Genomic DNA, 57,671 nt, shown 5'->3' with positions numbered 1-57,671 from the left:
TGACTTGCCCGCGCCGTTGGTGCCGATCAGGCCGATGATCTCGTTCGGCCGCACTTCGACGGACACCCCGTCGACCGCCTTGCGGCCGCCGAAGCGCACGCCGATGTCCGAGACGGCGAGGACGGCCTTGTCGTCCGGCACCGGCTCGCGACGCGGCCGGATCACCGCTGTCGGCGCCGTCGTGCGGGTCTTGACCGCAGGTGCGGGGCCGAGCTTCCGGTCAGCCCAGCCCAGCAGCGCGTCTCGTGCCGAGTAGCCGATCTGCACAAGGCCGCCGGGGAAGTAAAGCAGGAGAATGAGCAGGCCGAGACTGGAAGTCAGCAACGGCACCAGTTCGTTGCCCGACATGAAGGACGGCAGACCGATGACCCACAGTGCGCCGAGGACCGAACCCGAGACCGACCCGAGCCCGCCGATGACCACGATGGACACCAGGGTGAGGGAGTCCGGGCTGAGGAAGTACTTGTCGGTGTAGGGGACTGTCTGCACCGCGCCGGCCAGCAGCGCTCCGCCGAGTCCCGCAATGCCGCCGGCCAGCGCGAAGGCGCGCAACTTCACGCGCGTCGCGGACACGGTGTAGGCCGCTGCCGTCGAGGGATTGTCGCGCACCCCGATCGTGGTCCGTCCGACACCGGACTTGCGCAGCCGTGCGACCACGACCAGCACGATCACCAGCACCACGAGCACGAGGTAGTAGTACGCGCGCTGAGTGGACACGTCGATGCCGAAGACCGTACTGCGTGGGAACGACGCCGTGCTGCGGCCGCCCTCGTCATGGAACACGTCGCGCCGGTAGAGGTACTGCTCGCAGGCCACCGCGAACGCGAACGTGCTGACCGCCAGCAGCAGGCCTCGGACCCCCAGGGCGCCGGCCCCGACGACCGCCGCCAGCACGGCGGTGAACAGGGACGCGACTACGACCGCGGCCGGGAAGGTCAGGCCGCGGAACGCGTACACCGTGTCGCCGAACTCGATGCGCAGCCCGCGGTTGAGCGACGCGGCGGTGAGCGCGCCCAGACCGGCGAACGCCATCTGGCCCAGGGAGAGTTGCCCCGCCCAGCCGGTCAGGATCGTGACCGAGGCGGCGCAGATCGCGTACCCGAGCATCACGGTGTAGAGCAGATGCCGGGACGGTTGTGTGACCAGCAGAGGCAGCACGATGGCAAGGAGCCCAAGCAGGATGAAACCGGCCCGCTCCAGGTTGCGAACCCACCAGAAGCCGCGGAGGCGCTCCGGAATCGGCTTGACCTTGGGGGCGAAGGAGAACGCCGATGCTTCGGTGTCGCGGCCGCGGCTGACGAAGAACACGGCCACCAACACGATCACCAGCACTGCCATGTCGCTGAGGCCGGGCTGGTCCAGCCAGTTGAACTGGATGAAGGCCTGCAGCACACCCAGGCCGACGCCGGCGAGCAGGGCAACCCGGAACGACGTCATACGCGCGATGACGGCGGCCGCAAGGGCCCGCAGCAACGTCGTCGGCCCCAGCGTGGCGATCTGGGCGAGCGACTTGTTCTGCGCGGAGATCAGGATCAGGCACAGAGTGCCCAGCAGACCCGCCAAAGCCCAGACCGCTGTGGACACGACCTTCGGGCTGATGCCCTTCAACCGGGCCAGTTCCGGGTTGGAGGCGGATGCTTTGACGGTCTTGCCGAGTACCGTCCCACCGAGGAACCAGCCGAGCAGGATCGCCGCCACCGGCACGGTCACCAGGATGCTGAGCTGGGCACCGGTGATCTGCAAGCTGTCGACCGGCTCCCAGGTGCCGCTCCACGGCACGGGGTAGTACTCCGTGGTGTAGTCGTCGAGGTCCGGGTACGCGGTGACCACGGTCAGCGCCAGTTGGGCGATGCCTATGGTGGCGACCAGGACGATCACGCGCGGGGCGGTGAACAGCCTTCGGATTACGGCGATGTCCACGATTGCGCCGAACAGCGCACCGGCGGCCAACGCGACAGGAAGGGCGAACCAGTACGGCACGTGCCAGCGCACCACCAGCAGGGCGAACAGCACCGATCCGACCAGGCCCATGTTGGCCACCGCGAAGTTGATGACGCGGGTGGAGCGGTGCACGAGCACGATGCCCATGGCCAGCAGGCCGATGACCAGACCGGTGACCGCGCCGTCGAACAGCAGTTGCAGTGTGGGCATTTCCATGGCGGCTCAGCCCCCTTCCTTGCCGAGGAAGACCGCGCGGGCGAGGTCGTCGCGTTCGGCCAGTTCACGGGCCGGTCCTTCAAAGCGGACCTGGCCCTTCTCCAGAAACACCGCGCGGTCGGCGATGGCGAGGGCGATGTTGAGGGACTGCTCGACAACGACGATGGTCAGGCCGTCCGCCTTGAGCCGTTCCAGGATCGCGAGCAGGTCCTGTACCACCACCGGCGCCAGTCCGAGGGAGAGCTCGTCGATGAGCAGCACTTCGGGATCGTGCATGAGCACCATCGCCAGGGCGAGCATCTGCTGCTGGCCGCCTGAGAGCGAACCCGCTTGCTGGGACTGGCGGTCTCGCAGGTCCGGGAAGAGATCCAGAACGTAGGCGAAACGGCGTTCGCGGTCCTCGGTGTCCTTGCGGAGACGGAACGCGGCCATCTCCAGGTTCTCCCGCACGGTCATGTCCGGGAAGACGCCCTTGCCGCCGGGCAACAGATGGACGCCGTAGCGGCCCCGCTGCTCGGGAGCGACATAGGTGATGGTCCTGCCGTTGAGCCGCACCACGCCTCGCGACGGGGTCCCCAGGCCGCAGATCACCTTCAGGATCGTCGACTTGCCGGCGCCGTTGGTGCCCAGCAGCGCGAGTGTCTCGCCACGGCGCACGTCGAAGGCGACGTCGAACAGGACCTGGACATGGCCGTAGGAGAAGTCGACGTTGTTGACCTGAAGCACCGGAATGTTCTCCGGGTCCTCCAACTGCCGGTCGCGTTCTTCGAGTTCCTCGCGAAGTTCATGCACCACCATGGACAGGTCGTTCTTGATGAACGACGCGCTGCGGATGATGAGGAAGCCGCCGATGCCCGTGGCGGGGACACCGATGAGCAGCACCGCGACGCGCGGATCGTACGCATCGCTGATGAGGCCGGACAGCAGTGCGCCGCCCGTGGCGCCGATGAAGAAGATGTAGATCGCCGAGAGCGCCGAGCCCAGCCCGCGCAGGCGGTAGGGGACCACCGACTGCATCACCGGGCCGACCATGGCGAAAGTGACCGAGGACAGGATCGCGGCCGGTATGCCCGCGACCATGAACGCCCAGCCGGTCGGCATGAACCACTGGATCGGGATCAGCGCTGCGCCCGGGAGGATCAGGTAGCCCAGCAGCGAAAGCGCGCGGGCGGGATCACGCCGGTACAGCCGGTCGTATCGCGGCCCGACGAAGGGGAGCGCCAACAGCAGCGACACGCCGCCGACCGATCCCCAGACGCCGCGTTCGAACGTGGACATGTCGAAGCGGTCCTCGGCCCAGAGATTGCCGAGGATCCCGGAGGTGAACAGCGTGAAGCCCAGCGCGGAGAACGCGATGATGCAGGTCTTGATGGTCCGGATCTGCATGAGCCGGGCGAACGCGGCCTCCATGGAGATCGGCATCGGATTCGTGTCCTCGACGACCTCGCCGAGTACGGACTTCATCTCGTGCTGGCCGCGCGGCGGGTCCGGCAGGCGGAAAGCCCAGACGGCGACGGCCAGGGCAGGCAGGCCGAGGATCAGGAACGGCCAGCGCCACCCTTCGCTGCCACCGGCCAGCGCGGCAATGCCGCCGACCGCGAGCGGGCTGAGCGCGCCGATGGTTCTGGCCGCGCCGGCGTTCACCGTGGCGATGCGCCCGCGGACGCCGATCGGGTAGGTGTCGGCCAGCATCGAGCCGTGCACGGGGAGCGTGCTCGACTTGGCCACGCCGACGCCGAAGCGGGCGAGGAAGAACAGGAATGCGTTGGCCGCGAGGCCGCAGGCGAACACCATGGCGGAGAACGCGACTCCGGCCCAACCGATCACACGGCTGCGCCGATACCGGTCTGCCAGCAGCCCCATCGGCAGCGCGCCGAGGACCAGGAAGGCGCCCGAGGCCGCCGAGATGAAGACGATGGCGCCGTTGCTCATCCCGAAGGAGTCGCGGATGTCCGGCGCCAGCACGCCCAGGGCGGCCGATTCCAGTTCGTCCATCGCCGCGAGCGTGACCAGCGTCAGGAACGTCGCCGAACCCCCGGCCGCGAGTCCCTGCCGCAAGGTGACCTCGGCATCGCCCACGCCGGGCAGAAGTTCATCGGCGAACACAACGTCGCGCTGGGACTCTGCCTGACGCTCGCGGCGCTCGGCCTCGGCGTCGATGAGCCCGGCCGCCAGACCTGCCGCCGACGCCGGCTGCTCTGCGTCGGAGGCGAACCCGGCGGCCTGTGGCGCGCTCACGGGTTCCGCCTGTCAGGACATGGCCGACGGGGGGTGGGCTTCAGCATGGGACTCTCCGGAAAGGGCGTTCTCGAAGGGTTCGGAGCAGGCGGGGAACGACTGCCGAACGTGGGCGCGCGCCGGATGTATCAGCGGTCGCGCAACGGCGTGAACCGGCGGTTTCGAGAGGAAGACGGACGCGACAGTCGGCTTCACATGTCGTGCAGGTTAACTGCGAGGTGTGTGGAGCCTAACCCCAATGGGTTGCGCGCGCTACTAGTCGTCTTGAGGTTTTTCGCGAGTTCTGATCCAGCGCGCGCGGTGCTCTCTGTGCGCGCGACTGAAATCGCCGAGCGCATGCCTCCTGACCTGCGCTTATCAGCGCGATCGGGTCGGGGGCGACCGTTTCCGATCCGTGGTTGCCAGGGCGTTCGCGACGCGAAAATGCGGGGATTGGGTCGGCGTTATGGGGCGGCCGGCGCTCGTGGTCGGACCAGGACGGATGAACCATCCGTCGCGGAATTTTGCGTAAGTGTTACGCGGGGTTCCGTGTCCGGATGCCCGACTGCCCACGCCCGTCCGTCGCCAGAGCGTGGGCAGTCATGGCTGCGCCCGGCCTCTACCCGGCAGTGACGCCGCTGTCGGTCGAGAGTACGGCGCCATTGATGTTGCGAGCCTCGTCGGATGCCACAAAGCAGAACAGCGCCGCGACGTCCTCGGCCTGTGCCATGGGACGCGGGGTCCCGTAGCGCGCCATGAGGGAGAAGTCGACGTCCGACGGCACTTGGAAGCCGCTGACGAGGGCGGTTTCCACCCCGCCGGGGGCTATTGCGTTCACGCGTAGCGGCGTCTGGATGAACTCCCAGGCGAGGGAACGGGTCATCTGCACCAGCGCGCCCTTGGACATGCAATAGGCGACCGTGTAGGCCTGCCCCATGAGCCCGGCGTTCGACGCCACGTTCACGATGTTGCCGCCGGTCTCCAGCAGGTGGGGGATCGCAGCCTGGGCCAGGAAGAAGCAAGCGTCGGTGTTGACCGCCATCATGCGCCGGTAATGCGCCTCGGAGACCTCCAGCACGTGCTCGGCCCGCGCGATGCCGGCGATGTTGCCGAGCACATCGAGGTGGCCGTACGTCGCGACGGCCTCGGCCACGGCAGCGAAACACTCCTCCCTGTCGGCGACATCCGTGACGCGAGTGACGATCTCGCCGGCGAGCCCGGCAGCGGACTCTGCGGTGTCCGCCAAGCCGTCTGCGGCGATGTCCACCGCGAAAACCCGGGCGCCCTCGGCGGCCAACCGCAAGGCGGTCGCCCGGCCGATGCCGGATGCGGCGCCGGTGATCAAAGCGGTGGAGCCGTGGAAGCGGCCGGGAACGGGGGTGAACGGCATCATCTCGTCCTTTGGTCGGTATCAGGCGGCGGGCGTACTGACGGCCGTCGCGCGGGATGGAGCGCGAATGAGCGCAGGGTGCGATCAGGGGGAATGTGTGGCGATCGCGAGGGCGAGGAGATGCTCGCGGTCGTCATCGCCGAGGGGGGCGTACAGAAAGAACTGGCTCATGGGCATGGGTGCGGCCATGCGCAGCAGTCGAGCGCTTTCCTCGGCCTCCTCCGGGCCCTCAGGGGCCGGCGCCGCGGCGCTGAGCCTCGCGGTGAGTTCCGGACCGACGACAGGGTGGGCGAACCAGTCGCCGAGGGAGGACTCGATGGTCAGCGGCAACGCCTTCGGGGCGTCGCCTGGCAGCTCGATAACCGCTTCGGCGACGATGTCGTCGGCGCTGTCGCCGATTTGGATGGTGTATGCGCCGGCCGAGACCCGCCAGTCCGCTTCATGGACGTTGTAGAAGGCGAACGCGCGGCGGCCGAGCGCGAGGGTCACGCGACAGGAGCCTCCGGGCTCCAGTGCCACCTTGGTGAAGGCGCGGAGTTCACGGGCAGGCCTGCGAACCGGACCGGCCTCGGTCGCGACGTAGACCTGCACAACGTGCTTGCCGGGGCGCGAGCCGGTGTTGGTGACAGTGAACGAGACATCCGCGGTGTCGTCGCCGGTGGCCGCGACCTCGAGAGCGCTGGTGGTGAACGTCGTGTAGCTCAGACCGTGGCCGAACGGATAGCGGACCGGTATGCCGACGCTGGAGTAGTAGCGGTAGCCGACCATGACGCCTTCGCCGTAGCGCACATGGCCCAGTTCGCCGGGGAAGTTGAGGAAGGACGGGTTGTCCTCGAGCCGGAGGGGGATGGTCTCGGCCAGCCGGCCGGACGGATTCGCGACGCCGAACAGCAGGTCGGCGAGGGCGCCTCCGCCGGCCTGGCCCAGGAGCCAGCCTTCGAGAATGGCGTCGACCTCGTCGTGCCAGCCTTCGAGGGAGACCACTCCGCCGTTCGAGAGCACCACGACCGTGCGCGCCGCCGCCGCAGCGACCGCCCGGATCACCTCGACCTGCGCCGCAGGCAGGGCGATCGTCTCGCGGTCGTACCCTTCGGACTCGTCCGCCTCCGCCAATCCCGCGAACACCACGGCGACGTCGGCCTCACGCGCCACAGAGACGGCTTCCGCGATCATCGCTTCGTCGGTGCCCTTGAGGGTGAAGCCGGACGCGTACTGCACCTTGTCCGGATTCGCCGCCAGCGCCCTGAGTTCGTCGATCGCGCTGTCGCTGCGCGTCGCGTTGATGTGCGAGCTGCCTCCCCCCTGGAAGCGGGGGGCCATGGCGAACGCGCCGATGACGGCAAGCGCCGCCTCTGGCGCAAGGGGAAGCACACAGTCCTCGTTCTTCAACAGAACCGCGCACTCCGCGGCCAGTTGCCGCGCGAGCGCGTGATGGGCGTCGACGTCGAAGCTCTCCGTGGCTCCGGCTGCGACGGCAGCAGCTCCGGTGGCCGTCCCGGCGAGGTCGAGGATGCGGCGGACACTCGTGTCGAGCACGGATTCCTCGAGCGCGCCCGATCGGACCGCGGCGATCAGGGCCGACTCTCCGGCTCCCCAGTCCATCGGCATCGCCAAGTCCATGCCCGCGGCCAGGGCCTCCACGCGGTCGTGGACCGCTCCCCAGTCGGAGATGACGAGACCGTCGTAGCCCCACTCGTCGCGCAGGACATCGGTGAGCAGCCAGTGGTTCTGCGAGGCGTGGACGCCGTTGATGCGGTTGTACGAGCACATGACCGTGGCCGGTGCGGCCTCCTTCACCACCTGCTCGAACGCGGGAAAGTAGATCTCCCGCAAGGTGCGTTCATCGACGTCCGCGCTCACCTGGATGCGCTCGGTCTCCTGGTTGTTCACGGCGAAGTGCTTGAGCGACGCGCCGGCGCCGGCCGCCTGCATCGCCTGCACGTGGGACGACGCCAAGGCGCCGGACAGCAAAGGGTCTTCGGAGTAGTACTCGAAGTTGCGCCCGCACAGCGGAGAGCGCTTGATGTTGATCCCCGGCCCGAGGACGACATCGATGCCGTACGACCGCGCCTCGCGCGCGACGGCCTCGCCCACCTGCGCGGCGACCTCGGGGTCCCAGCTGGATCCCACGGCTACCGCCGGGGGGAAGCACGTGGCCGGCTGGCTCTCATTGATGCCCAGATGGTCGGAGGCCGAGTACGGGGGCCGCACGCCGTGGGGACCGTCGATGAGGACGATCGCGGGTATGCCGAGTTCGTCGAGAGGGTGGCTGGTGGTGTGGTCGCGGCCGGTGAGGATCTTGGCCTTCTGCTCCAGTGAGAGGTCGGCGGGGTCGATGGTCGGCAAGGGGGGTCCTTTCGGCGGTCCTGTGCTGCGGGCGGGGTCGACACCGGCGGGGGAGGCGCCATCGGTGGACTCTCGTGGGGCGCCACCCCTAGGTAGCGCGCGCAACTAGGGCGCAGGTTATGATGTCCAGGTAGCGCGCGCAACACGCGCTGATAAATCCGAAAGGGGGCGCCGTGCCGGAAGTGGCCGCTTCACGCCGTGTCACGTCGGCGGACATTGCCAAGGATGTCGGGGTCTCCCGTGCCACGGTGGGTTTCGTGCTGAACAGCACGCCGGGCAAGAAGATCTCCGAGGCCACCCGTGCCCGCGTCCTGGAATCGGCGGCGCGCCTCGGCTACCAGCCCAACCGCGCCGCTGCCGACCTCGCGCGCGGCCGGAGCAAGATCATCCTGCTGGTGCTGCCCGATCGCCTTCTCGGTCCGAGCATGCAGGCGTCGTTGGACGAGGGGGCGCGTGTCCTGGCCGAGGCCGGCTATGCACTCGTGACGCAGCCGCAGGCGCGTCCCCTGGGCGGTATTCCGCCATTGTGGGAAACGCTGGGCCCGGACGTCGTGATCGGATGGACCACCTTCACGCCCGAAGAGGTCATGTCCATGCGCGCGGCCGGGGTTCGCCGCATCAGGCCCCGCCCAGGGGAGTCGGCGCGGTACGACCAGGCGCCCGGCGTCGCCGAAGGCGCTCGCATGCAGGTGGACCACCTCCACGAACTCGGCCACCGCCGGATCGCGGTGGCTGCGCTCAACGATCCCCAGATGATCGAACTGCAGCGCAGCCGAGCCGATGCCGCTATGCAACGCGCCGAAGAGCTGGGCATGGAGACCGTCGCCTTGCGTTCGGTCGACCATCGCGACGGCTCGTCCGCCGAAGCCGTGCGCATCTGGCACGACGATGGCGTCACCGCTGTTGTCGCCTACAACGACGACGTCGCCGCCACGGTCGCAGGCGCGGCCATCGAGGCGGGGCTCCGGGTGCCTCAAGACCTGGCGGTCATCGGCCACGACGACAGCCCCATCGCGTCGCTGTTCGTCCCGCCCCTGTCGAGTATCCGTATGGACACGGTCGAGGCCGCGCGCTACTTGGCAGCTGTCGCGCTGCACGAGGCCGACGGTCGACCGGTCACCTCCACGTGGACTGCGCTGGACACGCGGGTCGTGGCACGCAGGTCCACACTTGGCTGACCCTTGGCGATGGGGGCGGCGTGCTGCCGAGCGTGGTCCGGTATCACTCAGAACGAGAATGTCGGTTCCGTGTCCAGTGCCTGCTCGGCCCAAATGGTCTTGCCGGACTGGCCGTACCGGCTGCCCCACCGCTGGGTGAGCTGGGCGACGAGGAACAACCCTCTACCTCCCTCATCCGTGCTGCGTGCACGGCGCAGCCGCGGCTGCGTGTTGCTGGGGTCGGACACCTCGCACACCAGCACGCTGCCACGGATCAGGCGCAGCTTGATCGGCCCTCCGCCGTAGCGGACCGCGTTCGTCACCAACTCGCTGACGACGAGTTCGGTCGGGAAAGCGAGTTCCTCCAACCGCCACTGCGTGAGCTGCGCGGTGACGAGGTCGCGCGCCTTGCTGACGCAGGCGGGATCGGCCGGGAACTCCCAAGTGATGCTGTCACCTTGCGGCAAGGGATGCACCCGGGCGAGCAGAAGCGTGGCGTCGTCGGTCCGGGTGCCCGACGAAACGGTTTCCAGGAGGTCGTGACCCGCTTTGTCGAGGTCACGGTGAGCGCAGTCGAATCGGTCGACCTGATCCAGAAGCGCCTGCATGCCGGTCTCGAGGTCGTGCTCCGGTCCTGAAACCAGACCGTCGCTGTACAACACCAGCACGCTCTCCGGGGCCAGAGTCAGGTCGGCAACCTCGAACGGCATGCCACCCACCCCCAGAGGGGGGCCAGGTTCCAGATCCACGTACCGCGGTCTCCTTCCTGGCTCGACGACAACGGGGGGCGGATGCCCCGCGGAGGCCATCCTGCAGAGTCCGCCGACCGGGTCGTATTCGACGTACAGGCAGGTGGCACCGGTGGTCGATGCGTCGTCGGGGCTGCCAGGCATACGTACAACCAGGTCGTCGACATGGGTCAGCAGCTCGTCCGGCGGCAGATCCATGTCGGCGAGTGCTTGTACCGCGGTGCGCAAGCGCCCCATCGCGGCGCTTGCCTGGAGTCCGTGACCCACCACGTCGCCCACCACCAAAGCCACACGGAGCGACGACAGAGGGATGACGTCGTACCAGTCGCCACCCACACCGGCCGAGGCCGGAAGGTACGCGCCGAACGTCGTGGCGGCAGGCTCGTCGGTGCGTTCCTCGGGCAGCAAACTGTGCTGCAAGGCCAGCGCGACACGGCGTTCACGGGTATAGCGACGCGCGTTGTCCACGCTGAGCGCGGCCCGTGAAGCGACCTCCTGAAGAAGACGCGCGTCCTCGTCGTCGAACGGCTCAGGGCGATCCGTGCGCCATATCTGCACCGCGCCGAGCAGGAGGCCACGGGCGAACAGAGGGGCGGCCGCGAGGCTGTGGCCGCCTTCGGGCAGGAGGCGGCTCAACAAACCCGAAGGAGTGGTGAGGTCGGTGAGCACGTGTGGCACCAGCACAGGCACGCCCCTGTGCAACGCCAAAGCCTCCGGATTGTCCGGCGGGATCGGCGGTGCTTCTCCGACCTGAACCAGTGAGGCGGGCCAGGAGGGACCGATCTGGGCAACGGCTGCGCGCACTGTGGGCGTGTAGCCCGTCGCCGCATCCGCTTCGGGCTCGTCGCCGATGAGGATCGATTCGGCAAGGTCCACCGCGACCATGTCCGCCACCCCCGGGACCAGGACGGCCGCCAACTGCTGCGCGGTTTCGGTGACGTCCAAAGACGTTCCGATGATCGCTGCGGCTGCGCGAACCAACCCCATCCTGGATTCAGCCGACACTTGCTCGGTCACGTTGTCGAATGTCACCAGCAGCCCCAGAGGTGCGCCATCCTCCGACGAGACGCGAAACGCGCCGATGCTCAGGTGTAGCAGGTCGCCGTCGGACGCCTGCGCCGCCAGCGGCTGCAGACGGACCGAGGCGTTGCCCGAAGTGAGGGTGCATCGGAGGAGCGGGGTCACGTCGTGGAGACCCAGGGCCGGGAAGAGCGCGTTCGCGTCATCGCCCACACGGATCGGCAGCTGTGGAAACGTTTTCGCGGTGATGTTGGTGGCGACGACGCGTAGATCTGTGTCGAACACTGCAAGCGCCACGATGTCCTGGGTGAAGACCGCGGCTGCCAGCTGTTCGGCCCACGTCGGCGAAAGGCCCAGCCCAGCCACGAGTCGCTGCTCCACGTTCCGACCGCTTTCACGACCCCGATTACGGACCTCGGATTTCCAGTATGGTCCGGCGGACCGGAAGGCTCAGGCCGAAGCCTGAGGGGTGGCCCTGGGCTGCCTGCGGCGGGCCGGGTCACGCGAAGGCGCAGGCCCCCAGCGTCGCGCGTGCCTCCTCGAGGATGCGCATCACGTCCAAGGTGTCGTCGAGCGGCATGACCCGGCTCTCGGTTTGGCCGGCCAGAACGCTCTCGCGTACCTCGCGGGCTTGCGCGGCAAAAGCGACGTCGGGGTTGTCGATCAGATGCTCCCGCTTGCGGCCGTCATTGGTACGTATCGTGACCCGCGTTGCCGCGTGGAATGGCGGTGCGATGACCACCTCGCCCTCGGAGCAGACCACCCGGCCCCGCGTAGGCAGCCACTCGGTCAGGGAAGTTCGCAGATCAGCCTCCGCGCCGTTCGCCCACCGCATGCGCAGTTCCGCGTGCGCGTCGAGTTTGTTCTCGGAGAGCGTGCCGGTCACTGTCGTCGAATCGGGCGACCCCAGCAGCAGGTGCGCCAGTGCCACCGGGTAAATTCCCAGATCCAGGAGAGCCCCACCGCCGCGGGCGGGATCCCAGAGCCGGTGCGCCGGGTCGTACGGAAGCGGGAAGCCGAACGTGGCCTCGACTGTGCGGATCTGCCCCAGTTCGCCGCGCCGTAGCAGTGTCGCGACCTCTCGGATCAGCGGGTTGAAGCGCATCCACATGCCCTCCATCAGGAAGACCTTCGCGTCGCGGGCCCGGGCGATGAGCGACTCCGTCTCCGGCAGCGATGCAGTCAGCGGCTTCTCGCACAGAACGGCCTTGCCCGCGGCGATGGCTGCCTCCGCGACGGCCCGGTGCTGCGCCTGCGGGGTGGCGACGTATATGGCCTGGACCACGGGGCTCGCCACCAGTTCCTCGTAGCTTCCGTAGGCGTGCGCCGCGCCCAGCTTGGCGGACAGTCCTTGTGCGCGCGTCAAGTCGCGGGATCCGACGGCCGCGACCCGCATTCCGGGCTCGCGGGCGATGACCGCGCCGACCCGTTCGGCGATCTCACCGGTCGCGGCGATTCCCCAGGAGAAGCTCTCGTGATCACTCATGCGGATGCGGTTCCTTCGTTCGGTCGGACGGCCAGGCCGACGGCGTTCGGCGGCGTGGTGTCCGCGCGTTGTCTGCCCAGCCCCATGGGTTGCGCGCGCTACCTGCGCGTCGTAGCCTACGCATTGTTAGCGCGTGCTACCAGCGCCGGTCGTGGGGATTTCGCCCCCGAACGCCGTCAGCGCGCGTACGGCCGGCCGCCCATCGACCGCCGGAACCCGCCGCCTTCGTCCTCCCGCGTCGTCCGACCACCTCCTGGCGGAGGGGCCGGCGGCGCCCACCGACACCTGAGAGCACCCATGAACGCCTCGGTCCCCCCGTCGCCCGGCCTCGTGCCGTGGGACGCACCGGAACTCACCTCCGTCAACCGGTTGCCCATGCACGCTCTTGCGCATCCGGCGGAGACGATGCTCGACGGTGTCTGGGACTTCCAGTTGCTGCCCCATCCGCGGGCGGACCGCGGCAACACGTGGCAGGACATCGAGGTGCCCGGCCTCTGGACGATGCAGGGAACCTCGGACAAGCCCCACTACACCAACATCGCCATGCCGTTCGAGGCACCGTATCCGCATCCTCCTGCGGCGAATCCCACGGGCGTGTACCGCCGCAGGTTCCCGGCAGGGGAGTGGACCGGCCGACGCGTGGTGTTGCATGTCGGTGCCGTCGAAAGCGTTTTGGCGGTCAGAGTCAACGGCGCCGACGTCGGTATCAGCAAGGATTCGCACCTCGCCGCCGAATTCGACATCAGCGAGTATGTGCACCGTGGCGACAACGAGCTCGAACTCACCGTGGTGAAGTGGTCCGACGCCAACTACATCGAGGACCAGGACCAGTGGTGGCACGGCGGCATCGCCCGCTCGGTGCACATCTACACCACCCCGCAGACCTACCTCGCCGATGTCCAGGCCGTCGCCGACTTCGATCCGGACACGGGGCGCGCCGCCCTCGCTCTCGCCGTGGACGTCGCCACGCAGCACGGCGCCGTCGGCGAAGGCTGGACGGTCCGAGCGCGTATCGCGGACCGCCCCGCCATCACCGCGACCGTGCCCCCCACGCGCTCGACCGCCGACGTCGTCCCCACGAAGCCGACGCCCGGTGTCTATCCGGACGAGCAGCCGGCCGCATTTGTTCCGGATGGCGTATTCGATCTGCTGCCCTTGCACGCTGCGGGTGCCGCGCTTTCGGACGACGAACAGGCCATCGCGCTCCTTGTCCACGACGGCGCTTTCCCGCCCCGCGGCGGTCACGTGCGGCTCCGCGCCGACGATCTCGACGTGCGCCCGTGGTCCGCCGAAGATCCGCAGCTCTACGCCCTGGCCGTCGAACTCATCGGGCCGGACGGCGAGGTCGCCCACAGCACGACGCTCCGCATCGGTTTCCGGCGGGTGGAGATCCGCGGCCGGGACCTGTTGGTCAACGGCCGCCGGATATGGGTGCAGGGAGTGAACCGGCACGACTTCAATCCGCGTACCGGTCGCGTGATCAGCCGCGAACAGATGGTCTCCGAACTGGCGCTACTCAAGCGGTTCAACGTCAACGCGGTCCGCACCTCGCACTACCCGAACGACCCCGTCTTCCTTCAACTGTGCGACGAGTACGGCCTGTACGTGGTCGACGAGGCGAACATCGAGGCTCACGGCCACGCGGCCACGGTGTGCGCCGACCCGCGCTACCTGGGCGCGTTCGTGGACCGCGTCTCGCGGATGGTGCGCCGAGACAAGAACCACCCCTGTGTGATCATGTGGTCCCTCGGCAACGAAAGCGGCTACGGCGTCAACCACGACGCGGCCGCCGGATGGGTGCGCTCCTACGACCCGACGCGGCCGCTGCACTACGAAGGCGCGATCGCCTCTGACTGGCACGCCGGCCACCGGGCCACCGACGTAGTGTGCCCGATGTATCCGACCGTGGACGCCCTGCGTGCCTACGCCGAACACCCTCGCGCGGACCGGCCCGTGATTCTCTGCGAGTACGCCCATTCGGAAGGCAACTCCACCGGGGGACTGGCCGCGTACTGGGACCTGTTCGAATCCACCCCCGGTCTGCAGGGCGGCTTCATCTGGGAGTTCGCGGACCATGGGCTCGACCCGGACGGCGATGGCCGCTTCCGCTACGGCGGCGACTTCGACGACCATCCCAACGACGGCACGATGTGCATCAACGGCGTCGTCTTCGCCGACGGCACCCCGCAGCCCGCCTTCCACGAGGCACGCCACCTGTTCGCACCGGTGCGCGTCGTGTCCGGCGCGGACGAGGCGCGCAGGGGACAGGTTCGGCTGCGCAACCGGCTGACCTTCACGGACCTGTCGAATCTCACACTCGGCCTCCAGGTCGAGACCATTGCCGGAGCGGGCGGGATCGTCACCGTCCCGGCCCCCGCGGTCGCCCCCGGCGGCGACGGCGTGCTGGACCTGCCGCACGACGTGACCAAGGCACTGGGCGACCCGGCCGCCGTTGCGCTGACCCTGATCGTGCGCCTCGCAGCCGCCACGCCCTGGGCCGCCGAGGGAACCGAGATCGGCCGCGTCCAAGTGCCGCTCGGTATCCCCGCCCTGCTGCCCGCGGCAGAACGGGCATCCGGGCATGTGCCCCTGGACGACGAGGGCCTGTTCGTCCACCCGCTGCTCAGCGCCCCGCCCACCCTCTCCCTGTGGCGGGCGCTGACGGACAACGACTTGGCCGCTGCCTTGGACCGCCGCGCCGTACGGACCGGGCTGTTCCGCGTCACGCGCACCCTTCTTGATCTCGATGCCTCCGACGGAGAAGCGACGGTGACGAGCCGGTACACCGCGGCGTACGGCCCGACGATCGAGCATCGCCAGCACATCGTCGCCGTCTCGGACACCTGCTTCCGGTTCGAGGAACGAGTGTTCGTCCCCGATGAACTGGACGACATCCCGCGCCTGGGGGTCACCTTCGCCGCCGCGCCCGGCTTCGAGTCCGTCTCCTGGCTGGGCCGAGGCCCGCACGAGACCTATCCAGACCGCAAACGATCCGGTCTGCTGGGCAGGTTCACGTCGTCCGTCGACGGCCTGGCGGTGCCCTACCTGCGGCCTCAGGAGAACGGCGGAAGGGCCGACGTCACCCAGTTCGTGCTCTCCGCCGACGGCGCTTGCGACATCGCGGTCACGGTCGACCGCCCGGTGCAGATGAACGTCTCGCACTTCCTGCCTGCGGACCTTGAAAGCGTGCGGCACACATGGGAACTCAAGGCGCGCCCAGAGACGTACGTGCACCTTGATGTTGCGCACCGCGGCGTCGGATCTGCCGCCGTAGGACCGGACACACATCCGGACCACCGAGTGGGCCCCGGCGAATACCACTGGTCATGGCAGCTCGAACTTGGCTGACGGCCCCGATGGCGATCGACCCGGCAACAGAGAGCAAGACATGCACAAACTGACCGACCGGCTCGCGGACGGCCGAGAACTCGTCTACTACTTCGACACCGAGATCCCCGCCGACGGTGTCCCGGCGGACCGCCGCGAACTGCCGGCGCACCAACCCGCCTCCGCGCTGCGCTTCGACCCCTTGCGCGGGGAGTGGGTCGTGGTTGCCACGCATCGTCAGGGGCGCACCCACCTGCCGAGCGACGATGCCTGCCCCCTGTGCCCGTCCACAGAATCCCGCGACACCGAAATCCCCGCCCGGGCCTACGACGTCGCGGTCTTCGAGAACCGATTCCCGTCCCTGGCCATGACGTCCCCCGAGCCTGACCTGGTCCCGGGGGTGCCGGCCGCGGCCGACGACGCGCACGCCGTGCGCGCCGGCCTCGGCCGGTGCGAGGTGGTCTGCTTCACCAGCGACCACAACGCCTCGTTTGGTGACTTGGCACCGGTGCGAGTGCGCACGGTCATCGATGCATGGAGCGATCGCACCGCGGCGTTGGCCGAAGTCCCGGACATAGAGCAGGTATTCGTCTTCGAGAACCGGGGCGTGGAAATCGGAGTCACCCTGGCGCACCCCCATGGCCAGATCTTCGGATACCCGTTCGTCGCCCCTCGGACGCAGCGCATCCTGCAGAACGTCCGCGGGTACCGCGACCGCACCGGACGCGACCTGTACGAAGACCTACTCCAAGCGGAACTGGATGCAGGCGTAAGGGTCATCGTCCGTACCGAGCACTGGGCCGCCTTCGTCCCGGCCGCGGCGCGCTGGCCGTTCGAGGTGCACCTGTATCCGCTGCGTCGCGTCCCCGATCTGCCCGCGCTCGACAAGGCGGCGCGGGACGACCTGGCGCTGGTCTACCTGGACGTCCTGCGCCGCCTGGATGCGGTGTTCGGGATGCCGATGCCGTACATTGCCGCGTGGCACCAGGCCCCCGTCCGCCGTGATCGCGAAGTCTCTTGGCTTCACCTCGAGTTGTTCTCCACCAGGCGAAGCCCCGGAAAGCTGAAGTTTCTGGCGGGGTCCGAGTCCGGCATGGACGTGTTCATCAACGACATTGCCCCCGAACGCGCCGCCGCCATGCTCCGCGGCGACGACGGAGCAATGTGATGCGCGTGTTGGTGACCGGCGGAGCCGGCTACATCGGGTCGGTGACCACTGCCGTGCTCCTGGAGGCCGGGCATGCGGTGACCGTTCTGGACGACCTCTCGACCGGACACCGCGACGCTGTCCCGGCCGCCGCCGAGTTCGTCCAGGCCGACATACGCACCGCAGGCAATGTCATGTCGCGCGAACGTTATGACGCGGTCGTCCACTTGGCCGCCCGATCGCTGGTTGCGGACTCTGTAGCCGACCCTGCCGCCTACTGGCAGGCGAACGTCGTCGGCTCCCTTGCCTTGGCCGACGCGGCCCGGCAGCACAGCGTGCCTCGCTTCGTCTTCTCCTCCACCGCAGCTGTGTATGGAGACCCGACCACTACACCCGTTCGCGAGACTGCGGAGGCGCGGCCGACCAACCCGTACGGAGCTTCCAAGCTGGCCGTTGATCAACTGCTCGACTCTTACGCACGCGCATACGGCCTGGCTGCGGTGTCGCTGCGCTACTTCAACGTTGCGGGCGCACACGCCGGCCTCGGCGAGCGCCACGCCCGCGAGAGCCACCTCATCCCACTCATCCTGGATGTGGCGCAGGGGAAGCGGGACCACATCGTCATCCACGGCACTGATTGGGACACTACGGACGGCACATGCGTCCGGGACTACATCCACGTCGCCGACCTGGCACGAGCCCATCTGCTCGCCTTGGAGAACGCCGCGGCCGGCAAGCACGAGATATACAACCTCGGCAATGGCACCGGCTTCTCCGTACGCGAAGTCATCGACACCGCGCGGCTGGTGACCGGTCGCTCCATACCCGCGCTGGAAGGGCCGCGCCGTCCTGGCGACCCGGCGGCACTGGTCGCCTCGGCGGAGCGCGCGCAGGCGCTGCTCGGTTGGCGGCCCCGACATCCGGAGCTGCGGACCATCGTCGGCGACGCCTGGGCCTTCCACACCGCAAAGGACATTGCATGACCACCTTCAACGACGTGTTTGACCGCGTCCCCACTCTCGCCTGGCGGGCCCCCGGCCGCATCAACGTCATCGGCGAACACACGGACTACAACGACGGATTCGTTCTTCCGGCCGCGATTCCGCACGGTGTGACCGCGCGTGTGGCGCCGCGATCCGACGGGCTCGTCCGCATCGCTTCCGCGCAGGTCCCCGATGCGGTCGACTCCATGGACTTGACGGACCTGACTCCGGGGGCCGTGTCCGGGGGCGCTGCATATGCCGCCGGCGTCGTCTGGGAGCTGGCGCGCCGAGGCCACGCGGTGCACGGCGTCGACATCCACATCGACGGGGACGTGCCGCGCGGCGCCGGCCTCTCGTCCTCCGCCGCGCTGGAATGCGCCGTGGCCGGTGCCCTGAACGAACTGTTTGGCCTCCGGCTGGAACAGCGAATGCTCATCGATGTCGCCCACAAAGCCGAGAACGACTTCGTCGGCATGCCCTGCGGCGTCATGGATCAGTCGGCGGCCATGCTCTCCCAGGCCGGCCACCTGCTGTTCCTCGACACCCGGGACATGACCGTCAGGCACGTGCCCTTCGACGCGGCCACCGCGGGACTGGATCTGCTGGTCATCGACACCCAGGCGCCGCATCGGCTCGTCGACGGTGAATACGCCCGCAGGCGCCGCGAATGCGCCGAGGCATGCGGACACCTCGGCATCGCCTCCTTGCGTGACCTGGAGCCGCATGCGCTCCCGGCGGCACTGCCGACTATCGATCCCGTGCTCGCCCGGCGCACCCGCCATGTGGTCACGGAGAACGCTCGGGTCACCGACACGGTGGCGCTGCTGGAAGGCGGCGCCGACCCGCGGGGCCTCGGCGCCCTGCTCTCCGCCTCGCATCGATCCCTGCGCGACGACTACCAGGTCAGCAGCGTCGAGTTGGACAGCGCCGCCGATGCGGCCGTTGCCGCGGGCGCCTACGGCGCGCGCATGATCGGAGGCGGCTTCGGAGGCTCGGTGCTCGCCCTTGTGGACGGCGACCGCCGCGATGCCGTGGCGGACGCGGTATCTGCTGCAGCAAAGGAAGCCGGCCTTCCCGAGCCTGTGTTCCTGTCCGTCCAGCCGTCGCAGGGAGCCGGCCCATGTCCGGTCTGAGCGTCACCGAGCACCCTTTCGGCCACGCGCCGGACGGGACGCCGGTCCACCGCTGGGTGCTCCGCGCCCCGGGAGGCCACAGTGCCGCCGTCCTGACCTACGGAGCGACGCTCCAGTCGTGTCGGATCCCCACGGCGGACGCTGGCTCCCTCGAAACCGTCCTCGGCCTGCCCTCCGTCGAGGCATACGCAGCCGACCCCTCCTACCTCGGTGCGGTCGTCGGGCGCTACGCCAACCGCATCGCGCATGGCCGGTTTGTCCTGGACGGCAGCGAGCACAAGTTGGAAGCCAACGACGGACCGCACACCCTGCATGGTGGACCGGACGGCTTCCACCGGCGGGTCTGGGACGCGTCCGGGATCCGCACGCCCGACAGCGCCGGGGTCGCCCTGCGACTGCGCAGCCCGCACGGGGACATGGGGTTCCCCGGCAACCTCGACGTCCACGTGATCTACAGCCTCGACGAACACGGCACGCTCGCGGTGCGCTACCGCGCGGCCACCGACCGGCCGACGGTCATCAACCTCACCCAGCACGCCTATTGGAACCTGGCGGAGAGCGACAGCGTCAGCGACCACGCGCTGACGGTGGAAGCCGACATGTATCTGGCGACCGACGCGACGCAGATACCCCTGGGCCCTCTTGCACCCACTGCAGGGACCCCTTTCGCGCTGGGCGGCCGACTCGGGGAGACGCTGGCCAATTCGCACCCGGGCATCGTCGCGGCCGGAGGCCTGGATCACTGCTTCGCCCTGCGCGGGGGAGTCTCACCCACTCCGCGCCGAGCGGCCCGTCTCACGCACCCTCCCACCGGCAGGGCCCTCGAGGTGTGGACCACCGAACCGGGCATCCAGGTCTACACCGGCAACTTCCTTACAGCACCGTTCGATCGGCACCATGCAGTGTGCCTGGAGACCCAGCACTTTCCCGACGCCCCCAACCGCCCGGAGTACCCGTCCACGGTCCTGCGCCCAGAACAGGGATACGCCTCGGTCACTGAATACCGCTTCGGTGTCGGTGCGGAGCCACCGCGATCGACGCCCTGAAAGGGCTCCTCGCGGTCCGCTATTTTGTGTATCTCATACGTGATTCGATGCTGCTCCATTGCCCATGCTCGGAGGACGAGTGTGCTGATCCGACTGGTGCGAGACCACCTCCGGCCCTACTCCCGTGCCGTAGCGCTGCTCATGGTCCTCCAGCTCGTCCAGACCGCGGCCACCTTGTACCTGCCCAACCTGAACGCCCGGATCCTCGACCACGGGGTGGCGCACAACGACCAGCGCTACATCGTCTACGCCGGCGCAGTCATGGCGGCCATCGCACTCACCCAGCTGGTGTGCGCCTACGGCGCGGCCCGGATCGGCGCGCGCGTGGGTATGGCCTTCGGACGGGACGTCCGCCGGGCCGTCTTCGCCCACGTGCAGACCTTTTCCGCACGCGAGTTGGGCCGCTTCGGTGCGCCGTCGCTGATCACGAGGACCACGAACGACGTTCAGCAGGTGCAGATGCTGGTCCTGCTCACGCTGACCCTGATGGTCTCCGCACCCATCATGTGCCTGGGCGGAGTTGCGCTGGCCATTGACCAGGACCCTGGGCTTTCACTCGCTCTCGTCGTGCTCATTCCTGTCCTGGGCGTCGCGATCGGCGCGATCCTCCGCCGCCTGGCACCGCTGTCGACCGCCCTGCAGACGAGCGTCGACACGGTGAACCGCATTCTGCGCGAACAGATAACCGGGCTCCGGGTCATCCGCGCCTTCGTCAAGGAAGAACACGAAAGCCGCCGCTTCGGAGCCGCGAACAGCGATCTCACGGATGTGTCGCTGCGCGTCGGTCACGTGATGGCCTGGATGTTCCCGGCCGTGATGACCATCGCCAACGTCGCGGGCGTCGCCGTCCTGTGGTTCGGCGCCCAGCGCGTGGCCGACGGCGAGATGACCATCGGCGGCCTGACGGCGTTCATCAGTTACGTGCTCATGATGCTGATGGCCGCGGTGATGGCCACATTCATGCTGCTGTGGATCCCGCGGGCCGAGGTCAGCGCCCGGCGCATCGTCGAAGTCCTCGAGACGCAAAGCTCGGTGGCTCCGCCGCTACGGCCGGTCCACACGCTCATCCGCCGCGGCCACGTCGAGCTGTGCGACATCACCTTCCGGTTTCCGGGAGCGGAGAAGAGCGTGCTCGAGGCCGTGTCCCTCAGCGTGGGCCCAGGAGAGACGACCGCGATCATCGGTGGCACCGGGAGCGGCAAGAGCACCCTGCTGGCCCTGATCCCCCGCCTGTCGGATGCCACGGACGGCCGGGTCCTGGTCGGCGGAGTCGATGTCCGCGAACTCGACCCGGCCGTGCTCGCCGGCACGGTCGGCTACGTCCCGCAGCGCCCGTTCCTCTTCTCCGGCACCGTCGCCTCGAACCTGCGCTACGGCGCACCCGGCGCCACCGATGAAGACCTCTGGCGCGCTCTGGAGATCGCCCAGGCGCGCGACTTCGTCGCGGCACTCCCTGACGGCCTCGACGCGCGGATCGCCCAGGGGGGCGGCAACGTCTCCGGCGGGCAGCGGCAACGCCTCGCCATAGCCCGAGCGCTGGTGGGCCGTCCGCAGGTGTACCTGTTCGACGACTCCTTCTCGGCGTTGGACTATGCCACCGATGCGCGGCTGCGCGCCGCGCTGGCCCGAGAAACCTCGGAAGCCGCCGTCATTGTGGTCGCCCAGAGGGTGAACAGCATCCGTGACGCGGATCGGATCGTGGTTCTCGACGCAGGCCGCATCGTTGGCGAGGGTACGCATCCCGAACTCCTTGCCGGCAACCCGACCTACCGGGAAATCGTCCTCTCACAGCTGACCGAGGAGGAAGCGGCGTGAGCGGCGCCAAGACCGACGCCGACCACCCTGAGCACTCGTCGGATTTCGTCGGGACCGCAGCCCGCACCGTGCGGCTGTTGGCTCAGCGGCGCGGACAGTTCACCGCGCTGCTCGTACTCGGCGTGGCCAGTGTTGGCCTGACCGTGGCCGGCCCGGTTCTGCTGGGCCATGCGACCGACCTCGTCGTCAGCGGCATCCTGGACGACGCCGGCGCGGGCATCGACTTCGGGGCCGTGGCCCGGGTGCTCGCCTGGACGGCAGCGGTCTACGTCGCCGGGGGGCTGTGCGGTGTCGTGCAAGGCCGCCTCGCGAACACCGCCGTGCAACATGCCGCTCGTCAGATGCGGCACGACGTCGAGCGCAAGCTCTCCCGGATTCCGCTGAGCTACTACGACCGCAAGCGGCGCGGCGACATCATCAGCCGGGTCACCAACGACATCGACAACCTCGCGCAGTGCCTGCAGCAGGTCGTCGGTCAGCTGGTCATGTCGGCGTTGACCATCGTCGCGGTTCTCGGGGTGATGTTCTGGATCTCCTGGCTGCTGGCGCTGATCGCCTTGCTGACCGTGCCGCTCTCCTTGCTCGCAATGGCGTGGATCGGCAAGCGCTCCCAGCCCGAGTTCACCCGACAGTGGCGCCACACGGGGCGCCTCAACGGCCACATCGAGGAGATGTACACAGGGCACGCCCTGGTCAAGGCCTTCGGCCGCGAGGACCAGGCGCTCGCGGCGTTCGACGCCGAGAACGAGAGCCTTTACGAGGCTTCTCGGCGCGCCCAGGCAACGTCAGGACTGACCCAGCCCCTGATGATGTTCGTGGGCAACCTCAACTACGTGCTCGTTGCGGCCGTCGGCGGCCTCCGGATCGCCTCCGGGGCGCTCACCGTCGGCGAAGTCCAGGCCTTCGTCCAGTTCTCCCGGCAGTTCAGTCAGCCGCTCGGGATGATCGCGGGCATGCTGGGCATGGTTCAGTCCGGGATGGCCTCGGCCGAGCGGGTGTTCGACCTGCTCGACGCGAGCGAGGAGAAGCCCGAGCCTGCCGTGCCTGTGCCGTCATCGGGTGCCGGCCGCGTCGCATTCGAGGACGTCTCTTTCAGGTACACCCTGGCCGAGCCGCTGATCGAGTCGCTGTCTCTGGTTGCGGAACCCGGTCACACCGTGGCCATTGTCGGGCCCACCGGCGCGGGCAAGACCACGCTCGTCAATCTCCTGATGCGGTTCTACGAGATCACCGGAGGACGCATCACCCTCGACGGAGTCGACATCGCGACCATGTCCCGCGCCGACCTTCGATCCCGCATCGGCATGGTGCTGCAGGACACGTGGCTTTTCGGCGGCACGATTGCCGACAACATCGCCTACGGCGCCCGGCATGCCACGCGGGAACAGGTGGTCGCGGCCGCCAGATCCGCTCATGCCGACCGCTTCATCCGCACACTGCCGGCCGGATACGAAACGGTGCTGGACGATGAGGGCGGGGCCGGCCTCAGCGCGGGGGAGAAGCAGCTCCTCACCATTGCCAGAGCCTTTCTCGCCGACCCCACGATCCTGATCCTGGATGAGGCGACCAGTTCCGTCGACACCCGTACCGAGGTGCTGATCCAGCAGGCCATGGCCCGGCTGCGTGAGGGGCGGACCGCGTTTGTGATCGCCCATCGTCTGTCCACGATCCGCGACGCCGACACGATCGTGGTCATGGAGCGAGGACGAATCGTCGAACAAGGCACTCACCAAGAGCTCGTGGCCAGGACGGGCGGTGCTTACCGTGCCCTGCACGCAGCGCAGTTCCGTCGAGGTGCCGCGGCCTCGGATCGACCACGGACGACATAGCAGGTCGGCGATCTTGGTCCGCCAAAGGGTTGCGCGTGCTACTTGCGATCGGCTACCTTCGGCGGGTAGCGCGCGCAACCATCATCATTGCGCAGGACTCGGGACCAATCGGACCAGGGATTTGATTTGAGCGCAGCACTACGGGCTCGCATCCGCGGTCACAGCGCCGCCCAGGGCAGCCTGATGCCTGGTCCCCAGACGCTTCGCTGACCGCATGCGCCGAGTCCCGCCACCGCGGTGATCGCGGCCGACGCCGCCGTCTCGGAGCGCGCCAGCCGGCGCGCGTCCCGCACGGCACCGCGGCGGGCGCCAGATCGTAGTCGTCACACCCGATCAACCTGCCGGCAGCACGTCGGCCGGTCTGTGCAAAGAGGTACCACAGCCATGCAAACCTTCCCCGCTCCCGTGGCGGACCGCCGACCCGAACCACGCCGCGGGCTCATGGCTGCTCTCATCGTTCTTGCTTTGCTGTGGCCTACCCAGCTCTTGACGCTCATCGCGCTGGTCGGCGGCTCTGCGCAGGCGCAGATCGCCATGCACTTCCACACCACGCAGATCGCCTGGTTCGCGCTGGCCACCGGCGTGGTGGGAACGCTGGTCACCCCGTACGTGATGAAGGCCGCCGACATCTTCGGCCGTCGTACGGTGATGATCGCCATCACGGTGCTCGGGCTGATCGGGGACGTGATCGCAGCGGTGGCTCCGACCTTCGGGGTGATGATCGCCGGGCGTGCGATTGCGGGCTTCTATGCACCCATCAGCATCTTGGCGTATGCAGCGATCCGCGAGCTCTTCCCACCCAAGCAAGCCGCCACCGCGAGCAGCATCGTCGCCTCAGGGGTCGGCCTGGTTGCGATCGGCGGCCCGTTCTTGTCCGGCTGGCTGCTGGACGACTTCGGCTTCCGGGGGGCGCTGTGGAGCTTCGTGATCGCCACGGCGATCGGTTTGCTGCTGCTGATCTTCTTCATGCCGAGCACGCCGCCGATTGCCCGGACCGACGTCCACATGGACTGGATCGGCGGCCTGCTGCTGGGCGGGAGCGTCACCGCCATCACCTACGGCGTCGGCAAGGGTTCCGACTGGGGGTGGACTTCGACCGGCACGCTCGCCTTCATGGTCGGCGGAGCCTTGGGCCTGGTGGTGTTCGTGATCTCCCAGGCGCGCGTAGCCCACCCGATGGTCCCTCTGGGGATGCTGAAGCGTCGGCCGGTCTGGTCGGTCTTCCTGACCACGGCTGCCGCGCTCGGCGTGCTCTCCGCGGTCGGGCCCATTCTGCAGCTGCTTCCGTTGTACCCCGACATTCCCGGGGTGTCCGACGGCCTCGGATTCAGCGTCACGCACAACGCGGTGATCGGGCTGCCGGCGAACATCCTCATGCTGGCCACGGGTGCCGCGACAGGGTTCGCGGTCCGCCGGATCGACAGCCGACTCCCGCTGAGGGCCGGTTTGGTCGTTGCCGCGATCGGGCTCCTCCTGCTGGCCTCGTATCACTATTCGGCTGCCCAACTGGCGGTCGTCTCGATGGTGTTCTCCGTCGGCTACGGCATGGTCATCTCGACGGTGTACGTGATGATCATGGAGGCCGTGGAACCCGAGGAACAGGGAATCGCCAACATGGTGCAGGGGCTTGTCCTCGGCATCATCGCCTCGGTTGCCATCGCGGCGTCCTACGCGATCCTGGCCCGGGACGGCACCGTCGTCCAAGGCACGCAGTTCTACCTCGACCAGGGGTACGTGAACGTGTTCCGGTGGGCTGCAGTGGCGCTGTTGCTGGTGCTGCTGACCACCTTCCTTGTCCCCCGCCTGAGGCCTGTTGCGCAGATGGACGCCGGGCCGCCGACCGAGGAGTAGCCGACTCCCCCTTCCGCCTCGCCCAGGCGTAGGGCAGCGAAACCCAGCCGCGAACAACCACCGGCAGTCACCGAAAACTCCGAGGAGAGTCAGCATGGACCGTACCTTCCCCGAAGGCTTTCTCTGGGGAGCGTCGACCGCCGCGCATCAGATCGAAGGCAACAACCTCAACAACGACTGGTGGCAACTCGAGCACGTGGCCGCGGACTTCGGCGTGCAGTTCAGCGGTGATGCGCTCGACAGCTATCACCGCTACGAAGAGGACATGAGGCTGCTGGCCGAAGCGGGCCTGAATGCCTACCGCTTCAGTATCGAGTGGTCCCGTATCGAGCCGAGCCCCGGCAAGTTCTCGCGCGCAGAGTTGGCGCACTACCGGAGGATGATCGACGCCGCGATCCGGCTCGGCATCACCCCTGTCGTCAGCCTCCACCACTTCACCCACCCCATCTGGTTCGGGGACAACGGAGCGTGGCTCGCGGACGACGCGACCGACCTCTTCACCCGCTACGTGGAGCAGGCCTGCACCATCCTTGACGGTGTCCGGTGGGTCTGCACGATCAACGAGCCGAACGTGCTCGCGGTGAACCACGGCCAGCAGCGTCGTATCGCGGAGGGCAAGGATTACCAGTTCGTCGGGGCGCTCCCGGACGTCGAGGTCGGTGAGGCTCTCATCGCAGCACACCGGGCGGTCGCGCCGTTGATCCGCGAGGCAGTCGGCGCGAACGTCGGCTGGACCGTGGCGAACCAGGCACTCGTGCCCGTGCCGGGGAGTGAGGCCAAGCACGCGGAGATGCAGCACCTGTGGGAGGACATGTACCTGGAGCCGGCTCGGGATGACGACTTCGTCGGCGTGCAGTCGTACACGAGCCAGATGGTGGACGACGACGGCATCGTTCCGCACCCCGAGCACCCTGACAACACCCTGATGGGCTGGGCGTACCGGCCGGACGCGCTCGGGATTGCCTTGCGGCACACGCACGAGGTTGTCGGAGACGTACCGATCGTGGTCAGCGAACACGGGATCGCCACCGCCGACGACGAGCGCCGAATCGCGTACACGAGCGCAGGATTGCGCGATATGCATCAGGCCATCGAGAGCGGCATCGACGTCCGTGGGTACCTGCACTGGAGTCTCCTCGACAACTTCGAATGGGGCCGTTGGGATCCGACGTTCGGCCTCATCGCGGTCGACCGGAGCACCTTCGAGCGCCGGCCCAAGCCGAGCCTCGGCTGGCTCGGACGAGTCGCGCGAGCCAACTCGCTCTGAGCCGCACACCTATTAGTGAATGCCATACGCTAAATTGGCCCGACGGCGCCGCTACGGGAGAAACGCGTGCGGGACCGTGAGCTTCGGAGACTGGAGGGGGCATCATGCCGTTGAAGGGCGAGTACGAGCCGAGCGCCCAGAAATGGGTGCGCGACCACGTTGCGGCGTACGAAGGCTCTGGAGGCCTGGAGAGCACCACATTCCGGGGAATGCCTGTGGTGTTGCTGACGACGCTGGGGGCGACCAGCGGGAACCTCCGCAAGACGCCGGTCATGTGCATCGAGCACGACGGGGTGTACGCGGCGGTCGCGTCGCAAGGTGGGGCTCCCCGACACCCGCAGTGGTACCACAACCTCATCGCTGACCCGCGCGTCGAACTCCAGGACGGGCCGCAGCGTCAGGACATGACTGCTCGGCAGGTTGTCGGGGACGAAAAGAACCTGTGGTGGGCACGTGCACTCGCTGCGTACCCGGACTACGCGGAATACCAGGAGAAGACGGACCGCGAGATCCCTGTCTTCGTCCTGGAGATCACCCCCGCCGGCCACTGAGCGCTGCGAACTGCTTCGGAGACATACCTGCAAACTGCGGCGGCGGGGGGGGGCGGGGGGGGGGGGGCCCGGGGGTGGGGGGGGGGGGGCGCCCGCCCCCCCCCCGGTGCGGTGCCATCCCTCCAAACGCGGCCGCCGGGCCCGCCGGGGGCGCGCACGGCGTTTTCGCTTCGGGGCAGCGCCACGCCCCCCGTTCGTGGCGCTGCCCCGTGTCCGTTGGCAGAGCAGGAGGTCAGGCGCGCAGGCCTACGCGGTCGAACAGCACCAGGCCGTCGTTGTAGGGCTGGACGCCCGTGACTGTTGGAGCGAAGACGACGGTGCTGGCGGCCTCTTGGTAGACCCAGAAGGGCACGTCCTCGTTGAGCCGCAGTTGTACACGTGTATATGCCGCGCGTCTGCTCTCGGTGTCGGTGGACAGGCGGCCGCTATTCATGGCCTCGGTCACCACGGCGTTCGAGTACCCGCTGACGTTGGTAGGGCTCCCAGGCCGCAGGAAGTCGTACAGAACCGGCTCCGGGTCGCTCATCCACATGCCGGAAACTGCGATGTCGAAATCCCCGGCAATCGTGCGCCGGATGAGCGTCGGCGTGTCGACATCCTCGATCTGCAAGTGCACGCCAGGGAATTGCTCGACCTGTTGTCTGATGTAGCCGGCCTGGGAATTGGGGTCTTGACCGCCGCCGACGATCAATAGTGAGAACCGCACCGGGCGAGTGCCACCGAGAGTCAGGGTGTCGAATGCGGCACGTGCCGCTTCTCGGTCGTCGTTCGGTGCCGCGAGCTGCGGGCTCGCGAGCGGCGACGCGAGTGCGAAGATCCCCTGCGCCGGGGTCCCTGCATCGGCGAAGAATCGGCGGTTGATCTCCGCCGTGCTGAGACTGTTGGCGACTGCCCGGCGGGTCGCCGGGTTGTCGAACGGCGGCTTGCGGGTGTTGAAGGCGAGCATGAGCCCGCCGCTCAGACTCAGGCGAATCACACCCAATTCCTGATCAGTGGCCTCCTTGGCCTGCATGGGGTCGCTGAACGACGCAAGATCGATGCCGCCCGCGTCCACAGCTTCGGGCAGGCTTTTACCCGGTGGGGCGACGCGGAATTCGAGTCGATCGAGGTAGGGGCGGCCAGCCTGCCAGTAGCGCGGGTTCCTTCGTAGTGTGAGCTGTTCGCCAGGTTTGCGTTCGGCCAGCACGAAGGGGCCGGCGCCTACCGGGCTGGCGCGCAGGGTGTTGAGGTCGGCCAGGGCACGCGGGGAGGCGATGTAGGCCAGGTTGTTCGCGACCGCGCGGTCGAAGTTCGCGTTGGGGCTGGGTAGTTCAATGCTCAGGCGTAGGGGTGCCGTGATCGTCAGTTTGAGCCCTGCAGCGACGACGGCACCCGCCGATCCGGTTGCGGGCTCCGCATGGGCGAGCCAGTTCGCCTTGACTGCTGCTGCGTCGAATGGCTGTCCGTCGGAGAACGCCACGTTCGGACGGATCGTGAGGGTCCACACGCGAGCGTCACCGTCGGCGGTGAGTGACTCGGCGATGTTGGGCTGGACGGTGCCTGTAGCTGGATCGGCCCACACCAGCGGGTCGTAGATCGCGGACAGCACGTTCCCGTACGCCACGGCGTATGCGGGTGTGGTGAACGGATCCAGGGAGCCGGGGTCTGCCGGGATAGCCACGCGTAGGACGCCTCCCTGGCCGGGAGTGAGCTGCGCGTTGGGCTTGTCCTGTCCCTCGGGCGCGCAGGAGGTTGTGACCAGGAGAGCCGCAGCTGCCGCTATGGCGAAAGCACGACTCCCGCGGCGGCGGATGGGCGCGAAGGTGAAGCGAAACACGTTCGCCTGCCATGGCTGGGGAGGGGCGGCCGAGCCGGCCCGCTCTGAACGAATGGGTGGTGTGGTGCCCGAACACGCGACGTCCCCCAGTCGCACACCCGGATCAACGAAGCAGACCTGAGGCCTGAAACGGATCTGTGGGCGACATCAACCGCGCTGGGCGCCGGAGCCTAGCCGACGCCTATGCCCTTGATTGATGAAGAGCATTAGTGTAACGAGTACGAAATTTTGGTCCTGGGTCGACTCGCGCGCCAAGTCGGGTTTCCATGTCGGGTGTTGCGCAACATCGCCCGAGGCGCGTGCCTTCCCCGGGCGCCAGGCTCGCGGAGCGGCGTAGCGCACCCGCTGCGCGGGTGCCCGACGTATCGGTTATGTGCTCGCAAAGGGAAGAAACTGCCCGTGTTTTGCTTTGCGCCCACGTAAATTGACACGTGTCACCAGTGGGGAACGGCTTGACTTGGGGTGCGCGGCGGCGCACTCTACTCGGAAGGTTGCACGCGCTACCTCGCCTGTCGGATGACGACCCGGATTGCGCCGGCAGCGCATTGCAAGGATGCATCCCGGCGGCTTTGCCGAGCCCAAGTGACCCCGGTCGGCACTTGCGAGGGCTTGATCAGCACGCCCACCTGGCACACCTGCGTTCCCGAACGTCCCTCCCCAAGCGCGACGGGGAGGCATCCCCGTGGCACGAACCGGAACCGGATCATGCAGTTCCGCTCGATCGTCCGTCGACGATCCGGGCCGGTCACTCGCAAGGGAAAGGGACACCATGAACGATCGGCTCGACACCAACGACGCCGGCACGGCAGCCGGCGTAGGCCGGCGCGCGCTCCTCGGGGGGCTCGTCGGAGCCGCTGCGCTCACGGCAGCCCAGTGGACCCCGGCGTTCCGAGTCGAGGCTGCGGATGCTGCCGTACCGGCTCCGCCCGGGCTTCCATCGGGAGTCACCGCGTACCTCCAGGGCTACCGCAACTGGTCAGGCGAAACTCGCGTCGACGACGTCTGGACGTGCGCCCCCGCGACACCGGAGCAGGTAGTCGCGCTCGCGAACTGGGCGCGCGCGCAAGGGTGGAAGCTTCGGGCGAAGGGCTTCAGCCACAACTGGTCGCCCCTGCTGATCCAGCAAGGCGCGCCGACGAACATCCTGCTGCTCGACACCACCCAGCACCTCAAAGCCGTGGCCGTCTCCGCCGGCAACCCGGCGAGTGTCACGGCTCAGACAGGGGTCTCGATGATGGCCCTGTTGCAGGCGCTGGAGAACGTCGGCCTCGGCCTCACCGCGACTCCTGCCCCCGGCGACCTCAGCCTCGGCGGTGTGCTTGCCATCGACGGGCACGGTACCGCTGTTCCCAAGACCGGGGAATCCGCCACCCCCGGCCATACCTTCGGGACGCTCAGCAATCTGATCGTTTCGCTCGCCGCCGTGGTGTGGGATCCCGCGGCAAACGCCTACAGGCTGCGGACCTTCCAGCGCAACGATCCGGCCATCGGGGCCCTGCTGGTGAACCTCGGCCGCGGTTTCGTCACCGAGGTGACACTCCGCGTCGGCGCCAACAAGCGTCTGCGGTGCCAGAGCTGGGTCAACATCGGGGCAGACGATCTGTTCGCCCAACCCGCAACGGCAGGAAGCAATTCGTTCGCCGGCTTCGTCGACCGCACAGGTCGCGTCGAGGCGATTTGGTTCCCCTTCACCGACAATCCCTGGCTCAAGGTGTGGTCGGTCACCCCGACGAAGCCGTTCCTGGCCAAAGAGGTCGGGAGTCCCTACAACTACCCCTTCAGCGACTTCCTGTCGGAGGGCGCGGCCGACCTCCTCGGGCAGATCACCGCCGGAGCGGCCAATCTGACTCCGACGTTCTGCCAGACGCAGTTCGGTGTGGTCGCGGCGGGGCTGATCACCACGGGCAGCTGGGACCTGTGGGGCTGGTCGAAGAACACGATGCTGTACGTCAAGCCGACCACCATGCGGGTGCACGCCAACGGATACGCCGTGCTCACCAGGCGGGCCAACATCCAGAAAGTCGTCGCCGAGTTCTACGCGTACTACAAGAACGCGCTGAACACGTATGCCGGCCAGGGCCGCTACCCGATGAACGGCCCGCTGGAGATCCGCGTCACCGGTCTGGACAATCCCGCCGACGCCCAAGTCTCGGGGGCCGTGCCTCCGACGCTGTCAGCGGTGCGGAACCGGCCGGACCACCCGGAGTGGGACGTCGCGGTGTGGCTGGACGTCCTGACGGTGCCCGGAACGCCGTACAGCCAGCAGTTCTACCGTGAGACCGAGCAATGGGTCTTCGCCAACTATTCCGGCGCATACGCGCAGGTGCGCCCGGAGTGGTCGAAGGGCTGGGGCTACAGCGGCACAGCAGCCTGGGCCGACGGCACGATGCTGTCGGCCACCGTTCCGAACCAGTTCCGGGTCGGCCTGCCTGCGGGCAACAACTGGGACGCAGCGGTTGCCCAACTCAATCAGTACGACCCCCACAAGGTGTTCTCCAACTCGTTCCTGAACAGCCTCCTGGACTGACGGATCACGGCCGTCCCCGCCTCCCTGGGAAGCCTCGCCGAGACCGCCGACTCGGCGGCAACTGCGGCGGCCCTGCGTGCTTCGCCGGGCCGCCGCAGCCTTGCGGGCGTCCTGCCTGGAGCTACCAGGACTTCTGGCGGTCCGCGACGAAGTCCACCTCGTGGAAGGCCGCGGACTCGATCGAGTCCAACACAACCTCCTTGCGCCGGATCTTGTAGCCGCCGCCGGTCCTGACCAGTGTCCAGTGGACGATGCCACTGGAGAGGGTGCTCGGCGAACGATCGACGATCTGGGTGACGAACAGGTAGGAGGAGAGGTCGACCTCCTCGTCGCGCTCCGCCGTGACGTGGATGTTCGCCGCGTGGTGCCGCAAGGGGTAGGGGCTGTGCTTCCGGTGCTCCCTTGTCCAGGCCATCGCAGCATCGGGGCCGCGATTGTCGGAGCGAATGAACTCCTCGTGCGGGTGCTGCCCGGTCTCGGTATGGGACGCGAGGTGGCAGTCGTCCGAGAGAAGTCCGGCGAGGACCTCGAGGCGGCCTTCGTCGTAGTTGAACCACCAGCGGTGAATCAACTGGTGGGCCGCGAGGTGGTCGTGGGGGGTCACATGCACTCCTGCCACTCAGGCACCCCTGTCGGCGTGGACGCCTCATGGAGCTCACGCCGACAGGTGAACAGATTTGTGTAATACGTACGCTGGAATCGTCGAGAGGGCAACCGCCGAACGTTGGAGCGCTGCCTTGGAGTCAGCTCAGGATGTACTCATCCTCGTCAGGAACGCGGAGCATCGACCAGTAGTCGACCAGGCGCCACGGGCACGACACGATCACGCGGCCGCTGCTGTTCTGGTAGTAGCTGCGGACGCTCGGGTGGCTCCACACGCGTCCTTCGAGCGCTTCGTCCACCCGCTCGTTGTAGGCGTCGTGTACGTCCTGCCGCGGCTCCAGAACCCGCGCGCCGCGTTCGTGGAGCAGATCGAGGCATCCCACGATGTAGTGGATCTGGCTCTCCGCAAGGATGTTGACGCCGGCGCCGTGGTTCGGCGCGCTGTTGGGCCCGGCCAGCACGAACAGGTTCGGAAAACCCGGCACGGTCGTGCCCAGATGGGCACGCGGCTCATCGTGGCCCCAGACATCGGTCAGGGCTGTTCCGTTCCGGCCCGTGATATCGATCTGACCGAGCATCGGCAGCACCTGGTAGCCGGTGGCGAGGATCAGTACGTCCGCGGGGACCTCGCGGCCGTCCGCGGTGACCAGTCCGCCCGTCGTGGCGCGTTCGATGGCATCGGTGACCAGCTCGACGTGGTCCTGCCTCAGCATCCGGTACCAGTTGCTGTCCCGCAGGATCCGCTTGCCGAACGGCGGGTAGTCCGGAATCACGCGTTCCAGGAGGTCCGGCCGGTCGGCGAGTTCTTCGCGGGCGTACGCCAGCAGCCACTGCCGAAGGTCTTCGCTGGGCTTGGACACCGAGACTTCCGGCATGTGCCACTCGGGGTCGATCACGACGCGCACGAAGTTGCCGTCGGACGCGAACCAGTAGGTGAAGAACCGGAACCATTCGCCGTAGAAGGGTACGTGCCGCATGGCCCAGTTGGCCCCCTCGGAGACGGTGAGGTCATCCTTGCGGCGGGGCATGATCCACGAAGGACTGCGCTGGAAGACCGTCAACTGGGCGACATCGTCGACGATAGCCGGTCCGACCTGCATCGAGCTGGCGCCGGTGCCGATCATCGCCACCCGCCGACCAGTGAGATCGAGGTCGGGATCCCACTCGGCCGTGTGCACGGCGATGCCGGCGAACTCGTCGAGGCCAGGGATGTCGGGGCGTACCGCGCCCTGGAATACACCTATGGCGGTGATCACCGCATCGGCCCAGTCGACGCGCTCCTGGCCTCGGCGATCGCGAACCGTGACGGCCCAGCGCTTGGAGGCGTCGTCGTAGGCGCAGCTGAGGACTTCGGTCTGGAACTCGACGTGGTCCCGCACCCCGTACCCGTCCGCACAGCGGCGCAGGTAGTCGAGCACGTACTCGCCCTTGGAGTAGAACTCGGGCCAGTCCGGGTTGACTTCGAAGGAGTAGGAGTAGAAGTGGCTGGGGGTGTCCACCCCGACGCCCGGGTACACGTTGGTGAGCCAGGTGCCGCCGACGTCCTCGTTGCGATCGTAGATGCGGTAGCTGTAACCCGCTTCGCCGAGTTTGACGCCCGCGCAGATGCCGGAAAGCCCGGCACCGATAACCGCGACGTGGAAGTCCCTCTGCCGCGAGAGGGCCTTCGGGGGGTGCGAGGGCTCAGGCGCCAGCTTCGCGAAGCCGCACTGATCGAGAAGGAGCGGGATGAACTCCTCGTCCACCGGCTCGTGAACGTAGGCCGACGCGAGGCGCTGGAACAACGCATCGGTCAGGGGCGTCGTGTCGACGGGCCGACCGCTCGTCAGTACCTCGGCCAGCAGGTCGCGTATTGCGTCCGCGTCCGGCTCCGCGCCGGTCTCGGCGTGCGACGGGTCGCAGACCTTCGCGAACCGCTCGAGGAGGGACAAGTCGCGGGTCAGGTGAGTGAGCACCATCAGCAGGGTCCGCGGATCGGCCCCGGCGAGCTGCGCACGCACTGACGCGGCGTCAACACCTGGGCCACTGAGGGGGAGGTCGCTCGGGACAGGCCGATGGTGGACAAAGGTACGGGGGGTCGTCATGCCAGTCTCCGTAGCCATGAAATAGACAGACTGTCTAGCGAAAGTCATCATGCACGTGCGGCTTGGGCATGTCCATACAGAGAGACTCTTTGATGGACATCGTGTCTACTGAAGGGCTAAGTTGTCGTCACGCAGGTGAAGGTGCGACGAGTGGAGGCGCGTACTCATGACGGACCTTGAAGCGGGGCAATTCGCCCTCGTGCCCGAGTTCGCAGCGATCATGGCGGCGATACCCCCGCTGCCTGTGGTCACGCCCGAGTCCGTGGTCGCCATCCGCGAACGCAGCGATGCAGCCGCCGCCCTCCAACCCCGCCCCGACGTGCATGCCGTAGCCGACCGGACGATTCCCGGGCCGGACGGAGACGTTCCCGTCCGCTTCTACTACCCGACGGCCGACGAAGGGCTGCCTGCGCTGGTCTTCGCACATGGGGGCGGGTGGTCCATCTGCAGCATCGAGACCCACGACGGTCTCTGTCGTGAGATCGCCAACCGCAGTGGCTGTGTCGTGGTGTCCGTCGAGTACCGCCTCGCGCCCGAGCACGTCTTTCCCGCCGCCGCCGAGGACTTCTATGCGGCGGCCTGCTGGGTTGTCGAGCATGCCGCAGAGGTGGGTATCGACCCGGAGAGCGTGGCTGTCGGCGGCGACAGCGCCGGCGGGAACCTCGCCGCCGTCGCGGGCCATATGGCCCGGGACCGGCAAGGCCCGCGCTTCGCCTTCCAACTGCTCGCCTACCCGGGCCTGGATGCTGTCTCCGAGCGGCCAGCCACCGTCGCGAACGCCGACGCGCCGATGGTCAACCGGCAGACGTCGCAGTCCATGTGGCGGACGTACGCGGGTTCCGCGGACCTGCGGCACCCGTACGTCTCACCGCTCCACGCCGACGACTTCACCGGGCTTCCCCCTGCGTTGATCGTCACCCCGGAATTCGACCTGAACGTCGATGACGCCTACGCGTACGCCGAGACAGTGAATGCCGTCGGCGGATCCATCGAGGTCCTGGAGGTCAAAGGGACCGCTCACGGGTTCCTCTCGTACTACGCCCGCGTGCCCGCCGCATCCGATGCGCTCGACCATGCCTGTCGGCGTCTGCGCGGAGCAGTAGGCAGGGGAGCCGGCGCCGCCGCGGAAGGCTGACGCACCGTGGTTGCGCACTCAGACAAGCGGACTGACTACGCTTGCGGAATGCCAACGCCTACCCGCCGACGTGCCGGCGCCGCGGATCCCGCCGTCCCGGCCTCGGACCTGCGTGCCCAGCACAAGCAGCTCACGCGTCGGCGTCTGCTGGCCGCGGCAGTCGACGTCTTCGAAGAGAAGGGGTACGAGGCGGCCACCATCGACGATGTAGTCGCCCGCGCAGGGGCGGCGCGAGCCACTTTCTACTTGCACTTCTCCGGCAAGGCCGACATCGTCGCCGAGCTGGCTGCTCGAATCTGGCGTGACACCGAAAGCATGTTCGTGGAATTCGGCACGCTGCCCGACTGGTCGCATGCCACGATTCGCGGCTGGCTCACCCGGTACGTAGACGCCGACGGGAACAAGAAGGCCCTCAAAGTCTTCGCCGAGCACCTTCCGCACACGCTGCGCGAGCAGCACCTGGAGCACCAGCAGCGGTTCATCCATGCACTCCTCCAGCCGCCGGAGCGCTGGACGCACTTCACCCGGCCCGAAGCCAAGCGCCGCGCGTTCTTGCTGATCAACCAGCTGGAGACATTCATGCCGTCCTGGCAGGCCGGCCTCTGGGGACGCGAACGATCCGCGATGCTGGACACCCTGACCGCGGTATGGCTGGGCACCCTGGAGGCGGACCGAACCGGCCAGGAGAACGCAGGCCGCTAGGCTCCAGGCACCTCGTCGGGCGCACAGGCTGCAGCCGACGAGGCGGGGATCTTGCCACCCTCCCGCTATCCGACCTCCGAATGCGTAGGTCATACGCGTAATCTGGGGTCACGGCACCGCCAGGTGCGGGTGCAGCGTGGTGGAGGGATCCGGGATGACCCAAGGCTCGACAGGCGGACCTACGCGCGGACGGGGACGACCTGCGCGCCTGTCCCGCGAGCAGATCGTCGAGGCGGCGGTCGGGTTGGTGTACGACGACCCGACCGAGCCGTTGACGATCAAGCGGGTGGCGGACGCTGCCGACTCCGCGCCCATGGCGTTGTACCGCTACTTCCCCGATCGCGACGACCTCCTTCATGCAGTGGCCGACCGGGTGCTGGCGGACATGCGTTTCACCGCGCCCGAGGGCCTGACGTGGCAGGAGAAGCTCCGTGAGTGGATGCTGCTGAGCCTGGAGCACCTGCGGCCGTATCCCCAGCTGCTGCCGTACATCGCCTCCACCCGGCAGCCGGCGTGGTTGCCGTCGTTCAGCCTGCTGACTGGGGTGTTGAGCCCTCTGCGGTTGGACGACGAGGACATGGCGCTCGCCATCGCGCTCGTCGGAACCACCATCGTGGGACAGGCCACGCTCGCTGCGAAGCGGACCCCGTCTGTCGACATGGTCCCGCTCATGAAGCAAGCTTTGGAACAGGCGACCGAGGAGGAACAGCGCCGCGTCGGACCGGTCGTCGATGCACTGCCGACGGCCTTCGAGCGCCTCTACGACGTTGTCATCGACAGCACCGTCGACGCAATCGCCGCGATGGCGAACCGGTCGGGAAAGGGCGTGGCAAAGTCGGGACGGCCGCGCGTGGCCGAGGCCCGACAGGCGGCGCTGGTACCGATATTCAGCAGTACGGGCTTGGAGCCTTGACCGTTGCCTTCGCCAGTGCGCTGTTGAGGCAGATGGCGGAGTACGACTGAGCAGCTAGCTCGGGGTACGAGCTGGCCTTGAGGGACGCGGGCACAGCGCGGCTCGTCCGCTTGTGCAGGAGAAGCCGACGTCCTCTGCGTCCTGCCGTTGCTCCTGTGCACTATTCCGTATGGGCCAAGTGCGCATAGGCGTCGCGTAGTTCGCGCTTGAGGATTTTGCCGCTGGGGTTCTTCGGCAGGGCTTCGGTGATCACGACGTATTTGGGGACTTTGAACCCGGCGAGGTGTTCGCGGCAGTGCGCGGTGATCTCGTCGGGTTCGATCTTCTCGCCGGGCTTGGGGACGATGACGGCGGTGACGGCTTCGATCCAGTACGGGTGGGTGATCCCGAACACTGCCGCCTCGGCGACGGCGGGGTGGGCGTGGATGACTTCTTCGACTTCGCGTCCGGCGACGTTCTCGCCGCCGGTCTTCACCATGTCCTTCTTGCGGTCGACGATGGTGAGGTAGCCCTCGTCGTCCAGGACGCCCAGGTCGCCGCTGTGGAACCACTGGTTGCGGAACGCCTCGGCGGTGCGGTCGGGGTCGTTCCAGTAGCCGAGCATGGTGTGCGGGCCGCGGTGCACGATCTCCCCGACCACCCCGGCCGGGACGGGTTCGTCGTTGTCGTCCACCACCCGGGTCTCGACGTTGAGCCCCGCCCGGCCCGCGGAACCGGCCTTCCGTTCCTGGTCGGCGGGGCCGAGGATGGTCGCGACCGGGGACATCTCGGTCTGGCCGTAGAAGTTGTAGAGCGCCAACTGCGGGAGTCGGCGGCGCAGTTCGGCGAGGACCTCGACGGGCATCGCGGCTGCGCCGTAGTAGCCCTTGCGCAGCGAGGACAGGTCGCGGGTGTCGAAGTCCGGGTGCCGCAGCAGCGCGATCCACACCGTCGGCGGGCAGAACAGCTTCGTGACGCGCTCCGCCTCCACCGTCGCCAGGATGGTCGCGGCGTCGGGCGCGGGCAGGATGATCGACGTCGCGCCCAGGTAGACGTCCGGGGTCAGGAAGCAGTGCAGCTGGGCGCAGTGGTAGAGCGGCAGCGCGTGGATCTCCACGTCGTCCGCGCTCATCCCGCCGTCCACGATCGCGGTGGTGTACTGGGCGAGGAGGTTCCGGCTGGTCATCACCGCGCCCTTGGGGCGGGACTCGGTGCCGGAGGTGTACATGATCTGCACCGGGTCGTCGTCGTCCAGGTCCACCTCGGGGCATGCCGCGTCCGAGGCGCCGAGTGCGGCGAACGGCTCCCAGCCCTCGGTCTCGCCGATCACCGCGCGGACCTTCAGAGCCGTCACGTCCAGCCCCGCCTCCGCGAGCGCCGCGTCCGCGGTCACCACCAGGTCCGCGCCCGCCACGACCCCGACCGCGCCGGAGTGGGTGAGGACGTAGGCGACCTCGGGCGGGGTGAGCATGAAGTTCACCGGCACCGACACCGCGCCGATCCGGGCCAGCGCGAAGTACGCCACCGCGAACCCGTGCGAGTTCCGGGCCAGCAGCACGATCCGGTCGCCCTTGGCCACCCCGCGCGCCGCGAACCCCGCCGCGGTCCGCGTGACCAGCGCGTCCAGCTCCGCGAAGCTCTGCCGCAGCTCCCCGAAGACCACCGCGGTCTTGTCCGGGGTCCGGACCGCGGAACGCGCCAGCAGATCGGCGAGCCCGTGCCGCCGGGCACGTGCGGGGGGCGTTGAGGAGGCAACTGAGGTCACCGAAGAGCTCCTGGAATCAAGGGGCTTCACTGGCTGCCGGGCAGGCAGCGTAACGCGACCCGAACGGGCGCACTATATGCGTAACGCTTACATTAAAGAGCGGCGCAAGCAAGATCTGTCGGAATCCAACATGGTCATGATAGCCATGATGACGACTGGCCGAAGGCGAAAGGCTGCCGCATGACCTGGCCCGAAGACACAGAAACCCACGACCCGACCCTGCCTCTGGCCGGCGTGCGCGTACTCGACTTGTCGCGCGTGCTCGCCGGGCCTCTGGCCGCGACCGTGCTGGCCGATCTGGGCGCCGACGTGATCAAAGTCGAAGCGCCCGAAGGCGATGAAACGCGGCGATGGGGTCCTCCGTTCCACGGCGCCGACGCGGCGTACTACCTTGCGATCAACCGGAATCGCCGAGCCATGGTGCTCGACTTGCGCGAGCCGGCCGACCTGGACGTGGTCAAGTCCTTGGCCGCAGAGTGCGACGTGGTGATCGAGAACTTCCTGCCCCGACAGTTGATGTCTCTCGGGTTGGACGCAGTTCGTGACAGCAGTCCGCATGCTGTGTGGGTCTCCATCCGCGGTGCGTCCTCGAGCGGCCCGTTGGGAGATTTGCCGGGCTACGACGCCATGGCCCAAGCCCGTTCCGGGATCATGTCCGTGACCGGGCATGAGCTCACCGGCCCGACCAAAGTCGGGTTTCCCGTAGTGGACGTCGTCACCGGGCTGTATGCGGCGATCGGAGCGCTGGGAGCCCTCCTCGGTCGACACGCTGATCAGGGCCGCAGGGCCGCGCGCGTCGAGGTGCCGCTCTTCGAATGCGGGGTATCCGCGCTGATCAACCAGGCCGCGAATCACCTCGTCGGCGGGGCGGTTCCCGGTTTGATAGGGAACCTGCATCCCAATGTCGCGCCGTATGGCCCGATGCCCACGGCCGACGGTCAGATCGTCATAGGCGCCACCAGCAACAGGCAGTTCGCCGCGCTGTGCGCCGCCGTCGGGCGGCCGGCTCTGGCCGACGACCCCCAGTTCGCGGACAACGCGTCTCGGCTGGCGCACCGGGTGAAGCTGGACGACCTGCTCGCGGCGACCTTTGTGCGGGAGCCCACGAAGGTCTGGGAGGCTGAGCTGGGAAGGGCGGCGGTCGCATGCGCGCCGGTGAACCGCCTCGACGAGGTCTTCCTCGAAGACCAGGTCAGTGCCGCCGGACTGGTACAGACCGCCAAGCATCCGCACGGCGAGGTCAAGCTCGTCGCCTCGCCGCTGAGGATCGACGGGCAGCGACCGCCGATTCGGCGCGCGCCACCACTTCTCGGTGAGCACACCGCGGCGATTCGCGATGCTCTCGGCGTGGTCGCCCCGCCGGGATGAGGAACGCGCCCAGCAGGGCAGAGGACCCCGACCGTGGAACGCAACTCCAGGAGTACGCACGTGTTCGAGCTCAACGGCAGAACCGCCCTGATCACGGGAGCCGGGCAGGGGGTGGGCGCCGGAATCGCCTGCACGTTGGCCGGACAGGGCGCGCAAGTGGTCGTCAACGACATCGATCCGGCCCGGGCTGACGGGACCGTCCGACGGGTCCGCGACGCCGGAGGTCAGGCCCACGCCGTCGCGTTCGACGTCACCGACCTCGGCGCCGTGGCCGACGCGGTGCGCACCTTCGAACGCCGGATCGCGCCGGTCGACATCCTGGTCAACAACGTCGGCAACGCCGGGGCGGGTGCTTTCCGGCCGACCTCGTTCCGGGACACCGACCCCGCCGATTGGCGGCGTTTCACCGAGGTGAACCTGTTCGGCGTCATGAACTGCGTCAAAGCCGTCATCGACGGCATGGCCGCCCGCCGACATGGACGCATCGTCACCATCGCATCGGGCTCCGGGGTGATCGGGCAAGGGATAGGCGTCTCCCTATACGCAGCTGCCAAGGGTGGTGCGATCTCTTTCATGCGCCACTTGGCCATCGAGAACGCGTCCGACGGCATCACCGCGAACACCATTGCTTTGGGGCTGATCGACCCTGCTGCGAGCGGCCGTGAGGCCACGCGCACACGCGAGTTGGCCGCGCATCTGCCGGTCGGCCGCATCGGCGTTCCCGAGGATGCGGGTGCACTGTGCGCCTACCTTGCTTCGCAGGAGGCGTCGTGGATCACGGGGCAGACCTTCCACCTCAACGGCGGGTCCTACACATCATGACCGCGGCAAGAGCAGATGAAGCGCACGATGTCGAGCAGCCAGGGCTGTCCCTTCAGGATCGCTTGGAGATCGCTGAACTCCCGGCGCGCTTCTGCCACTACTCGGACTATGCCGCCTACCACCGCTTCGCTGATCTTTTCACCGAAGACGTGGTGACCGTCCTCGTCGGCATCGGTGAGTACGTCGGTCTGCAGGCCCAGATCCAACATGCCCGCGACACCGAGAAGTGGACCGGCGCCCAGGCGTGGCACGTCGTCGCGAACCTGTGGATCGCACCGACCGAAGATGGAGCCGCCGTGCATTACTACATGCTTGGCATGCTGCGCATGGGCGCGGACGCCGGCGGCACCGTGAACACCTCGGGCCGGTTCGTCGACCACGTGGTGCGCACCCCGTCAGGATGGCGGATCCGACGCCGCGAGTTCACCCTGGACCGACCGGTGGTCCCGCCCGACATGGCGTGAGCGCGAAAGGGCAGACACGCCTGACCCGGCCGCCGCCTCCCCGGACCGCATGCCCGCCGCCTCCTCCGGTGTGACTGCGTAGGGTGGCCCCGGACGGTTGCGATGGCGGAGTGCCCTTGCGGCCCGGGCAGGGGAGGTCTTGGTGGCGCGTCGTGGATCGCGGGTGACCAGCGCTGACGTTGCGCGGGAATCGGGGGTGTCCCGGTCGACGGTGAGCTTCGTCCTGAACGACGCGCCGAACCAGACGATTTCGCCGGCCACCCGGGAGAAGGTGCTGGCCGCTGCGGAGCGGCTCGGCTATACCCCGAACGGACCGGCACAGGCGTTGTCGCGCGGGCGGGGCAGCACGGTGCTGTTGTGTCTGCCGGATTTCCCGGCGAGTGCGACCGTGGATGAACTGGTTACCGAAATGGACCGGGTGTTGGCCGCCCACGATTTGTTGCTGGTGACGCACCGGGCCGGCCCGGACCGGCAGCCGGCCCTCGCACTGGCGGCCGCGGTGGCGCCGGTGGCGGTCGCGGGGTTGCTGCCGTTCGACGGAGACCAGGTCGCGGCGTTCCGGGCGCGCGGTGCACGGGCGGTGCTGCCCGGACCGGCTGATCCGCCGCCTCCCCGCGACGACGCCGGGCGCACGGTAGGCGTGGCGCAGGCCGGCCACCTGGCGGGGCGCGGCCACGTCCGCATCGGCTACGTCCATCCGGCCGATTCCAGGCTGGTATCGATGTCGGAGCGGCGACTGGCGGGCGTCGACCAGACCGCACTAAGTCTGGGTCTCGCCGGGGTGTCCGTGCGGCGCATGCCTGCCGACGGCGACTTCACGCCGGTGCTGCGCGGATGGTTGGCCGAGGATGCCCCCACTGCGGTGGCTGCGTTCAACGATGAGGTTGCCATGGCGGTGTTGCAGGCCGCATGGGCCTCAGACGTGGTCGTGCCGGTCGACCTGGCGGTGATCGGCGCGGACGACATCCCTGCTGCCCGCTACACCTGTCCGGCGCTGACGACCATCCGCAGCTCGGGCAAGCCTTTCGGGGCCATGCTCGCTCACTGGGTCCTGCAACGCCTCGGGACAGGCGGGGCAGCTCGCCCGACCGCGGACGAACCGCCGGTGTGGACACCGGACATCGTGATCCGCGCATCCAGCTGAGCAGTTCACCTTGAAGCTCTTGTTACCTGGTGGTAAAAATAGCCAGCACTTACGCGCGTTAGTGATCTGAGTCACGTCACGCGGCCTCTCTGTGGTTTTCGTTGCCCAAGGGTGGGGCCGCGCTCCCATTAGCGCCCGTGCAAAGCACCCGGCGCGCCCCTACTGAGAGGCCCCCGATGCCACGACGCCGTACCACCGCAAGAATCGCGGTGGCGACCGCCACCGCCCTTGCTGCCAGCGCACTAACCTTCGCGACCGCCGAACAGGCCGTAGCTGCGTCCTGCGCCGATGTCGACGTCGCGTACGCGGGTGGAACCGTTTTCGGGGGTGACGGCACTGCGCCGAACACGCTTCCCGACCCGGTGTTCGAGAACTTCGCGGCAGCCCTCGATGCCCGGACCGCAGGAAAGTCCGTGTCCTACTACAGGGTGAACTACCCGGCCAGCCTTGAGCCGTGGTCCGCGTCGGTGGGGAACTGGGACCTCGTCCAGCATCTCAGGGCCCAGGCTGTGGCCTGCCCGGACCAGGTGTTCGTGCTGGTGGGCTACTCGCAGGGCGCGAATGTCGTCGACAACGCCATCGGGGTCGGCAGCGACGGCGCGCTCGTCGGCGGCCCCACGGTCGCCGTCATCCCGGCGGGGATCGAACCGAAGGTGAAGGCGGTGGTGCTCTACGGCAACCCGATCCGAGGCTTCCCGACCTACCGCCAGGTGACCGGCACTTACCAGTCCCGCACCCTCGACGACTGCGCGGCCGGCGACCCGATCTGCGGGGGCGGCTGGGACGCCAATGCCCACGGTGCGTACGCCCAGCCGCAGCACAGCGGTCCGGCCGCGGACTTCGTCGCGGCACGCATCTGAGCGGCTTGACGCCGCCCTCCGCAATCCCGGGTCCGCCGGCTCGCCGTGCGTCCATCGGGCTTGCGGAGGGCGGCAGTCAGGCCTCGTCCACTGCCGCGGTGATGTCGGCGAGAAGGTCGACTGGCAGCGCTTCCAGGGCTGCGGCGTTGGCCGCCACCTGTTCCGCCGAGGTCGCGCCGACCAGCACGGAGGGCACCGACGGCTGGGCCGCCAGCCAGGAGAGCGCGAGCCCGGCCATGGTGCGTCCGGACTTGTCCGCGAGAGAGCGCAGGCGTTCGACCGCCGCGAGATTCGACTCGGTCGCGACTCCCGCGAAGTACGGCAGCGCCGCGAGGCGCGAGCCCTCCGGGAACTCGGCACCGGACCGGTACTTGCCGGTCAGCAGGCCCGAGGCCAGGGGGAAGTACGGGATAACTCCGACTCCGAAGTGCTCGGCAGCGGGCACAAGGTCGCGCTCGACATCTCGGGCGAGCAGGTTCCACTCCACCTGGACGGCCGTGAATCCCGCGGTGCCGAGACTCCGGGCGGTGTGGACAGCGTCGGCGAGCTGCCATCCACCGACGTTCGACGTCGCCACGTACCGGACCTTGCCGGCGCGCACCAGGTCGTCGAGTGCGCGCAACGTCTCCTCTACGGGCGTGTCCGGGTCCGCGTAGTGCTGGTAGTAGAGGTCGATGTAGTCGGTGCCCAAGCGGCTGAGGCTCGCCTCGCACGCGCGGACGATATGGCGCCGCGAGGAACCTCCGCCGTACGGACCGGGTGCCATTGGCGCCCCGAACTTGCTGGCGATCACCACGCTGTCGCGGCGCGAACCGAGTGCGGCGCCGAGGATCTCCTCCGACTGCCCCTTCGCGTATATGTCTGCGGTGTCGAACAGCGTGACGCCTGCGTCGATTGCCGCGTTGACGACGCCCTCCGCCGCGGCCTGGTCGATCTTCATCCCGAAGTTGTTGCAGCCGAGGCCGAGGGCCGAGACCTTCAGTCCGGATCGACCGATGGCAGAGCTCTGCACATTTGCTCCTTGGGGCCTTGTGGACACGTCCGCTCTCGCGTGCCGCGCAGGATATGTGTAACGCTTACACGAAAAGAGGGCCCTGGGCAACGCTTGAGCCTTGTAGCTCAATCATAGCCATGATAGCTATGTTGGAAATCGAGCCGATCATCTGGAGCCGGTGATGACCGCTGCCCCCGACCCTGTGCCGCTGCGCCGCATTACCCATGCGGAACTGCTCTATCGACCAGGCGAACGCGCCCTCGCCAAGAGCGTCTTGGAGCTTCTGGGCTGCCGCGTGGTCGACCGTGGCGGCCACTTCTTCAGCGCCATGGTCGAGCCCACGGTCACCGACTACCTCGGCAACATCCTGTACGCATCCGAGGTGACGCCCGAGCAATGGGCCTTCGAGCAGCAACTCGGCCTGGCCGCGGCAGGCGGGCCGCTGGGGGAGGCCAGGTCCGCATGGCTGGATCACATGCGGGATCACCCCCAGTACTCCTATCACTTCGGGTTGAAGGTCGCGTCCGACACGGAACTCGAGGAATCACTGCGCCGCATCGAAGCGGCGGGGCGCGACGATCCCGAGTTGGCCGGCCGCATCAGCATCGCCGGGGTCTTCCGGCCCGGGGACCCGGACGCGGCCACCGACACGATGGTCCAGGCGTTCATCCGCACCGACGTCATTGCCTGCGGCCTGGTCAGCCTCGGCCAGCACATCGAACTGCAGTGGCACGTTCCGAACGCTTGACAGCCACGCCGCCGCCATCCACCACCGAAGGGACGATGTACGTGTACGACCTCAAGGGCAAGGTCGCCCTCATCACCGGAGCGGCACAGGGGCAGGGCGCCGCCGAGGCGCGACTCTTCGCCCAGTGCGGTGCCTTCGTCGCCATCGCGGACGTTCAGAAGGCGCAAGGCGCGGCTCTCGCCGACGAGCTGGGCCCTGACGCCGCCTACATCGAGCTGGACGTCTCCAGCGAAGAGGCCTGGAACCAAGCGGTCGAGGCGACCAAAGAACGTTTCGGCGGACTCGATATTCTCGTCAACAACGCCGCCGCGATGCGGATCGTTGCGATCGAGGACGAGACCGCCGACGACTTCCGGCGCATCCTCGACATCAACCTGCTGGGCCCCTTCCTCGGCCTGCGCGCCGTGATACCCACCATGCGCGCGGCCGGCGGCGGCGTGGTGATCAACGTCGCCTCGGCAAGTGGCATGCAAGGGCAGGCCTGGGCCGCCGCGTACTCCGCGTCCAAATGGGGGGTACGCGGACTGACCCGGACCGCCGCGATGGAACTGGGCCGTGACGGAATCCGCGTCAACACCATCGTGCCCGGCCCCATCCGCACCGCGATGCTTCCCGGCGACCGCAGCGGTGCCGAGAGGGACAAGCGGTTCGACGGACTGCCTCTTGGCCGCGCCGGCGAGCCGGAGGAGGTCGCGCACATGGCCGCCTTCCTTGCCTCGTCGGGCGCGTCCTACACGACAGGCGCCGACTTCACGGTCGACGGGGGCTTCCTCGCGGGCCCGGCCGCCTCCCCGCGGCCGACCGCGCCCATGCTGTTCCACTGAGCACCGGCCCCGAGGAACGGGACAGCCGGTGGGCCGGGCCGGGTTCCCCAGGCCCGGCCCACCGGCGCGTCCTCGTTTCAGGCAGGCGTGGCGTCCAGCTCGCGCGATCCCACCGCCGCGTCGGGTGCTTCACCGCCAGTTGCCGGAGCACGTCCCGACTTCAGCAGTACCGTGACCACGATCCCGATCAGGCCGGCGATGCCGAGGGCCCACAGGGACAGCGTCCAGCCCGTGTCCGTGTAGACCTGCGGGATATCCGTGGTCGCCGTGCCCTGTCCGGTGGGACTCGGGGACACCATCTGCAGGGGGTGTGCCGACAGGATCGCGGTGATCATGGCGGTCCCCACCGCCGCACCGAAGTTGCCGGCCACATTGAGCATGCCCGCGCCGATCGAAGACTGGCTTTCCGGGACTGCCTCGACGATCAGGTTGTTGCTCGCTGAGTAGAACGCGCCGAAACCGAGGCCGTAGACGGCGTAGACAAGCAGCACGGTGAACCAACTGCCGTGCCACAATGCGAGCATCGCACACGCCGCCGTCATGACCGACATACCCGCGATCAGCGGGCTGCGCAGACCCCTGGTCCGACCCCACGCCCCCGCGAGGGGTCCGGCGGTCATGCTGGTCGCGGACATGCCGATCGTGATGTGCACGGCGAAGGCCAGGAGCCCGAACCCGAAGGCATACCCCAGGTCCCCTTCGAACGTGATGGCCTGCTGCATGACCTCCACGGGCTGTCCGGCGGCAGCCGCCGCGCCCTGCAGCACCTGGTCCTTGATTGCGGCCGCGTCGGTCTGGGCCATGTACGGGACGGCGTAGCCGACACCGCCGATGACCATGTTGCCGAAGAAGTACGCGCCCAGGACGAGCGACACCTTCGCGGAGCGGAGCAGACGCGGGTCCATCATGGGCGACGGCGACTTTGCCTCCCATACGGCGAATGCCACCAGCAGTGCCAGGCCGGCCGCGAGGTAGCCCCAGGCGCTCGGCCTTCCCCAGCCCCAGGCCTGCCCGTTGCTGAGGTAGACAAGCGCGAGGGCGACGCCCGCGCCAACGAGGAGCGCGCCCTGCCAGTCGAGCTTTTCGCGTACCCGAACGTTGCTTTCGGGAACGAACAGGACCATGAGGATCGTGATCACAACGCTGTACACGACCAGGAACCAGAACAGCGCCCGCCAGCTGTAGTGGTCCGTGAGGGCTCCGCCGACGAACGGGCTGACCACTCCGGACAGTCCGAAGCCCGCGGCCAGGGCCCCGATGGCGACGGGGATGTGACGGCGGGGGAGCAGGTCGCGCACGAGACCCACGCCGATGGCGATCATCGCCCCGGCGGTGGACTGCAGAGCCCGGCCGACCAGGAACAGTGTCCAGGAGTCCGTCACCGCGCACAGCAAGGACCCGGCCAGGAACGTACTGCTGCACAGCAGCAAGACGCGGCGCTTGCCGTGCAGGTCCGCGAGTTTGCTGACGATGGGCAGGGTCGCACCGGCGACGACCCCGACGATGATGACCATCCAGCTGAGATTGCTGCCTACTTCGGGCCAGGTCCCGCCGATCTTCTGGACGGCCGGCAGGACCATGGCGTACTGCAGCACCATCGCCTCGGCGAACAGAATGATGATCGCGGCGACGGCGATGATGCGACCGGGCGATGCGTCGTCGAGACGGGCGGATCCGCCGCCTCCGACGCCTCGTTCGTCAGGTGGTTCAGCTATGCGCGCATTGTCGGCCATGGTTCCTCTTCTCGTGGCCGCACGAGGACTCACCCTCGTCTGGGCCGCGGGGTCAGGCGTCTGTGGGAGGGAGCACGAGTGCGTTCCCGGGAAGGTCGGCCATGGGGTCGGCGAACGGCCGACGTGGCTTCGTCGAGTGCGGCGCAGAAATTAACATAGGCAATACACAAAAAGAAGGAGGCTTCGGCGCTCGCCAAGGGGTGCTGCTCGGCAACGACGGCGTCGTCCAGGCCGGACGACTCGGCCAGTGAGACCGACACGGTCGAATATTCGAACGCATTAACTGGTATTTCGAACGATGCCCTTGTGGTCGGAGGACGGTGCGCCTAGCCTCGCCACTATTCCCAGCTGACCTCTCGACCACGGGATCCCTTATGCCTGCCTCCGCAACGACCGTCCCGGACAACGACGTCCACGCCAACGCCCACGTCCTGGTGGACGACCATCCCGACACCGTCTACGCCTGGCTCCAGGAACGCGGCTGGGGTGACGGCCTCCCCGTGGTGCCGCCCACCGAGGACCGGGTGGCGGCGATGCTTGACGCCTACCCTGGCGATCCCGACGAGATCATCGGTGCGCTGCCCCCGCGGCTCGGCGAGGCGACACCGAGGGTCCTGGCGGTCAACGCGGTCATGGCGGGATGCACGCCGCCCATGCTGCCCCTGCTGGTCGCCGCGGTCAGGGGCATCTGCGCCCCGGAGTTCAACCTCCGCGGCGTCAACTCGACCACGCACCCGGTCTCCGTGATGGTGCTGGTGCACGGAGAAGCCGTCCGAGCCTGCGGATTCAACTCGGGAACAGGCACGCTGGGCCCGGGCAACCGAGCGAATGCCACCCTCGGCCGGGCGGTGCGCCTCGCGCTGCTCCACATCGGTGGCGGCACCGCCCACGGGGCGGGCGATGCCGGCATGGGCGACGCCGCGACCCACGGTCAGCCCTCGAAGTACACGTTCTGCTTCGCCGAGAACGCGGAGGCCAGTCCGTGGCCCGTCTACCCCCGGGCGGTCGGGCTGGGGGCCCGAAGCGCGGTGACGGTCGCAGGCATGGAAAACCCCCACAACATCCACGACATGGAAACGCGCGGAGAGCCGGCACCGATCCTGGACAAGGTTGCCACGGTCATGGCGACCTTCGGCACCAACAACGCGGTGGTCTCCAGCGCCGAGTACTTCATCGTTCTGGGCCCCGAGCACGCGGCGACCATCTCCGGCGCCGGATGGGCGCGCCAGGACGTCCAGGCGTATCTCTTCGAGAAGGCACGCCGCCGCGCCGGCGACTTCCGCCGCAGTTTCCAAAGCTCGATGTGGCGGCCTTGGATGCGCGCCCTCCAGGACGACGACCTGCAGCCGATGACCGAATCCCCTGACAACATCCGCGTTCTCGTCGCCGGAGGCCCCGGCAAGCACTCCATGGTCATCCCCAGCTGGGGGTTGACCCGCAGTGTCACCGTCCCTGTCGACTGACCGGGCAGCTCCTCGAGTGCCGGGCGCTCGCACCGCGAGCCCGCACTGACGCAGACAACTCACCCGGAAACATCTAACCCCCAGAGAAAGGCAGCAGCCTCATGGCCGTCACTCTGCTCGACCCGGCCGGCCGCGTCGGCGAACCCACCAAGCAACTCGCCCCTGGAATCGAGGTGTTGAACGGCGCGCGAATCGCCGTTCTGGACAACCTCAAGCCCCACGCCGGCTACATACAAGGGGGTATCGCACGCCTGCTTGCCGAGCGCACCGGCGCGGTGGTGTCGCTGGAGATACCGAAGGTCAGCGCCGCACTCCCCGCCGAACCCGAGGTGATCGAACAGATCAAGGCTTCGGCGGACCTGGTCATCACCGGTTCGGCGGACTGCGGGTCCTGCACGTCCTGGAGCTGCCATGACACCGTCGCCCTGGAGCAGCTCGGCATCCCCACGCTCCTTCTGGCAACGGCAGGGTTCACCGAACTCGCCTACCAGGTGACCTCGCTGTATGGGCTCCGGAACGCCCGGGTGCTGACTGTCCGCGGCCCCCTCGGGGGGTCGACCGACGCAGAACTCGACGCGATGGCACTCGAGGCGCTCGAGAACGCTCTCCTTCTCGCCACCACCACACCGGTGTAGTAACCCCACAACCGCGTCCCAGGTCTCCGTCAGCCGGGCACGGCGTCGCCGAGGAATGGCACACACGAAGGGTAATCAACCGTGACCATCACAATTTCTCTCGCGGGACAGACTGCGCTTGTCACCGGCGCTGGCGCCGGCATCGGACGGGCGATTGCCGTCAGGCTGGCACAGGCAGGCGCGAACGTCGCCGTCACCGACATCGTCGCTACCGCCGCGCACGAGACGTCGGAGCTTGTCCGCGCCGAGGGGCGTGAGGGGCTCGCCTTGGTCGGCGACATGACGGACCCGCGACGGGTGGACGACATGGTCGAGGAGACGGTGCGGCATTTCGGCGCGCTGAACATCGGCGTCAACAACGTCGGCATGCTCGGCAAGCACGGTGCCGCACCGTACCTCGACTGGTCTTCTCAGGCCATGGCGGACGTGGTGGCAGGCAACTTGCTCGCCACGATGTACTCGTGCCAGGCGGAAGCAGCGGCCATGATCCCGGCGGGCCGCGGCGGAGTGATCGTCAACGTCAGCTCGGGTGAGACCACCCGCCCCGCCGTCCAACTCGCGCCCTATGGCGCCGCGAAGGCAGGCATCAACCACCTCACGCAAACGTTGGCCATCGAGCTCGCCCCGCACCGCATCCGGGTCAACGCCGCCGCACCGGGGACCACGCTCACCCAGAAGGTCGCCGAGGCGTTCAGCGCCGAGCACCGGGCGGCGCTCCAGGCGTCCATCCCGCTCGACGGCGAATTCTCCGCTCCGGAAGACCTCGCCGACCTCGTCCTTCTCCTCGCTTCGGACCTGGCCGCGCACACCACAGGTCAATTCCTTCTCTCGGACAAGGGCGCGTTCCTCTCCCGAAGCCGCCCCGCACCGACCACTCACTGAGCACGCCAAGGCCGCGTTCCGCCGTGATGGAGCGCCGAAACCCGAGGAATGGCCATGACCAACAACCGGATCGACGAAGCGGATATCACCGCGACGCTCGCACCGCTGGCGCAGACACTCGCCGCCGACGACTACCTGATGACGTGCGCCCAGCCCGCCCCCCACCACGTCCTGATGACCGTCGCTGCCGGCCCCGCAGCCTGTGCGGACTGCCTTGTACCCAAGGACCTCACCGAACGCATGGCACTGCAGCGGCTCCGAACCCTGGACCCCTCCGCCCCATGGACCGTGGAGATCCGCTATCCGAACGACGCTGCGGAGACGACCGGCCCGTGAACCACATCCACGACCTGATCGTCATCGGATCCGGTCCCGCCGGCTACACCGCGGCCGTCTACGCGGCACGCGCCGACCTGAACCCGTTGGTGTTCGAAGGCGCGGTCACCGCGGGCGGCGCCCTCATGAACACCACGGAGGTCGAGAACTTCCCTGGCTGGCCGGACGGCATCATGGGCCCCGACCTGATGGCCAATCTGCGCAGGCAAGCCGAACGCTTCGGCGCCGCACTGGTACCCGACGACATCGTGGAAGTCGAACTCGACGGCCCGGTCAAGACCGTCAAGGATGGCTCCGGAGCAACTCACCGTGCCCATGCCGTCATCCTCGCCACCGGTTCGGCCTACCGGAAGCTGGAACTGCCGCGGGAAGACGAGTTGTCCGGGCGCGGTGTGTCGTGGTGCGCCACCTGCGACGGCTTCTTCTTCCGGGGGCACCACATTGCCGTGGTGGGCGGCGGTGACTCGGCGCTGGAGGAAGCCATCTTCCTCACCCGATTTGCCGCGTCCGTGACCGTCATCCATCGCCGCGGTGAGTTGCGGGCCAGCAAGGTCATGCAGCAACGGGCTCTCGACGACCCGAAGATCGCCTTTGCGTGGCACAGCGAAGTCGCGGAATTGCACGGGGACGACAGGCTTGCCGGCGTACGGCTGCGAGATACCCGCACAGGCGTCGAGCAGCAGCTCGCCGTCAGCGGGTTGTTCATCGCCATCGGCCACACGCCGCGCAGCGACCTGGTCAGCGGGCTCGTCGATCTCGACGCCGACGGCTACGTACAGGTCGCCCACCCGACCACGCAGACGAGCCTTGAGGGTGTGTTCGCCTGCGGGGACCTGGTCGATCGCACGTACCGTCAGGCCATCACTGCCGCCGGCACCGGTTGCGCCGCCGGCCTCGACGCCGAACGCTACCTGGCCGCGTCCCGACGGCCGACTCACTAAGCGTCCGGTCGGGACGAAGGCGGACGCCCCCTCCGCATGCCCGGAAGCGGGGCGCTGCGCTCCATGAACCCTGCCTGGCTCCACAGGACTTGGCTCGCGGCCGATCCCGCCGCTCCGGTCGCTGCCGACAACTATTGAGGAGATGTACATGCGCGCGATCCTCCACACGGCCAACGGTGTCGAGACGCGGGACGATGTCGAGGTACGCGACCCCGAGGTCGGCGAGGTCCTCGTACGGATCGCCGCGAGCGGCGTGTGCCACAGCGACGTGAGCGTCCTCGAGGGCGTCATCGAGTGGCCCGCCCCCGCGGTCCTCGGTCACGAGGGCGCCGGCATCGTCGAGAAGATCGGCGCGGGCGTCACCGCCGTCAAGCCGGGCGACCACGTGGTGATCACCACCATCGCGGCCTGCGGCATGTGCCGGTACTGCCAGACCGGCCACCCCAACCGCTGCCGCCAGACCCTCGGCAACCGCAGCACGCCGTTCTCCATCGGCGGCGAGCCGGTATGGAACTTCGCCGGGGCCTCGACGTACGCCGAGCTGACCCTGGTCAAGGAAATCCAGTGCGTGACCATCCCGGAGGACGTGCCGCTCACCTCCGCGTGCCTGGTCCCCTGCGGTGTCACCACCGGCGCCGGCGCTGTGTTCAACCGCGCGAACGTGCTGCCGGGCCAGTCGGCGGCAGTCATCGGCCTGGGCGGCGTCGGTCTGTCCGCTGTACAAGCCCTTCGACTGAAGGGGGCGGGCCGGATCGTCGGCGTCGACACCGTGCCGGGCAAGTTCGATCTGGCACGGCAGTTCGGCGCGACCGACTTCGTCCAGGCCGGCAACGGGGTCGACGTCGCCGACGAAATTCGCGGGCTGCTGCCTTTCAGCGACATCACCAAGGTGGGGCCTGCCGGAGCGGGCGGGGTGGACTGGATCTTCGAGTGCACCGGCGTCCCGGCGGTGCTCGAAAACGCGATGGAAGCACTGGATTGGGGTGGCACGCTCATCGCGGTCGGCCAGCCGTCCCAGACGGCGACGGCAACCATCCGGATCGCCAACCTTCTGCAGTGCGACCGCGGAATCCTCGGCACGCGAGCCGGCGGGATCAGGCCGCACGAGGACATCCGGGCAATCATCGAGCTGTACCGCCACGGCAGGTTCGACCTCGACGCACTCGTGTCGAAGGTCTACGCATCAGACCGCTTCGACGAGGTGCTCACCGACATGCACCAAGGTCGCATTGCGCGCGGAGTGCTGGCCTTCTGAACACAGGGCTTGGCATTCCGTGCCGCCACGACTCGCTTCGCGTGGCGGCGCCCCGACCTCTTGGCAGTGACCACTCATGGAAATGGCGGGAACCGTCGTGCCCGAAACCGCAGCAGACATCGTCGACACCCATGTGCACATCGTGTCGCCGGACACCGCGCGATATCCCCTGACAGGCGGAACTCGGGACGGCAACGACTATTGGAGCGACGGGAGTTGTTCGGTAGCCGAGGTACTGCGCGTCCAGGCGGTCAGCGGTGTGCACAGAACCGTGCTCGTGCAGGGAGTCGGGGCGTACGGCTACGACTGCAGGTATCTCCTCGATGCGGTGGCCGAACATCCGGAACGTACGGCCGCCGTCGTTGCCGTGGACATGGCAGCCCCGGCCGCCGCGGCCCGCGCGCTTCGCGACCTCGCGCGGGAACCGGGTGTCACCGGAGTGCGCCTGTTCGCGGTCTCCGGCGGTCCGGACGCTACGGGCCCACGATGGCTGACCGACCCTGCGTCCGAGGCAGTCTGGGATGTCTCGGCGGAGGTCGGCCTCACCGTCGTCCTCACCGCGTTCGCGCACCAACTGCCGCTGCTGCGACCGTCGATTCGATCGCGCCCGAGCCTTCGCGTCGCGCTCGACCACTGCGGATTTCCGGATGCCCGAGCCCGTACCGCCGGACGGGCACCTGTCCGTGAATTGGCGGACCTGCCAGGCGTGCATGTGAAGGTGACCACTCACTTGCTCGCGAGCGCGCAAGCGGCGGGGGAGGACCCTGCAGACGTGATCGACGACTTGGCGAGCGCCTTCGGCGATGAGCGCCTGACGTGGGGTTCGGACTTTCCGCAGACCCGCGAACCGACTTATCCCGGCATGCTTTCCCTCGCCGGACACGCCATTCGCAGACGTACCCAAGCGCAGCGCGACTCCATCCTTGCCGGCACAGCCCATCGACTTTGGTTCGCGGAAACAGCGTCCGACTCGTCACGAGTCGTTCACCGTCCATAAGCGACGGTTGCCCCGAAGGGCGTGGTCGGCGAAATACCGACCACGCCCTTCGGCTGTTCGGCGCCGCCCGCGTGCTATCCGGCGTGGACCAGGCTCACGTGGACGGCGTCTTCGCCGGCCGCTCGGCGTTCGAGGAGCGCGATGCCGTGCTCGATGGTGTCGAGGCTGACGTGCGTCCCGGCCATCGTGCGGGCGATCTCAGGCCGGTCGGCGAGCAACCGGACGGCCTGCTCCATCGAGCCCGGAGTGGAGCCGGCGCAGCCTTGCACGTTGATGTTCTTCAGCGTGATCAGGTCGGTGAGCAGGCCGTCGACAGGGGTGAAGTGCTTGAGGCCGGCCAGGGCAATACGCGCGCCGGCCATGCCGGTGAGATCGAGGGCCGTGCGCACGGATGCGGTCACCGGTGTCAGGTCCATAACCACCGACGCCATGCGCCCGCCGGTCAGCTCACCGACCCGAGTGACGACGTCCTCCGCCTCGATATCGATCACTTCGTGCGCGCCCAGTGCGGTGGCGGTCTTGAGGCGCAGGCTGTCGGCGCCGGTCCCCGTGACGATGACCTGGCTCGCTCCGCAGGCCAGGGCCGCGGCGGCGCAGAGCAGGCCCTGGTGGCCCGGGCCCTGTACGACGACGACGTCGCCGGGGCCGACGCGCACCGAGGTCACCCAGTTCAGGGCGTTCGCGAGCGGTTCGAAGACGGTCAGCTCGGCCGCGGTCAGGCCGTCGGGCGCCTTCATCACGTGCGTGTTGGGCAACAGTCGCAGGTACTCCCCGTACCCGCCCCAGAGGCCGCCGTCATGGTCCGGGCCCATGGTGTAGCCGTAGAGCTGGAGGTTGGCGCACAGCCCCGTGCCTCCGGCGAGACAGGACGCGCAGCGGCCGCATTTGACGATCTCGTCGACGCATACGCGGTCGCCCTCGGCCACACCCCAGTTGGCCGCGGCCTCTGGGGTCACGTCGATCAGTCGGCCGACGATCTCGTGTCCGGGGATCACGGGGCTGGCCTCGCCGGGGACGTGGCTCTGGCCGTGGAACTGCATGACGTCGCTGCCGCACATACCCACCGCCTCGACCTTGAGCACCGCTCCGCCAGCCGGAGGGGCCGGGATCGGGAACTCCCTTACCTCGTAGGTTCCGTCTCCCAGGAAGACTGCCGCCCGTGCGTGGCCACCCATGACTCGCTCCTCGAATATACGAACTGACTGTGCGATTATTCGAAAGATTACCTCGCTGCGCCAGGGGCGCGGGAAACTCTTTCGGGCTTCGGGGCCGTTGCGCGGCTCCTCGACACCCAGGCCTTTGCCATCAGACTTTCGGGAGCAACATGAGCAGGCTCGACGAACCGCACCCGCCGACGGCGAGTACGTCGCCGCCGACGGACAGGGTCGTCGGCGTCCTGCAACTCCTGGTGGGCCGGCCTGCCCAGGCGTTCAGCCTGAGCGACATCGCCAGGGCGCTGGGAATGAACAAGGCCACCTGCCATGCAGTGACCTCCAGTCTGACGCACGCGGACTTCTTGATCCGCAACCCGGCCGACAAGACGTTCACGCTCGGCCCTGCGCTCGTGGCGGCCGGACGCGCGGCGGAAGACGCATACCCGGCAGTGCGCCTTGCGCACACCGAGGTCTCGGCGCTGGCCGGGGAGTTCGAGATGCAGGCAACGGCGGCCCTCCGCAGCGAAGGGCACTTGGTGATCGTGGCCCGAGCGGGTGGCGATGCCGGACCTACGGCCGGACGTGTCGGGCAGCGCATCCCCTTGGCCCCGCCTTTCGGGGGAGTTTTCGTCGCCTGGGACGCCCCCGACGTCATTGCCGACTGGCTGGACCGCACCGAACGGCCGGCCTCGCATGAGGCGTTGCTCGACTCCCTCGCGGCCATCCGCCAACGCGGATACAGCGTCGAGCGCTTGACTCTGGCGATGGTGCGCTTGAGTCACGCGCTGGCGGAACTGAGCGATGGTCCACTCGCCGAGAACCTGCAGCCGATGGTGGCGGCGTTGCTCGCCGAACTCGTGCAGGCGGAGTATCTGCCGCGTGACTTCACGGGCCGGGGTCGGCATGCGGTCAGCGTCCTCAGCGCCCCTGTGTTCGACGCGGAAGGCCGCACGCAAATGAACCTCTCCCTGCAACCGCACCGTGAATTGAGCACCCTCGAAATCGAACGAACAGGTGAGCGCTTGCGCAGGAGCTGCAGGCGGATCACGCATGCGATCGGAGGGAAGCCTCCAGCCGGTCCCGCCTGACGCCCGGAGGCCGCGTCCTGGGCCGAGGGTGCCTTGGTTCGGTCGGTCCCTGCGGAGCCCGTCGCCGCGGCGTCGGCGGGCACCGCGGCGACGGGAGACGGAGAAGCAGAGGGCCTCAGTCTTGGAGAGCGATGATCGCGTTGGCCGGCAGCACCGTGTGCTTCAGGTCCGGGTCGACCGGGCCGTTGAACGGCGGGTGCTTCGGGCCGGTCGCCCCCCGGCGGTAGACGGCAGTGGAGTGCTCCGGGTTCTTGTCGAACTCGGGGATGACCTTGTCGCCGAAGAGCTCGATCATCTCGAGGTTCTCCTCGTGCGACGTGTTTGCACTCAGGCCGAACACGAGCTGGTCGCAGCCGACTTCCTGGTACGCCGCGACCTGTTCGCAGACCTCGTCGGGGGTGCCGCAGAGCAGGTAGCCGCCGGCGATGAGCTGGTCCAGGAGCTCGTCGCCGCCCAGATCGGCGAGATTCATGGGCGGTGCGGGCCAGGTGATGCCGTCGGCCGACTTGGGCATGGTGTCGTGGTAAAGGTTCACGAGGGTGACCAAATACCCGGCGTGTCCGCTGAGTGCGATCTCGCGGGCGCGCTTGCGGTCCGAGAGGCAGATGACGCCGTTGGTCATCATGACGTTGTTGTTCTGGTAGTCGCCGAGGATCTCGGTGGGGTTCGCGGCGGCTTCCTTGTAGGCCTCGATGCGGCCCTTCAGGTTGTAGATCGGCTCGAAGTTGAACGCGATCGCGCCGATACCCAGCGAACCGGCCTTGGCGAACGAGCCCGGGTTGCCGCACGCCATCCAGATCGGCGGGTGCGAGTGCCCGTACGGCTTCGGGAGGATGTTGTGCGGGGTCGGCACGGTGAAGTGCTCGCCGTGGAAGGAGTAGTCGTACTGCTCCCACATGCGCACGATCTCGGGCGCGACCTCGTCCCACTCGGCCTTGGTCGAGTTGGTGTCCATGATGTTGAAGGAC

At 68.2% G+C, this 57,671-nt stretch carries 44 protein-coding genes (1 of these 44 running past the window's edge); 30 read left to right on the top strand and 14 right to left on the bottom strand.

The window, feature by feature from the left end; genetic code table 11:
- From LZ495_RS28455 to LZ495_RS28440, 4 genes are all read right to left on the bottom strand, one after another.
- Positions 1 to 2,157: the 5' portion of an ABC transporter permease subunit gene (locus LZ495_RS28455; RefSeq protein WP_235055792.1), read on the bottom strand. It extends 714 nt beyond the left edge of the window; the window shows 2,157 of its 2,871 coding nt (coding positions 1-2,157); it begins with the start codon at positions 2,155 to 2,157; its stop codon lies off the left edge, out of view.
- A 6-nt stretch (positions 2,158 to 2,163) separates the two neighbouring features.
- Entirely contained in the window at positions 2,164 to 4,395 is a 2,232-nt protein-coding gene (locus tag LZ495_RS28450) for an ATP-binding protein (protein ID WP_235055791.1), read from the bottom strand.
- A gap of 598 nt (positions 4,396 to 4,993) precedes the next feature.
- Positions 4,994 to 5,767, bottom strand: coding sequence for an SDR family NAD(P)-dependent oxidoreductase (locus LZ495_RS28445; RefSeq protein ID WP_235055790.1), 774 nt, complete (start codon positions 5,765 to 5,767; stop codon positions 4,994 to 4,996).
- A gap of 81 nt (positions 5,768 to 5,848) precedes the next feature.
- Positions 5,849 to 8,110 (bottom strand): beta-glucosidase, encoded by a 2,262-nt coding sequence (locus LZ495_RS28440; protein ID WP_235055789.1) that lies wholly within the window; start codon positions 8,108 to 8,110, stop codon positions 5,849 to 5,851.
- Between the two features lie 173 nt (positions 8,111 to 8,283).
- Here LZ495_RS28440 and LZ495_RS28435 point away from each other — a divergent pair, with 173 nt between their 5' ends.
- On the top strand, positions 8,284 to 9,288 hold the full coding sequence (locus LZ495_RS28435) for a LacI family DNA-binding transcriptional regulator (RefSeq protein ID WP_235055788.1): 1,005 nt from the start codon (positions 8,284 to 8,286) through the stop codon (positions 9,286 to 9,288).
- A gap of 47 nt (positions 9,289 to 9,335) precedes the next feature.
- Here LZ495_RS28435 and LZ495_RS28430 read toward each other — a convergent pair whose 3' ends face one another.
- Together LZ495_RS28430 and LZ495_RS28425 are read right to left on the bottom strand one after the other, a co-directional pair.
- Complete coding sequence (locus tag LZ495_RS28430) at positions 9,336 to 11,417, bottom strand: ATP-binding SpoIIE family protein phosphatase (protein ID WP_235055787.1); 2,082 nt, start codon at positions 11,415 to 11,417, stop codon at positions 9,336 to 9,338.
- A gap of 118 nt (positions 11,418 to 11,535) precedes the next feature.
- The gene (locus tag LZ495_RS28425) at positions 11,536 to 12,522 is read right to left on the bottom strand and encodes a Gfo/Idh/MocA family protein (protein ID WP_235055786.1); all 987 of its coding nucleotides are present in this window, start codon (positions 12,520 to 12,522) and stop codon (positions 11,536 to 11,538) included.
- On the opposite strand from LZ495_RS28425, the gene LZ495_RS28420 reads away from it, so the two are divergent.
- The 10 genes from LZ495_RS28420 to LZ495_RS28375 all read left to right on the top strand — a co-directional run bounded on the left by LZ495_RS28420 (position 12,511) and on the right by LZ495_RS28375 (position 27,471).
- The gene (locus LZ495_RS28420; protein WP_235055785.1) at positions 12,511 to 15,870 is read left to right on the top strand and encodes a glycoside hydrolase family 2 TIM barrel-domain containing protein; all 3,360 of its coding nucleotides are present in this window, start codon (positions 12,511 to 12,513) and stop codon (positions 15,868 to 15,870) included. The genes LZ495_RS28425 and LZ495_RS28420 overlap by 12 nt on opposite strands.
- Positions 15,871 to 15,910: 40 nt before the next feature.
- On the top strand, positions 15,911 to 17,017 hold the full coding sequence (gene galT / locus LZ495_RS28415) for a galactose-1-phosphate uridylyltransferase (protein ID WP_235055784.1): 1,107 nt from the start codon (positions 15,911 to 15,913) through the stop codon (positions 17,015 to 17,017).
- On the top strand, positions 17,017 to 17,979 hold the full coding sequence (gene galE, locus LZ495_RS28410; protein WP_235055783.1) for a UDP-glucose 4-epimerase GalE: 963 nt from the start codon (positions 17,017 to 17,019) through the stop codon (positions 17,977 to 17,979). The genes galT and galE overlap by 1 nt, the downstream gene beginning before the upstream one ends.
- On the top strand, positions 17,976 to 19,112 hold the full coding sequence (gene galK / locus LZ495_RS28405) for a galactokinase (protein ID WP_235055782.1): 1,137 nt from the start codon (positions 17,976 to 17,978) through the stop codon (positions 19,110 to 19,112). Before galE ends, galK begins: the two co-directional genes overlap by 4 nt.
- Entirely contained in the window at positions 19,100 to 20,158 is a 1,059-nt protein-coding gene (locus LZ495_RS28400) for an aldose epimerase family protein (protein ID WP_235055781.1), read from the top strand. The genes galK and LZ495_RS28400 overlap by 13 nt, the downstream gene beginning before the upstream one ends.
- A gap of 81 nt (positions 20,159 to 20,239) precedes the next feature.
- On the top strand, positions 20,240 to 21,973 hold the full coding sequence (locus tag LZ495_RS28395; protein WP_235055780.1) for an ABC transporter ATP-binding protein: 1,734 nt from the start codon (positions 20,240 to 20,242) through the stop codon (positions 21,971 to 21,973).
- Complete coding sequence (locus LZ495_RS28390; protein WP_235055779.1) at positions 21,970 to 23,802, top strand: ABC transporter ATP-binding protein; 1,833 nt, start codon at positions 21,970 to 21,972, stop codon at positions 23,800 to 23,802. The genes LZ495_RS28395 and LZ495_RS28390 overlap by 4 nt, the downstream gene beginning before the upstream one ends.
- Before the next feature lie 441 nt (positions 23,803 to 24,243).
- Positions 24,244 to 25,653: an MFS transporter gene (locus tag LZ495_RS28385; RefSeq protein WP_235055778.1), complete on the top strand. Its 1,410-nt coding sequence runs from the start codon at positions 24,244 to 24,246 to the stop codon at positions 25,651 to 25,653.
- A gap of 94 nt (positions 25,654 to 25,747) precedes the next feature.
- Positions 25,748 to 26,920, top strand: coding sequence for a glycoside hydrolase family 1 protein (locus LZ495_RS28380; protein WP_235055777.1), 1,173 nt, complete (start codon positions 25,748 to 25,750; stop codon positions 26,918 to 26,920).
- A gap of 104 nt (positions 26,921 to 27,024) precedes the next feature.
- Positions 27,025 to 27,471: a nitroreductase family deazaflavin-dependent oxidoreductase gene (locus tag LZ495_RS28375; protein ID WP_235055776.1), complete on the top strand. Its 447-nt coding sequence runs from the start codon at positions 27,025 to 27,027 to the stop codon at positions 27,469 to 27,471.
- A gap of 232 nt (positions 27,472 to 27,703) precedes the next feature.
- Here the strand turns inward: LZ495_RS28375 and LZ495_RS28370 are convergent, their stop codons facing one another.
- Positions 27,704 to 29,131 carry an ABC transporter substrate-binding protein gene (locus LZ495_RS28370; protein WP_235055775.1) on the bottom strand — a complete coding sequence of 476 codons (1,428 nt, stop codon included), beginning with the start codon at positions 29,129 to 29,131 and terminating at the stop codon, positions 27,704 to 27,706.
- Positions 29,132 to 30,056: 925 nt separating this feature from the next.
- Between LZ495_RS28370 and LZ495_RS28365 the strand changes: the two genes are divergently transcribed.
- Positions 30,057 to 31,814, top strand: coding sequence for a cholesterol oxidase substrate-binding domain-containing protein (locus LZ495_RS28365; protein ID WP_235055774.1), 1,758 nt, complete (start codon positions 30,057 to 30,059; stop codon positions 31,812 to 31,814).
- 121 nt (positions 31,815 to 31,935) lie between these two features.
- Here LZ495_RS28365 and LZ495_RS28360 read toward each other — a convergent pair whose 3' ends face one another.
- Together LZ495_RS28360 and LZ495_RS28355 are read right to left on the bottom strand one after the other, a co-directional pair.
- Entirely contained in the window at positions 31,936 to 32,418 is a 483-nt protein-coding gene (locus LZ495_RS28360) for a nuclear transport factor 2 family protein (protein ID WP_235055773.1), read from the bottom strand.
- A 139-nt stretch (positions 32,419 to 32,557) separates the two neighbouring features.
- Entirely contained in the window at positions 32,558 to 34,375 is a 1,818-nt protein-coding gene (locus tag LZ495_RS28355; protein ID WP_235055772.1) for an NAD(P)/FAD-dependent oxidoreductase, read from the bottom strand.
- A 292-nt stretch (positions 34,376 to 34,667) separates the two neighbouring features.
- On the opposite strand from LZ495_RS28355, the gene LZ495_RS28350 reads away from it, so the two are divergent.
- From LZ495_RS28350 to LZ495_RS28340, 3 genes are all read left to right on the top strand, one after another.
- Positions 34,668 to 35,636 (top strand): alpha/beta hydrolase, encoded by a 969-nt coding sequence (locus LZ495_RS28350; protein WP_235055771.1) that lies wholly within the window; start codon positions 34,668 to 34,670, stop codon positions 35,634 to 35,636.
- A gap of 48 nt (positions 35,637 to 35,684) precedes the next feature.
- The gene (locus tag LZ495_RS28345) at positions 35,685 to 36,338 is read left to right on the top strand and encodes a TetR/AcrR family transcriptional regulator (RefSeq protein ID WP_235055770.1); all 654 of its coding nucleotides are present in this window, start codon (positions 35,685 to 35,687) and stop codon (positions 36,336 to 36,338) included.
- A 154-nt stretch (positions 36,339 to 36,492) separates the two neighbouring features.
- Positions 36,493 to 37,251, top strand: coding sequence for a TetR/AcrR family transcriptional regulator (locus LZ495_RS28340; protein WP_235055769.1), 759 nt, complete (start codon positions 36,493 to 36,495; stop codon positions 37,249 to 37,251).
- 160 nt (positions 37,252 to 37,411) lie between these two features.
- Here the strand turns inward: LZ495_RS28340 and LZ495_RS28335 are convergent, their stop codons facing one another.
- A complete protein-coding gene (locus LZ495_RS28335) occupies positions 37,412 to 38,995 on the bottom strand; it encodes an acyl-CoA synthetase (protein ID WP_235055768.1) in 1,584 nt (527 codons plus the stop codon).
- 180 nt (positions 38,996 to 39,175) lie between these two features.
- On the opposite strand from LZ495_RS28335, the gene LZ495_RS28330 reads away from it, so the two are divergent.
- From LZ495_RS28330 to LZ495_RS28310, 5 genes are all read left to right on the top strand, one after another.
- The gene (locus LZ495_RS28330; RefSeq protein WP_235055767.1) at positions 39,176 to 40,363 is read left to right on the top strand and encodes a CaiB/BaiF CoA transferase family protein; all 1,188 of its coding nucleotides are present in this window, start codon (positions 39,176 to 39,178) and stop codon (positions 40,361 to 40,363) included.
- Positions 40,364 to 40,396: 33 nt separating this feature from the next.
- Positions 40,397 to 41,185 (top strand): SDR family NAD(P)-dependent oxidoreductase, encoded by a 789-nt coding sequence (locus LZ495_RS28325; RefSeq protein ID WP_235055766.1) that lies wholly within the window; start codon positions 40,397 to 40,399, stop codon positions 41,183 to 41,185.
- Positions 41,182 to 41,649, top strand: coding sequence for a nuclear transport factor 2 family protein (locus tag LZ495_RS28320; RefSeq protein ID WP_235055765.1), 468 nt, complete (start codon positions 41,182 to 41,184; stop codon positions 41,647 to 41,649). Before LZ495_RS28325 ends, LZ495_RS28320 begins: the two co-directional genes overlap by 4 nt.
- A 163-nt stretch (positions 41,650 to 41,812) precedes the next feature.
- Entirely contained in the window at positions 41,813 to 42,793 is a 981-nt protein-coding gene (locus tag LZ495_RS28315; RefSeq protein ID WP_235055764.1) for a LacI family DNA-binding transcriptional regulator, read from the top strand.
- A gap of 176 nt (positions 42,794 to 42,969) precedes the next feature.
- The gene (locus LZ495_RS28310; protein ID WP_235055763.1) at positions 42,970 to 43,653 is read left to right on the top strand and encodes a cutinase family protein; all 684 of its coding nucleotides are present in this window, start codon (positions 42,970 to 42,972) and stop codon (positions 43,651 to 43,653) included.
- 76 nt (positions 43,654 to 43,729) lie between these two features.
- On the opposite strand, the gene LZ495_RS28305 is transcribed toward LZ495_RS28310, so the two are convergent.
- A complete protein-coding gene (locus LZ495_RS28305; protein WP_235055762.1) occupies positions 43,730 to 44,665 on the bottom strand; it encodes an aldo/keto reductase in 936 nt (311 codons plus the stop codon).
- Positions 44,666 to 44,828: 163 nt separating this feature from the next.
- Here LZ495_RS28305 and LZ495_RS28300 point away from each other — a divergent pair, with 163 nt between their 5' ends.
- On the top strand, positions 44,829 to 45,395 hold the full coding sequence (locus LZ495_RS28300) for a hypothetical protein (protein ID WP_235055761.1): 567 nt from the start codon (positions 44,829 to 44,831) through the stop codon (positions 45,393 to 45,395).
- A complete protein-coding gene (locus LZ495_RS28295; RefSeq protein WP_235055760.1) occupies positions 45,392 to 46,219 on the top strand; it encodes an SDR family NAD(P)-dependent oxidoreductase in 828 nt (275 codons plus the stop codon). Before LZ495_RS28300 ends, LZ495_RS28295 begins: the two co-directional genes overlap by 4 nt.
- Before the next feature lie 77 nt (positions 46,220 to 46,296).
- Here LZ495_RS28295 and LZ495_RS28290 read toward each other — a convergent pair whose 3' ends face one another.
- Entirely contained in the window at positions 46,297 to 47,952 is a 1,656-nt protein-coding gene (locus tag LZ495_RS28290) for an MFS transporter (protein WP_235055759.1), read from the bottom strand.
- A 374-nt stretch (positions 47,953 to 48,326) separates the two neighbouring features.
- Here LZ495_RS28290 and LZ495_RS28285 point away from each other — a divergent pair, with 374 nt between their 5' ends.
- From LZ495_RS28285 to LZ495_RS28255, 7 genes are all read left to right on the top strand, one after another.
- Positions 48,327 to 49,415, top strand: a complete 1,089-nt coding sequence (locus tag LZ495_RS28285; RefSeq protein ID WP_235055758.1) for a hypothetical protein — start codon at positions 48,327 to 48,329, stop codon at positions 49,413 to 49,415.
- 101 nt (positions 49,416 to 49,516) lie between these two features.
- On the top strand, positions 49,517 to 50,050 hold the full coding sequence (locus tag LZ495_RS28280) for a UGSC family (seleno)protein (protein ID WP_235055757.1): 534 nt from the start codon (positions 49,517 to 49,519) through the stop codon (positions 50,048 to 50,050).
- An 81-nt stretch (positions 50,051 to 50,131) separates the two neighbouring features.
- Positions 50,132 to 50,932 (top strand): SDR family NAD(P)-dependent oxidoreductase, encoded by an 801-nt coding sequence (locus tag LZ495_RS28275; protein WP_235055756.1) that lies wholly within the window; start codon positions 50,132 to 50,134, stop codon positions 50,930 to 50,932.
- 54 nt (positions 50,933 to 50,986) lie between these two features.
- Positions 50,987 to 51,268 (top strand): hypothetical protein, encoded by a 282-nt coding sequence (locus LZ495_RS28270; RefSeq protein ID WP_235055755.1) that lies wholly within the window; start codon positions 50,987 to 50,989, stop codon positions 51,266 to 51,268.
- On the top strand, positions 51,265 to 52,209 hold the full coding sequence (trxB, locus tag LZ495_RS28265) for a thioredoxin-disulfide reductase (protein WP_235055754.1): 945 nt from the start codon (positions 51,265 to 51,267) through the stop codon (positions 52,207 to 52,209). Before LZ495_RS28270 ends, trxB begins: the two co-directional genes overlap by 4 nt.
- 148 nt (positions 52,210 to 52,357) lie before the next feature.
- Positions 52,358 to 53,464, top strand: a complete 1,107-nt coding sequence (locus LZ495_RS28260) for an alcohol dehydrogenase catalytic domain-containing protein (protein WP_235055753.1) — start codon at positions 52,358 to 52,360, stop codon at positions 53,462 to 53,464.
- 97 nt (positions 53,465 to 53,561) lie between these two features.
- Complete coding sequence (locus LZ495_RS28255) at positions 53,562 to 54,461, top strand: amidohydrolase family protein (RefSeq protein ID WP_235055752.1); 900 nt, start codon at positions 53,562 to 53,564, stop codon at positions 54,459 to 54,461.
- Between the two features lie 74 nt (positions 54,462 to 54,535).
- On the opposite strand, the gene LZ495_RS28250 is transcribed toward LZ495_RS28255, so the two are convergent.
- Complete coding sequence (locus LZ495_RS28250) at positions 54,536 to 55,636, bottom strand: zinc-dependent alcohol dehydrogenase (RefSeq protein ID WP_235055751.1); 1,101 nt, start codon at positions 55,634 to 55,636, stop codon at positions 54,536 to 54,538.
- A 149-nt stretch (positions 55,637 to 55,785) separates the two neighbouring features.
- Between LZ495_RS28250 and LZ495_RS28245 the strand changes: the two genes are divergently transcribed.
- Positions 55,786 to 56,703, top strand: a complete 918-nt coding sequence (locus LZ495_RS28245) for an IclR family transcriptional regulator (protein WP_235055750.1) — start codon at positions 55,786 to 55,788, stop codon at positions 56,701 to 56,703.
- A 115-nt stretch (positions 56,704 to 56,818) separates the two neighbouring features.
- On the opposite strand, the gene LZ495_RS28240 is transcribed toward LZ495_RS28245, so the two are convergent.
- On the bottom strand, positions 56,819 to 57,671 hold an 853-nt coding region (locus tag LZ495_RS28240; protein WP_235055749.1), incomplete at its 5' end, for an LLM class flavin-dependent oxidoreductase.

This window comes from Yinghuangia soli, assembly GCF_021502675.1.
GTDB classification, from domain to species: Bacteria; Actinomycetota; Actinomycetes; order Streptomycetales; family Streptomycetaceae; genus Yinghuangia; species Yinghuangia soli.
The sequence above is the reverse complement of the archived record's forward strand: the minus strand, read 5'-3'. Positions and strand labels throughout refer to the sequence as shown.

What these genes read in the sequence shown, in the direction of transcription:
- LZ495_RS28445 (WP_235055790.1), bottom strand. Translation starts at nt 5,767, where the DNA reads ATGATGCCGTTCACCCCCGTTCCCGGCCGCTTCCACGGCTCCACCGCT.
- LZ495_RS28425 (WP_235055786.1), bottom strand. Translation starts at nt 12,522, where the DNA reads ATGAGTGATCACGAGAGCTTCTCCTGGGGAATCGCCGCGACCGGTGAG.
- galT (WP_235055784.1), top strand. Translation starts at nt 15,911, where the DNA reads ATGCACAAACTGACCGACCGGCTCGCGGACGGCCGAGAACTCGTCTAC.
- galE (WP_235055783.1), top strand. Translation starts at nt 17,017, where the DNA reads ATGCGCGTGTTGGTGACCGGCGGAGCCGGCTACATCGGGTCGGTGACC.
- galK (WP_235055782.1), top strand. Translation starts at nt 17,976, where the DNA reads ATGACCACCTTCAACGACGTGTTTGACCGCGTCCCCACTCTCGCCTGG.
- LZ495_RS28400 (WP_235055781.1), top strand. Translation starts at nt 19,100, where the DNA reads ATGTCCGGTCTGAGCGTCACCGAGCACCCTTTCGGCCACGCGCCGGAC.
- LZ495_RS28385 (WP_235055778.1), top strand. Translation starts at nt 24,244, where the DNA reads ATGGCTGCTCTCATCGTTCTTGCTTTGCTGTGGCCTACCCAGCTCTTG.
- LZ495_RS28380 (WP_235055777.1), top strand. Translation starts at nt 25,748, where the DNA reads ATGGACCGTACCTTCCCCGAAGGCTTTCTCTGGGGAGCGTCGACCGCC.
- LZ495_RS28375 (WP_235055776.1), top strand. Translation starts at nt 27,025, where the DNA reads ATGCCGTTGAAGGGCGAGTACGAGCCGAGCGCCCAGAAATGGGTGCGC.
- LZ495_RS28365 (WP_235055774.1), top strand. Translation starts at nt 30,057, where the DNA reads ATGAACGATCGGCTCGACACCAACGACGCCGGCACGGCAGCCGGCGTA.
- LZ495_RS28355 (WP_235055772.1), bottom strand. Translation starts at nt 34,375, where the DNA reads ATGGTGCTCACTCACCTGACCCGCGACTTGTCCCTCCTCGAGCGGTTC.
- LZ495_RS28350 (WP_235055771.1), top strand. Translation starts at nt 34,668, where the DNA reads ATGACGGACCTTGAAGCGGGGCAATTCGCCCTCGTGCCCGAGTTCGCA.
- LZ495_RS28345 (WP_235055770.1), top strand. Translation starts at nt 35,685, where the DNA reads ATGCCAACGCCTACCCGCCGACGTGCCGGCGCCGCGGATCCCGCCGTC.
- LZ495_RS28340 (WP_235055769.1), top strand. Translation starts at nt 36,493, where the DNA reads ATGACCCAAGGCTCGACAGGCGGACCTACGCGCGGACGGGGACGACCT.
- LZ495_RS28330 (WP_235055767.1), top strand. Translation starts at nt 39,176, where the DNA reads ATGACCTGGCCCGAAGACACAGAAACCCACGACCCGACCCTGCCTCTG.
- LZ495_RS28320 (WP_235055765.1), top strand. Translation starts at nt 41,182, where the DNA reads ATGACCGCGGCAAGAGCAGATGAAGCGCACGATGTCGAGCAGCCAGGG.
- LZ495_RS28310 (WP_235055763.1), top strand. Translation starts at nt 42,970, where the DNA reads ATGCCACGACGCCGTACCACCGCAAGAATCGCGGTGGCGACCGCCACC.
- LZ495_RS28300 (WP_235055761.1), top strand. Translation starts at nt 44,829, where the DNA reads ATGACCGCTGCCCCCGACCCTGTGCCGCTGCGCCGCATTACCCATGCG.
- LZ495_RS28290 (WP_235055759.1), bottom strand. Translation starts at nt 47,952, where the DNA reads ATGGCCGACAATGCGCGCATAGCTGAACCACCTGACGAACGAGGCGTC.
- LZ495_RS28285 (WP_235055758.1), top strand. Translation starts at nt 48,327, where the DNA reads ATGCCTGCCTCCGCAACGACCGTCCCGGACAACGACGTCCACGCCAAC.
- LZ495_RS28280 (WP_235055757.1), top strand. Translation starts at nt 49,517, where the DNA reads ATGGCCGTCACTCTGCTCGACCCGGCCGGCCGCGTCGGCGAACCCACC.
- LZ495_RS28270 (WP_235055755.1), top strand. Translation starts at nt 50,987, where the DNA reads ATGACCAACAACCGGATCGACGAAGCGGATATCACCGCGACGCTCGCA.
- LZ495_RS28260 (WP_235055753.1), top strand. Translation starts at nt 52,358, where the DNA reads ATGCGCGCGATCCTCCACACGGCCAACGGTGTCGAGACGCGGGACGAT.
- LZ495_RS28250 (WP_235055751.1), bottom strand. Translation starts at nt 55,636, where the DNA reads ATGGGTGGCCACGCACGGGCGGCAGTCTTCCTGGGAGACGGAACCTAC.
- LZ495_RS28245 (WP_235055750.1), top strand. Translation starts at nt 55,786, where the DNA reads ATGAGCAGGCTCGACGAACCGCACCCGCCGACGGCGAGTACGTCGCCG.